52 protein-coding genes (1 of these 52 only partly in view) are annotated in these 57,671 nt (G+C 56.0%); 19 read left to right on the plus strand and 33 right to left on the minus strand.

Going from position 1 to position 57,671, the window contains the following annotated elements; translation table 11 throughout:
- Positions 1-128 precede the first annotated feature (128 nt).
- From BC440_RS15685 to BC440_RS15695, 3 genes are all read left to right on the plus strand, one after another.
- A complete protein-coding gene (locus BC440_RS15685; RefSeq protein ID WP_247643587.1) occupies positions 129-1,436 on the plus strand; it encodes an MFS transporter in 1,308 nt (435 codons plus the stop codon).
- A 119-nt stretch (positions 1,437-1,555) separates the two neighbouring features.
- Complete coding sequence (locus BC440_RS15690) at positions 1,556-2,143, plus strand: ANTAR domain-containing protein (protein ID WP_007091383.1); 588 nt, start codon at positions 1,556-1,558, stop codon at positions 2,141-2,143.
- Between the two features lie 3 nt (positions 2,144-2,146).
- Complete coding sequence (locus BC440_RS15695; RefSeq protein ID WP_007091384.1) at positions 2,147-3,343, plus strand: CmpA/NrtA family ABC transporter substrate-binding protein; 1,197 nt, start codon at positions 2,147-2,149, stop codon at positions 3,341-3,343.
- A 51-nt stretch (positions 3,344-3,394) separates the two neighbouring features.
- On the opposite strand, the gene BC440_RS15700 is transcribed toward BC440_RS15695, so the two are convergent.
- Entirely contained in the window at positions 3,395-4,108 is a 714-nt protein-coding gene (locus BC440_RS15700; RefSeq protein ID WP_071240483.1) for a GNAT family protein, read from the minus strand.
- Between the two features lie 627 nt (positions 4,109-4,735).
- Here BC440_RS15700 and BC440_RS15705 point away from each other — a divergent pair.
- The 5 genes from BC440_RS15705 (at position 4,736) to BC440_RS15725 (ending at position 11,779) form a co-directional block, all read left to right on the plus strand.
- A complete protein-coding gene (locus BC440_RS15705) occupies positions 4,736-6,568 on the plus strand; it encodes a dipeptide ABC transporter ATP-binding protein (RefSeq protein WP_071240484.1) in 1,833 nt (610 codons plus the stop codon).
- Between the two features lie 66 nt (positions 6,569-6,634).
- Positions 6,635-8,167 (plus strand): ABC transporter substrate-binding protein, encoded by a 1,533-nt coding sequence (locus BC440_RS15710; RefSeq protein WP_007091387.1) that lies wholly within the window; start codon positions 6,635-6,637, stop codon positions 8,165-8,167.
- Positions 8,168-8,236: 69 nt separating this feature from the next.
- Positions 8,237-9,160 carry an ABC transporter permease gene (locus BC440_RS15715; RefSeq protein ID WP_007091388.1) on the plus strand — a complete coding sequence of 308 codons (924 nt, stop codon included), beginning with the start codon at positions 8,237-8,239 and terminating at the stop codon, positions 9,158-9,160.
- A gap of 4 nt (positions 9,161-9,164) precedes the next feature.
- Positions 9,165-10,019, plus strand: coding sequence for an ABC transporter permease (locus tag BC440_RS15720; RefSeq protein ID WP_007091389.1), 855 nt, complete (start codon positions 9,165-9,167; stop codon positions 10,017-10,019).
- A complete protein-coding gene (locus tag BC440_RS15725) occupies positions 10,016-11,779 on the plus strand; it encodes a M14 family metallopeptidase (RefSeq protein ID WP_071240485.1) in 1,764 nt (587 codons plus the stop codon). The genes BC440_RS15720 and BC440_RS15725 overlap by 4 nt, the downstream gene beginning before the upstream one ends.
- Before the next feature lie 64 nt (positions 11,780-11,843).
- Here the strand turns inward: BC440_RS15725 and BC440_RS15730 are convergent, their stop codons facing one another.
- From BC440_RS15730 to BC440_RS15760, 7 genes are all read right to left on the minus strand, one after another.
- Complete coding sequence (locus BC440_RS15730; RefSeq protein WP_247643588.1) at positions 11,844-15,185, minus strand: error-prone DNA polymerase; 3,342 nt, start codon at positions 15,183-15,185, stop codon at positions 11,844-11,846.
- A gap of 1 nt (position 15,186) precedes the next feature.
- Positions 15,187-16,779, minus strand: coding sequence for a DNA polymerase Y family protein (locus tag BC440_RS15735; protein WP_247643589.1), 1,593 nt, complete (start codon positions 16,777-16,779; stop codon positions 15,187-15,189).
- On the minus strand, positions 16,709-17,452 hold the full coding sequence (locus tag BC440_RS15740; protein WP_071240488.1) for a protein ImuA: 744 nt from the start codon (positions 17,450-17,452) through the stop codon (positions 16,709-16,711). The genes BC440_RS15735 and BC440_RS15740 overlap by 71 nt, the downstream gene beginning before the upstream one ends.
- 161 nt (positions 17,453-17,613) lie before the next feature.
- Positions 17,614-19,533, minus strand: coding sequence for a sulfate adenylyltransferase subunit CysN (gene cysN / locus BC440_RS15745; protein WP_071240489.1), 1,920 nt, complete (start codon positions 19,531-19,533; stop codon positions 17,614-17,616).
- Positions 19,533-20,438 (minus strand): sulfate adenylyltransferase subunit CysD, encoded by a 906-nt coding sequence (gene cysD / locus BC440_RS15750; RefSeq protein WP_037990815.1) that lies wholly within the window; start codon positions 20,436-20,438, stop codon positions 19,533-19,535. The genes cysN and cysD overlap by 1 nt, the downstream gene beginning before the upstream one ends.
- Positions 20,439-20,655: 217 nt before the next feature.
- Positions 20,656-21,117 (minus strand): Lrp/AsnC family transcriptional regulator, encoded by a 462-nt coding sequence (locus BC440_RS15755; protein WP_071240490.1) that lies wholly within the window; start codon positions 21,115-21,117, stop codon positions 20,656-20,658.
- A gap of 101 nt (positions 21,118-21,218) precedes the next feature.
- Positions 21,219-22,631, minus strand: a complete 1,413-nt coding sequence (locus tag BC440_RS15760; protein ID WP_071240491.1) for an aminotransferase — start codon at positions 22,629-22,631, stop codon at positions 21,219-21,221.
- 189 nt (positions 22,632-22,820) lie between these two features.
- On the opposite strand from BC440_RS15760, the gene BC440_RS22980 reads away from it, so the two are divergent.
- Positions 22,821-23,117 (plus strand): hypothetical protein, encoded by a 297-nt coding sequence (locus BC440_RS22980; RefSeq protein ID WP_139190028.1) that lies wholly within the window; start codon positions 22,821-22,823, stop codon positions 23,115-23,117.
- 19 nt (positions 23,118-23,136) lie between these two features.
- Here the strand turns inward: BC440_RS22980 and astB are convergent, their stop codons facing one another.
- From astB to BC440_RS15785, 4 genes are read right to left on the minus strand one after another with little or no spacing between them, the layout of a single operon-like run.
- Positions 23,137-24,495 (minus strand): N-succinylarginine dihydrolase, encoded by a 1,359-nt coding sequence (gene astB / locus BC440_RS15770; protein WP_071240492.1) that lies wholly within the window; start codon positions 24,493-24,495, stop codon positions 23,137-23,139.
- Complete coding sequence (gene astD, locus BC440_RS15775; protein WP_071240493.1) at positions 24,492-25,973, minus strand: succinylglutamate-semialdehyde dehydrogenase; 1,482 nt, start codon at positions 25,971-25,973, stop codon at positions 24,492-24,494. The genes astB and astD overlap by 4 nt, the downstream gene beginning before the upstream one ends.
- A gap of 18 nt (positions 25,974-25,991) precedes the next feature.
- Entirely contained in the window at positions 25,992-27,011 is a 1,020-nt protein-coding gene (locus tag BC440_RS15780; protein WP_071240494.1) for an arginine N-succinyltransferase, read from the minus strand.
- A gap of 4 nt (positions 27,012-27,015) precedes the next feature.
- Positions 27,016-28,257 (minus strand): hydrolase, encoded by a 1,242-nt coding sequence (locus BC440_RS15785; RefSeq protein ID WP_071240495.1) that lies wholly within the window; start codon positions 28,255-28,257, stop codon positions 27,016-27,018.
- Positions 28,258-28,488: 231 nt separating this feature from the next.
- On the opposite strand from BC440_RS15785, the gene BC440_RS15790 reads away from it, so the two are divergent.
- The gene (locus tag BC440_RS15790; protein ID WP_071240496.1) at positions 28,489-29,706 is read left to right on the plus strand and encodes a PLP-dependent aminotransferase family protein; all 1,218 of its coding nucleotides are present in this window, start codon (positions 28,489-28,491) and stop codon (positions 29,704-29,706) included.
- A 32-nt stretch (positions 29,707-29,738) separates the two neighbouring features.
- On the plus strand, positions 29,739-30,137 hold the full coding sequence (locus BC440_RS15795) for a cupin domain-containing protein (protein ID WP_071240497.1): 399 nt from the start codon (positions 29,739-29,741) through the stop codon (positions 30,135-30,137).
- Between the two features lie 113 nt (positions 30,138-30,250).
- Here BC440_RS15795 and BC440_RS22455 read toward each other — a convergent pair whose 3' ends face one another.
- The 4 genes from BC440_RS22455 to BC440_RS15810 form a co-directional block, all read right to left on the minus strand.
- A complete protein-coding gene (locus BC440_RS22455) occupies positions 30,251-30,379 on the minus strand; it encodes a DUF2474 family protein (protein ID WP_040059893.1) in 129 nt (42 codons plus the stop codon).
- Positions 30,379-31,377, minus strand: a complete 999-nt coding sequence (cydB, locus tag BC440_RS15800) for a cytochrome d ubiquinol oxidase subunit II (RefSeq protein WP_037990801.1) — start codon at positions 31,375-31,377, stop codon at positions 30,379-30,381. The genes BC440_RS22455 and cydB overlap by 1 nt, the downstream gene beginning before the upstream one ends.
- Positions 31,374-32,759: a cytochrome ubiquinol oxidase subunit I gene (locus tag BC440_RS15805; protein WP_071240498.1), complete on the minus strand. Its 1,386-nt coding sequence runs from the start codon at positions 32,757-32,759 to the stop codon at positions 31,374-31,376. The genes cydB and BC440_RS15805 overlap by 4 nt, the downstream gene beginning before the upstream one ends.
- Positions 32,760-32,950: 191 nt before the next feature.
- Positions 32,951-33,844, minus strand: coding sequence for a LysR substrate-binding domain-containing protein (locus tag BC440_RS15810; protein ID WP_341455982.1), 894 nt, complete (start codon positions 33,842-33,844; stop codon positions 32,951-32,953).
- Positions 33,845-33,955: 111 nt separating this feature from the next.
- Here BC440_RS15810 and BC440_RS15815 point away from each other — a divergent pair, with 111 nt between their 5' ends.
- Entirely contained in the window at positions 33,956-34,960 is a 1,005-nt protein-coding gene (locus BC440_RS15815) for a putative sulfate exporter family transporter (protein WP_071240499.1), read from the plus strand.
- A 151-nt stretch (positions 34,961-35,111) separates the two neighbouring features.
- Here BC440_RS15815 and BC440_RS15820 read toward each other — a convergent pair whose 3' ends face one another.
- Together BC440_RS15820 and adh are read right to left on the minus strand one after the other, a co-directional pair.
- Positions 35,112-35,525, minus strand: coding sequence for a DUF779 domain-containing protein (locus BC440_RS15820; protein WP_007091411.1), 414 nt, complete (start codon positions 35,523-35,525; stop codon positions 35,112-35,114).
- A 60-nt stretch (positions 35,526-35,585) separates the two neighbouring features.
- Positions 35,586-37,106 carry an aldehyde dehydrogenase gene (adh, locus tag BC440_RS15825; RefSeq protein WP_007091412.1) on the minus strand — a complete coding sequence of 507 codons (1,521 nt, stop codon included), beginning with the start codon at positions 37,104-37,106 and terminating at the stop codon, positions 35,586-35,588.
- A 385-nt stretch (positions 37,107-37,491) separates the two neighbouring features.
- Here adh and BC440_RS15830 point away from each other — a divergent pair, with 385 nt between their 5' ends.
- Positions 37,492-39,414 carry a sigma-54-dependent Fis family transcriptional regulator gene (locus BC440_RS15830; protein ID WP_071240500.1) on the plus strand — a complete coding sequence of 641 codons (1,923 nt, stop codon included), beginning with the start codon at positions 37,492-37,494 and terminating at the stop codon, positions 39,412-39,414.
- On the opposite strand, the gene BC440_RS15835 is transcribed toward BC440_RS15830, so the two are convergent.
- Complete coding sequence (locus BC440_RS15835) at positions 39,411-39,917, minus strand: Lrp/AsnC family transcriptional regulator (protein WP_083379388.1); 507 nt, start codon at positions 39,915-39,917, stop codon at positions 39,411-39,413. The genes BC440_RS15830 and BC440_RS15835 overlap by 4 nt on opposite strands.
- Before the next feature lie 169 nt (positions 39,918-40,086).
- On the opposite strand from BC440_RS15835, the gene asnB reads away from it, so the two are divergent.
- Both asnB and glpD read left to right on the plus strand, forming a co-directional pair.
- The gene (asnB, locus tag BC440_RS15840) at positions 40,087-42,027 is read left to right on the plus strand and encodes an asparagine synthase (glutamine-hydrolyzing) (protein WP_071240502.1); all 1,941 of its coding nucleotides are present in this window, start codon (positions 40,087-40,089) and stop codon (positions 42,025-42,027) included.
- A gap of 257 nt (positions 42,028-42,284) precedes the next feature.
- Positions 42,285-43,823: a glycerol-3-phosphate dehydrogenase gene (gene glpD, locus BC440_RS15845; RefSeq protein WP_071240503.1), complete on the plus strand. Its 1,539-nt coding sequence runs from the start codon at positions 42,285-42,287 to the stop codon at positions 43,821-43,823.
- Between the two features lie 10 nt (positions 43,824-43,833).
- On the opposite strand, the gene BC440_RS15850 is transcribed toward glpD, so the two are convergent.
- Complete coding sequence (locus tag BC440_RS15850) at positions 43,834-44,124, minus strand: TfoX/Sxy family DNA transformation protein (RefSeq protein WP_071240504.1); 291 nt, start codon at positions 44,122-44,124, stop codon at positions 43,834-43,836.
- A gap of 85 nt (positions 44,125-44,209) precedes the next feature.
- Between BC440_RS15850 and BC440_RS15855 the strand changes: the two genes are divergently transcribed.
- Positions 44,210-46,012, plus strand: a complete 1,803-nt coding sequence (locus BC440_RS15855) for a Na/Pi cotransporter family protein (protein WP_247643590.1) — start codon at positions 44,210-44,212, stop codon at positions 46,010-46,012.
- A gap of 34 nt (positions 46,013-46,046) precedes the next feature.
- Here BC440_RS15855 and BC440_RS15860 read toward each other — a convergent pair whose 3' ends face one another.
- Positions 46,047-46,505, minus strand: a complete 459-nt coding sequence (locus tag BC440_RS15860; RefSeq protein WP_071240506.1) for a GNAT family acetyltransferase — start codon at positions 46,503-46,505, stop codon at positions 46,047-46,049.
- Between the two features lie 197 nt (positions 46,506-46,702).
- Positions 46,703-47,353, minus strand: a complete 651-nt coding sequence (locus tag BC440_RS15865; RefSeq protein WP_071240507.1) for a hypothetical protein — start codon at positions 47,351-47,353, stop codon at positions 46,703-46,705.
- 211 nt (positions 47,354-47,564) lie between these two features.
- Here BC440_RS15865 and BC440_RS15870 point away from each other — a divergent pair, with 211 nt between their 5' ends.
- The 3 genes from BC440_RS15870 to BC440_RS15880 all read left to right on the plus strand — a co-directional run bounded on the left by BC440_RS15870 (position 47,565) and on the right by BC440_RS15880 (position 51,301).
- Complete coding sequence (locus BC440_RS15870) at positions 47,565-48,290, plus strand: response regulator (protein WP_063095568.1); 726 nt, start codon at positions 47,565-47,567, stop codon at positions 48,288-48,290.
- Complete coding sequence (locus BC440_RS15875) at positions 48,287-49,831, plus strand: ATP-binding protein (protein ID WP_071240508.1); 1,545 nt, start codon at positions 48,287-48,289, stop codon at positions 49,829-49,831. Before BC440_RS15870 ends, BC440_RS15875 begins: the two co-directional genes overlap by 4 nt.
- 165 nt (positions 49,832-49,996) lie before the next feature.
- The gene (locus BC440_RS15880) at positions 49,997-51,301 is read left to right on the plus strand and encodes an adenylate/guanylate cyclase domain-containing protein (protein ID WP_007090420.1); all 1,305 of its coding nucleotides are present in this window, start codon (positions 49,997-49,999) and stop codon (positions 51,299-51,301) included.
- Between the two features lie 16 nt (positions 51,302-51,317).
- Here the strand turns inward: BC440_RS15880 and BC440_RS15885 are convergent, their stop codons facing one another.
- The 11 genes from BC440_RS15885 to BC440_RS15935 all read right to left on the minus strand — a co-directional run.
- On the minus strand, positions 51,318-51,884 hold the full coding sequence (locus BC440_RS15885; protein ID WP_071240509.1) for a hypothetical protein: 567 nt from the start codon (positions 51,882-51,884) through the stop codon (positions 51,318-51,320).
- A gap of 89 nt (positions 51,885-51,973) precedes the next feature.
- The gene (locus BC440_RS15890) at positions 51,974-52,231 is read right to left on the minus strand and encodes a RebB family R body protein (RefSeq protein WP_071240510.1); all 258 of its coding nucleotides are present in this window, start codon (positions 52,229-52,231) and stop codon (positions 51,974-51,976) included.
- Between the two features lie 59 nt (positions 52,232-52,290).
- The gene (locus BC440_RS15895) at positions 52,291-52,614 is read right to left on the minus strand and encodes a RebB family R body protein (protein ID WP_037990938.1); all 324 of its coding nucleotides are present in this window, start codon (positions 52,612-52,614) and stop codon (positions 52,291-52,293) included.
- Positions 52,615-52,707: 93 nt separating this feature from the next.
- Complete coding sequence (locus tag BC440_RS15900; protein WP_007090416.1) at positions 52,708-52,932, minus strand: RebB family R body protein; 225 nt, start codon at positions 52,930-52,932, stop codon at positions 52,708-52,710.
- Positions 52,933-53,167: 235 nt separating this feature from the next.
- On the minus strand, positions 53,168-53,413 hold the full coding sequence (locus BC440_RS15905) for a RebB family R body protein (RefSeq protein ID WP_007090415.1): 246 nt from the start codon (positions 53,411-53,413) through the stop codon (positions 53,168-53,170).
- Between the two features lie 11 nt (positions 53,414-53,424).
- Positions 53,425-53,724: a RebB family R body protein gene (locus tag BC440_RS15910; protein ID WP_037990913.1), complete on the minus strand. Its 300-nt coding sequence runs from the start codon at positions 53,722-53,724 to the stop codon at positions 53,425-53,427.
- Positions 53,725-53,850: 126 nt separating this feature from the next.
- Positions 53,851-54,186, minus strand: a complete 336-nt coding sequence (locus tag BC440_RS15915) for a RebB family R body protein (protein ID WP_007090413.1) — start codon at positions 54,184-54,186, stop codon at positions 53,851-53,853.
- 202 nt (positions 54,187-54,388) lie between these two features.
- Positions 54,389-54,712, minus strand: coding sequence for a RebB family R body protein (locus BC440_RS15920; RefSeq protein ID WP_007090412.1), 324 nt, complete (start codon positions 54,710-54,712; stop codon positions 54,389-54,391).
- A gap of 230 nt (positions 54,713-54,942) precedes the next feature.
- Positions 54,943-56,157: an RNA polymerase sigma factor gene (locus tag BC440_RS15925; protein ID WP_071240511.1), complete on the minus strand. Its 1,215-nt coding sequence runs from the start codon at positions 56,155-56,157 to the stop codon at positions 54,943-54,945.
- A gap of 259 nt (positions 56,158-56,416) precedes the next feature.
- A complete protein-coding gene (locus BC440_RS15930) occupies positions 56,417-57,058 on the minus strand; it encodes a hypothetical protein (RefSeq protein WP_071240512.1) in 642 nt (213 codons plus the stop codon).
- Positions 57,058-57,671, minus strand: partial view of a hypothetical protein gene (locus BC440_RS15935; RefSeq protein ID WP_071240513.1) — the 3' portion only. It continues 1,141 nt past the right edge of the window; the window shows 614 of its 1,755 coding nt (coding positions 1,142-1,755); the start codon falls outside the window, past its right edge — the gene reads right to left on this strand; it ends in the stop codon at positions 57,058-57,060. Before BC440_RS15935 ends, BC440_RS15930 begins: the two co-directional genes overlap by 1 nt.

The following is a 57,671-nucleotide window of genomic DNA, read 5'->3' on the forward strand; positions in this document are numbered from 1 at the left end:
GGGGAAATAACCGTCGGTCGCGACAACCGGGAAACCGGTTCGGAGTGACCCAAACGAAGGGCTTCATTGTTATGGAAATCAAAAACAAGGCTCCGCGGATCAATCTCTTCAGTCTCAGGACTGTCCAGATGCGGACTTTCCACCTGACCTGGCTTGCCTTCTTCCTGTGTTTCTTTGGCTGGTTCGGTATTGCGCCGCTGATGCCGCTTGTGCGTGACGATCTTGGCCTGACCAAGGGTGAAATCGGCAATACCATCATCGCGTCTGTCGCGATCACGGTTCTTGTCCGTCTTCTGATCGGGCCGCTTTGCGATAAAATCGGCCCGCGCAAGACCTATACGGCGTTGCTGGTTATCGGTTCTTTGCCGGTCATGCTGATCGGGCTTGCAGATAGTTACGAAACATTCCTGCTGGCGCGTCTTGCCATTGGTTCGATCGGGGCATCGTTCGTGATCACGCAGTATCATACCTCGACCATGTTTGCGCCGAATGTTGTCGGTACCGCAAATGCGACCACGGCGGGCTGGGGCAACCTTGGCGGGGGTGTGACACAGATGGTCATGCCGCTGATCCTTGCCATGGTGCTTGGCTTTGGCGTTTCGGAAACCATGGGCTGGCGTCTGGCGATGGTCTTCCCGGGTGTGATCATGCTGGTGGTTGCTGCACTTTACTGGTTCTTCACCACCGATGCGCCGGATGGCAATTATGCCGACATGCGCAAAAGCGGTGCCCTGTCACCGGAAGATGATCATGCCGGTGCGACCAAGGGCATGCTGGCCGCGGCCAAGGATTACCGGGTCTGGGCGCTGTTTCTGGTTTACGGGGCGTGTTTCGGTGTCGAGCTTACGATCAACAACATTGCCGCGATCTATTTCTTTGACCGGTTTGAACTTAGTCTTCAGACCGCCGGTCTGATTGCCGGTCTGTTTGGTTTGATGAACATCTTTGCCCGCACGCTGGGCGGGGTGTTTTCCGACAAGTTTGCCGCCAAGGGCGGGCTTTCGGGGCGGGTCAAGTTCCTGTTCCTGGCGCTGTTCATCGAAGGTGTTGCACTTGTTGCGTTTTCGATGATGGATGCGCTGGTCATCGCGGTGTCGATGATGGTGGTCTTCTCGCTTTTCGTGCAGATGTCCGAAGGTGCGACATTCGGGATTGTCCCGTTTGTTAACCGCAAGGCGCTTGGCTCGGTTGCCGGTATTGTCGGTGCGGGCGGGAATGCCGGGGCGGTTGCCGCGGGCTTCCTGTTCAAATCCGAAGCACTGACCTATCAGCAGGGCCTGATGTATCTTGGTATTGCCGTGATTGTCTGTTCCTTTGCAGCCCTTGCGGTTCGTTTCTCGGAAAAGACCGTGGCCGAGGAAAAGGAACGTTTCGAAAAAGCCATGCAGGAACGCGATGCGCTGCCATCCGGTGCGCAGGCGGTTCCGGCAGAATAACATACGATCTTTCCGGGATGCGGCATGTGCCGCATCCCGGTTTCCACCGGGCCATCAAGGTCCGGGGCGAAAAAGAACAGACAGGAGAGAGGCCTTGATCGTCAGGGAAAAGGTTCTAAATGAAGCTTGAAGACTTCAGCATTCTGGTGATCGACGAAAACCCGGACCGTGCCGCGATTGTCGAGCGCGGCCTTGTCGAAAGTGGCTATACCCGTGTCAGCCGCATCGGCACGTCATACAATCTGGTCGAACGCATTCAGGCGTTGGCCCCCGACATCATCATCATTGATCTTGAAAACCCGGACCGTGATACGCTTGAACAGATGTTTCAGGTATCGCGTGTTATTGCGCGCCCGATTGCGATGTTTGTCGATCAAAGCGACAGCAACACGATCCGAGAGGCGGTTGAGGCCGGGGTCAGTGCCTATGTTGTTGATGGCTTGCGCCAGGATCGTATTCGGCCCATCGTCGAAATGGCCATTTCGCGTTTTAACGCGTTCGATCAATTGCGCCGCGAACGCGACGAGGCCAAGGCCAAGCTGAATGATCGCAAGCTGATCGACCGGGCCAAAGGATTGTTGATGCAGGAAAAGGGGCTGAGTGAGGACGAGGCCTATAACCTGCTGCGCAAAAACGCCATGAAACAGAACCGCAAAATTTCTGAAATCGCGCAAAGCGTGATCACGGCCTTTCAGTTGGAGTTCTAACGCATGTCCCTTAAACAGGTTCGACTTGGCTTTGTGCCGCTTGTGGATTGTGCCCTGCCTGTCGTGGCGCGCGCCAAGGGCTTTGCCGAGGAAGAGAATATCGACCTGACCCTGATCCGGGAAATGTCCTGGGCGGCCATTCGCGACAAGCTGTCTTATGGGGTTTATGATGCGGCGCATCTGCTTGCGGGTATTCCGCTGGCAGCGCGGCTAGGGCTTGGCGGGATGCCCTCGCAACGCATTGCGGTTCCTATGGCGCTGGGGCGGGGCGGGAATGCGATTACGGTTTCAACCCGGCTTTATCAGCGGATGCTTGAAGCAGATCCGGCGGCGATGCACGGGCCGCGCGGGCTTTCGGCGCGGGCGCTTAAAAAGGTGATCGACGAGGACCGGGCGGATGGTCGCCCGATCATGTCCTTTGCGACCGTATTCCCGTATTCGAGCCATAATTACGAACTGCGTTACTGGATGGCGGCGGGGGGTATTGACCCCGATAAGGACGTCAATATTGGCGTGATTGCGCCACCACGGATGTTTGACAGTCTGCGCAATGGCTGGGTCGATGGGTATTGCGTGGGGGAGCCGTGGAACCAGCGGGCGGTATTCCACGGGGACGGGGTGATTGTCGCCCTTAAGGAAGACATATGGGCGCGCAGCCCGGAAAAGGTTCTTGGCGTGCGCGAAGACTGGGTGCAATCCAATCCCGATACGGTGGATGCGCTGGTGCGTGCGCTTGTCCGTTCGGCGGAATGGGCCGATCAGCCGGAAAACCGCACCGAACTGGCGCAATTGCTGTCTGGTGAAAATCACGTCGGGGCATCGTTTGATATTCTGCGGGCCTCGTTACTTGGCCGGCCGGTGCTTAAACCCGGTGACAATCCGATTGAGGCGCCTGATCGTCATGTGTTTTATCGCTATACCGCCACGTTCCCGTGGCTGTCGCAGGGGGCGTGGGTTGGCACACAGATGCAGCGTTGGGGGCAGGTTGATGCCTCCGTCGATTTCGGTACGCTTATTTCCGACATTTATCGTCCTGATCTTTATCGTCGTGCGGTCAAGGGGCTTGATGTTGCGCTTCCGCATGATGACTGGCGGGTCGAGGGCGCGAATGATGCCGCCGACCGGGCGTTTGTCGGCCCGGATGCGTTTCTGGATAACAGCATATTCGACATGCGCAGCTTTGCCGGTGTCGGGGAATAAAACCGGCACCGGACCAGAGGCGTGATTTATGGGGTGCGATTATTGGCGCGATTATGCCCTGGGGAAGCTTTGCAGGCTGTTGCGTTGTTTGCCGGTTTCATCAAAGTTGCCGGGGGCAAGCCATGCTTCGAACGCGGCCCTGACCATCGGCCATTCAAGATCGGTAATCGAAAACCATGCGGTATCGCGGTTGCGGCCCTTATAGACCATGTGGTTGCGGAAGGTGCCTTCGTAGGTGAAGCCATATCGCAGGGCGGCGGCACGTGATGGGGCGTTCTGATCGTCGCATTTCCATTCGTACCGGCGGTAACCCAGTTCGTCAAAGGCGCGCTTCATCATCAGATACATCGCCTCTGTCCCGCCGATGGTTTGCGAAAGCGCCGGGGAATAGTTGATGTTACCGATTTCAATGCCGCCAAATTTGGTATCGATCCGCATGAAGGCGGCAATGCCGACGGCCTTGTTCGATGCCTTGTCGATGATGGTATGAAGCATCGGGTCGCGGGTGGCGGCCATGGTTTCGAGCCATGCCTGATAAGCATCAAAATCCTCGAACGCATCGGTGAAAAGATAGGTAAAGCGCGATCCGTCCATGGCTGTGCGGTTGGCGTCAAATAGCTGTCTGGCGTCGCGTTTCACATCGGTCGGACTGACAATGACATGGCGGCCAGCCATGTCGCTGCGTGGTGGCATCGGGCATTCTTTCCAGTTTTCAACCGGGCGACCGACCGGCTGGCCAAATTCGTTTTTATGTTCGGATGGCATCTGAGGACCTTTGTTGCGAGGCAAGGGAGCATGCAGTCTGGGATATTATTGGTGCGCCATAAAGAGCCGTTTTGGTAAAATTAATGGTGCCAATTTTCTGACCGGAAAGGGGCATCCCAAAACCGGCCATGGTTTGGCAAAGGGAAGGATGGTTGGTGCCGGTGCATGAGGAGTCTTCGGGGTGGGTTCCGAAAGCGGTGTGATGGGTTCGTCTTTTGGTTGTGACGTGCGTTGGCATACACCAGAAACATGGCGAAATGTTGCGGTGCAAAATTATGGTTTTGAAACAAACCTTTAATACGTTCGGGCTGTGCAGTGGATTATGCGGCAGCAGGGCATTTAAACCGAATTGAATTTAGTGAAACTCAATTCGTTGACAATTTGTCGAATAAATGATGAGGTTTGTATACAAAATAAAAAACCATGAATTCGGTATCAGGGTTGTTGGCAATCGTCGTTAAGAGGGACCGCGTTACAACTTTCCGTTACGCATGATCAGAAGGTCACGGCCCCCACCGTGCCTGAAGAAAATTCCTTCTTTGCGGCCATCGTGTCTTGCAGCACTGACACCGGTTTGACCGGTGCGCGCCACCTGCGCATCCGCCTTACATTGCCGAGGATGTTTGCGTGACTGATTCTGTTTCTGTTCCGATCCTGTCCGTCGAAGATTTGTCCGTTGAGTTCGGCGACAGCCGGGTCATCGAAAATCTGAGTTTTGCCGTGAAACCCGGAAGAACATTGGCAATTGTCGGAGAGTCCGGATCGGGCAAGTCGGTGACATCGATGTCGATCATGCGTCTGGCTGATATGATGGGCGCATCCTATGCATCGGGGCGCATCCGGTTTAGGTCAAAAGATCGCGATGAAGATTTGCTGGCACTTTCGCAAAAACAGATGCGCCGCATTCGCGGCAAAGACATCGCGATGATTTTTCAGGAACCGATGACGTCGCTGAATCCGGTTTTCACCATCGGCGATCAGATTGCGGAATCCCTGATGCTGCATGAAGGCATGTCCAAGCCCGATGCACTTGTTGAAAGCAAACGGTTGCTTGATATGGTGCGGCTGCCCGATGCGCAGGAACTTTTGGGGCGGTATCCCCATCAGCTTTCGGGCGGGATGCGCCAGCGCGTCATGGTTGCCATGGCGCTTGCCTGTCGGCCCAAGGTCCTGATTGCGGATGAACCGACCACGGCCCTTGATGTGACCATTCAGGCGCAAATTTTGACCATCATCCGTGATCTGCAACAGGAACTTGGCATGGCGGTGATTTTCATCACCCATGACATGGGGGTTGTTGCCGAGGTTGCCGATGATGTTGTCGTCATGTGGAAGGGCAAGAAGGTCGAAGAAGGCACGGTTGCCGATATTTTTGCCAATCCGGCCCATCCCTATACCCAGACATTGCTATCCGCAGTTCCGAAACTGGGCAGCATGACGGGCGAAGCATTCCCCAAACGGTTCCCGGTGACGATGATGGATGGCGATACGCCGCGTCTGGTCGGGACGGAGCATATCCAGAATACCGCACGTTACGACGAGGCCCCGTTATTGTCGGTGCGTGATCTGGTAACGCGCTTTGATATCAAAAAGGGCCTGTTTGGCGGGGTTTCCCACCGGGTTCACGCGGTCGAGAATGTCAGTTTTGATATTTATCGCGGTGAAACGCTGGCGCTTGTCGGGGAGTCCGGATCGGGCAAATCGACGATTGGCCGCACGATCCAGCAATTGCAAAAGGGAACGGCGGGCAATATCAGTTTCGAAGGTCGCGCATTCAGTGACATGGGCAAAGGCGAACAGCAGCGCCTGCGTCAGGAGATCCAGTATATCTTTCAGGATCCGTTTGCGTCCCTTGATCCGCGCAAGAAAATCGGATTTTCGATTGCCGAGCCGATCCGCACGCACCGACTGATTGACGGTGAAAAACAGATTGCCGCACGCGTTGACCAGTTGCTGGAACGGGTCGGCCTGACATCGGCCCATGCCAATCGTTATCCGCATGAATTTTCCGGTGGTCAGCGCCAGCGTATCTGCATCGCGCGCGCGTTGGCATCCAATCCCAAGCTGATCATCGCCGACGAAGCCCTTTCGGCCCTTGATGTGTCGATCCAGGCGCAGATCATTAATCTGTTCATGGAACTTCAGGAAGAACACGGGCTTGCCTATCTGTTCATCAGCCATGACATGGCGGTGGTTGAAAAAATGAGCCACCGGGTCGCCGTCCTTTACCTTGGTCAGGTTGCCGAACTTGGATCGCGTCAGCAGGTTCTTGAAACGCCAACCCATCCCTATACCCAGCGGCTTCTGAGTGCCGTGCCGGTCGCCGACCCCACAATCGTGCGCGACCGCATCCTGATGGATGGTGAAATTCCAAGCCCGATCCGTCGGGTCGGTGATGAGCCGGCCATTCTTGCCCATCGCGAAATTGCGCCCGGTCACTTTGTGGCCGACGCACGTTAAGCGGCCCTTGGGTCGCAAGCCTTGTCTCCCCTCGCGCCAAGCCACCAACAACGGAGAAAAAATAACATGACGAAAAAACAGGGAATGCGCAGTGCGCTGATGGCTCTTGCCTTTGCGGGCGGTCTGATGGCAACTGCGCCGGCATATGCCGAAGGCACCTTGACCATTTCATCACCACAGGACCCCGGTAGCTGGGACCCGGTCGATACGTTTCTGGTCAACTGGTCGTCGGTTGCGACCAATATTTATGACGGTCTGACCTATCGCGGACCGGATGCCAAACTGGTTCCGGGGCTTGCGTCATCATGGGAAGAATTTGATGGCGGCACGCGCATCCGTTTCCATCTGCGTGAAGGCGTGACCTTCCAGAATGGCGAACCGTTCAATGCCGAAGCGGTCAAATTCACCTTTGATCGCCTGATGGGTGATGAAGGCAAAAAAGGGCCACAGCGGTCAAACTATGCTGCGATCAAATCGGTCGAAGTTATTGACGAAAACACCGTCGACATGCATCTGACCCAGCCGGATCCGGTGCTTCTGACCAAGCTTGCCGGTTATGGTGCGATGATTGTTCCGCCGAAATATATCGCGGAAAAAGGCGAAGATTATTTCAACGCCCATCCGATCGGCACCGGTCCGTTCAAAATGGTTTCCTATGAGCCGAAAGTTGGTCTGACACTTGAAGCCTATGCTGATCATTGGGGCGGTGCGCCGAAACTTTCGACCATCAAGTATCGCTTCATCAGTGAACCGTCGACCGCGGTTGCGGAACTTCAGGCCGGGAACGTTGACCTTGTCATTCCGCCGACCATTCCGATTGGCATGATCCCGACCATTCAGGAAGACGAAAATATCGATATCGTCACCACCGTAAGCCCTACGGTTTATGCCCTGCGCTTTAATACCGGCAATGGCATCACGGCGGATGAAAAAGTCCGTAAGGCGATGATTTACGGTGTGGATCGTCAGGCGATCATTGACTCGATCCTTGGTGGTCAGGCAGCGCCGATTGCAAGTTTCCAGGGTGAATTGTCGTTTGGTAACGATCCGTCGATGAAACCGTTGCCGTATGATCCGGCCAAGGCACAGGCGCTTCTGAAAGAAGCCGGTGTTGCACCGGGTACGAAAATCCAGATCGACATTCGCGGCAATGACGCAACCTTTAACGAAGTTGCCCAGGCCGTTGCCAGCTACCTTCAGGTGATTGGCCTGAACGCTACGATCAAGCCTTATGAAACCAACGTTCTGCTTAATGACATCATTCCGGCGGGTAAAACCGGTGCGATGTTCCAGCAGTCGTGGGGCGGCTGGACGCTTGATTATGATAACACCGCTTACTTCATGTATCACACGGGCGAAAAGTGGAACCCGTATGACAGCGATCCGGAACTCGACAAGCTGCTGGAATCCCAGCGTGCGATTACCGACCGTGCCAAACGTGAAGAAATCCTGCAGTCGATTGCGCATTACACCGCTGATCGCGCGCTGGAAATGCCGCTTTATAACCTCAATGCGATCTTTGGGGTTTCCAAGCGCGTCAAGAATTTCACCCCGGTTCCCGACAGCCGTCTGCGCCTGACGGAAGTGACTGTCGACTGATGTGAAACGAAAGCCGCCCGGACAGATGCCGGGCGGCTTTCATGCCTATTTCTTTAAAGGACAAGTGTTTTGGCTGGTTTTCTGATCAAACGCCTTTTGCAGGCGATTTTCGTGGTCGTCGCGGTGACATTGATTGTCTCGTTTGCCATCCGTTTGACGGGTGACCCGGCGCTGATGCTAAGCCAGGGGGCCGGCAGCATCACCGAGGAAGACCTTGCACGTATTCGTGAATCCCTTGGTTTGAACCAGCCATTTTTTGTTCAGTATGCCGATTTCATGCTGGGGCTTTTCAGCCTTGATTTCGGTAGATCCTTCCTTGGTGGAACGCAGGTTTCCACCCTGATTGGCAATGCATTGCCCGCTACCCTGATGCTGGCGTTTGCATCGATGTTCGTATCCATCGTGATTTCGATCCCTCTGGGGATCAAGGCGGCCATTTCGCGTGGCAAATGGCCCGATCAGGTCATTCGCATCCTGTCGCTGGTCGGGTTGTCATTCCCGAATTTCTGGCTGGCGATCATGCTGGTGCTGTTGCTGTCGATTACTTTCCGGCTTCTGCCGCCAAGTGGCATGACGGGTATTGAGAACTTCATCATGCCAGCCATCACCATGGGGGTGATCCTGACCGCGACCAACGTGCGGCTTGTGCGGACCTCGATGCTGGAAACCCTTCAGTCGCAATACATCATGGTCGCGCGCGCCAAGGGGCTTAGCGAGAATGTCGTGCTGTATAAACACGCGCTTCGCAACTGTGCGATCCCGCTTGTTACCTATTTCGGTTTGCAGTTTGGCAACCTTCTGGGCGGGATTGTTGTCGTTGAGCTGGTGTTTAACTGGCCGGGAATGGGCACGCTGGCCTTTGAGGCCGTTGGTGCACGTGATTATCCGGTTTTACAGGCTGTGATTACGGTTCTGTCGATCATGATTGTCGGGGTGAACCTGCTTGTCGACATTGCCTATGGCCTGATTGATCCACGTATCCGGACGGAGTAACCCCATGGCGACCACTGCAACCAAGGCGCGGTTTGCGCGTTTTAAAAATCTTGAATTCGTTCTGGGGGCTGTTCTGACCGGTGGCATCTGTTTTCTGGTCGTGTTTTCCGATCTGCTGTTTCCTGGCGGCGCGGACAAGATTGATCTTTCGGCCCGCCTGATCGCGCCGTTTACCAATGCCGATCATATTTTTGGCACCGATCCGCTGGGGCGTGACGTTCTGGCGCGTGTGGTTTCAGGGGGCAAAATATCACTTCAGGTTGGTTTGCTTTCCGTTGCCGGGGCGGTTGTCATTGGTGTGATCATGGGCCTGATATCGGGATATTATCGCGGTTTCTGGGACATGATCGTGATGCGCTTTGCTGATGTGCAGCTTGCATTGCCGTTCATTTTGCTGGCGATCACCTTTATCGCGATCATCGGCGGTGGACTGACCAACATGATCATTCTGCTGATCATTGCGCAATGGGTGCAATATGCCCGTCTGGTGCGGGGATCGGTTCTGTCGCTAAGGGATCGGGAATTCATCCAGTCGGCCAAGGCGATTGGCGTGCGCGATATTCATATCCTGTTCCGTCACCTTCTGCCCAACCTGATCGGGCCGGTTATCGTTCTGATGACGCTTAATGTTGCTACCAATATCCTGCTTGAGAGCAGCCTGACCTTCCTTGGGCTGGGGGTTGACCCCCTGATCCCAAGCTGGGGCGGGATGCTGGCGGATGGGCGGACTTATTTGCAGAATGCCTGGTGGGTATCGGTTTTCCCCGGGCTTGCCATTCTTCTGACCGTGCTTGGCCTGAACCTTCTGGGCGACTGGCTGCGCGATAGCCTTGACCCCACAGGCAGGACGTCCAAATGACACAGATTTTCGCCACCACCTTTGCGCCGACCCTCCCAAATCTGAGCGACGAAATCGTCAAGGCCGCCAGCCCCGGGCAGCTTATCGAGGCATGGCTGTTTAACGATGCCCAAACCCGTGTCGCTACCGAGGCAAAGTTGGCCCAGCAGGGGGTCAAGGCGCGCATTCGCAGTGCCTATAAGCCGCTTTTGCATTTCTTCCTTGAAGATATTGATCTGGCAAAGTCGGGCATTGCCGATATCACGGTGCGTTATCCGCGCCATCAAAATGCGGCGGATAATCGCTTCCTGCTTGAAACCTATCCCTTGGCGGCCCTGGTTGCGCCAGCCTTGATCACGTTCGAGGCATCGGATCGTTGCGATTGCACCTATGATGTGATCCTGCGTGGGGCGGATGGGGTTGAAACCCGTCATGAAGTTTTTGCGCCAAACCGGGTGCATCAGGATGTGGTTGATGAAACCCACCTGTCGCCGACCGGGTGGGTGCGGATTATCGATGCCGATGGTCAGATTGTCCGCGATGAACGGATTGAAACCGAATATGAGGCGCTTTTTGCCCAAACCATGGCGGCCATTGCCGATTATGACTGGGGCGATCAGGAACCCTATTTCGAAGAGCTGAATATCGCGGTCGATCTGCCGGGGCATGATCAGAAGATCGCCCATGGTCACGAGGTTCTGAGCCTTCATGAAGCCCTGCACGAGGATTTCTATTTCTCGCTGCTGGAATATTTTCAGGTCAGATCGGGCCGTCCGCTTGGTGATCGCGGATTGCAGCCGGGGCAGATCGTCCCGGAAATCCGTCAGGTATCCGATGCCGGTGATGGGGATGGCGAGGCCCATGTCACGGTTGAATTGCGCCCCCTGTCAAAGGACGAGACAACGGGTGAGATGCAACAGATTGATCGCGCCACCCGTCCCCTGACGGTTGCGCAAATCCTCGCCGAGCTTGACGGGATCGACGGCGAAGAATTCCATGCGACATCGCGATCCGGGCGGATTTTGAATGCGCGCTATCACAAGGGGACGGATTTGCCGGTGATGATCAGTGGCGGGCAGCATCCCAACGAGATTTCCGGTGTTGCGGGCGCGCTTCGTGGGGCGTTGGAGCTGGCGAAGCGTGATGGGGCACATTTCACGATTTCACCGCTGGAAAACCCGGATGGTTATGCCCTTCATCAGCGTCTGATTGTTGATAACCCGAACCATATGCATCACGCGGCGCGCTATACAGCGCTTGGCGATGATATGGAATACCGCAGCGGTGATGGCCTTTATGAAAAGGAAATCCGGGTTCGGGCGCGTGCCATCAGCGAGGCAAGCCTGCATGTCAATCTGCATGGCTATCCCTGCCATGAATGGACCCGACCGCTTTCGGGATATGTTCCGCGCGGGTTTGGCATGTGGACCCTGCCAAAGGGGTTTTTCCTGATCATGCGCCATCATGATGAATGGTCGGAACGGGCGGAAAACTTTATCGATCAGGTCACCCGCAAACTTGCCGCCATTCCGGGGCTTCTGGCGTTCAACGCGGCACAGATTGATCTGTATCGCATTCATGCCGGTGATACCGGTTTTCGGATCATCAATGGTTTTCCGTGCATGATTTCGGTTGATGATCGTCATGACGTGCCGCTGACCCTGATTACCGAGTATCCCGATGAAACGATCTATGGCGATGTCTTCATCGCGGCCCATACTGCGCAGATGGCAACGGTTGTTGCCGCCTATGATGCGTGGCAGAACCTTGATAAAGATTGATCGATCATGTCGGTCTTTTGCAAAACACCCCGGTGCAAATGCCGGGGTGTTTTCGTTTGAGGGATTAGTGGAAATCGTGGCTGTCGACCTTAAGGCGTGATGTGTTTTGCTGTTTGCCGTGACGTTGTTCAAGCTGTTCAAGGTTCTGGGCCGCAGGGCCGGTTTGATCGGATGGTCCTGCGGCGGGCGTGGCCCAGCGCAGATTGCGGGGATGGGTGTTATTGGCGCGGGCAATACGGGTGTTATCCGTCAGGCTTTGCAGCATCCCTGACAGGTCAACCAGTTTATCGGCGATGATGTGGGTGACACCGTCTTCACGTTGAAGCTTGCCCGATACGCCAAGGACGGTTGCGGTCATGACCTCGCGGCGGAACTGTTCCATCACCTTGCTCCAGACGACCAGATTGGTGATGCCCGTTTCATCCTCAAGCGTTATGAAAACCACGCCGGACGAGGTGCCGGGGCGCTGGCGAACAATGGCAAGACCGGCATGGTTGATCCGTTCGTTATTCTTGAAATTGACCAGATCGGTCGCCTTGCACACCCCGGCTGCGGACAGGGCATCGCGTAGCATCGATATTGGATGCCCCTTAAGCGACAGCCGCAGGCTTGCGTAATCCTCGATGATTTCTTCGCCCGGTCCCATAATTGGCAGATTGACCGGGGCTTCGGGCCCGAATTCGGCGGAAACGCCCATATTGTGGTTGAAATTCTGGGCAGCTTCAAACAGGGGCAGGGCCGCCGGGGCCTTGCGCCCCTTGCCAAACCGGCGGACGGCCCACAACGCTTCGCGCCGGGACAGGCCAAGGGAACCAAACGCATCGGCTTCGGCCAGTTTTTCAAGCGCGGCGGGTGATAGCCCGGTCTGGCGCGCCATCAGAAAGATATCCTGAAATCCGCCGGTCGGGCGGTTTGCGATCAGGGACAAGGCATCGAACTGCCCGAACCCCTTGATCTGGCGGAAGCCCAGCCGGACGGAAAGATGACCGCTGGCGCGGCCCAGTTCCCGTTCCAGATGATTGTCCCAGAAACTGTGATTGATATCGATTTCAAGCACTCGGACACCATGATTTTTGGCATCCGCAACCAGTTGCGCCGGGGCATAAAACCCCATCGGTTGCGCGTTCAGAAGCGCGCATAAAAACACATCGGGATGATGGCATTTAAGCCATGATGACGCATAGGCAAGGATGGCAAAACTGGCTGCATGGCTTTCGGGAAAGCCGTAATCGGCGAAGCCTTCGATCTGTTTGAAGCAGCGTTCTGCAAACTCGGCGGCATATCCGTTTTTCAGCATGCCATTGATGAATTTGTCGCGATGCGCGCCAATCGTGCCCGTGCGGCGAAAGGTTGCCATGGCACGGCGCAATTCATCGGCCTCACCGCCCGTATAGCCGGCAGCCACGATGGCAATCTGCATGGCCTGTTCCTGAAACAGCGGCACGCCACAGGTGCGCTTTAAAACGGCTTCGAGTTCCTTTGACGGGTAATCGACCTTTTCGCGGCCCATGCGTCGTTGCAGGAAGGGGTGAACCATGCCGCCCTGGATCGGGCCGGGGCGGACAATGGCAACCTGAATGGTCAGGTCATAGATGCTGCGCGGCTTTAATCGTGGAAGCATGCTCATTTGCGCGCGAGATTCGACCTGAAATGTGCCGATGCTGTCGGCTTTTTCCAGCATGTCGTAAACCCGCCCGTCTTCCTTGGGAAGGGTTGCAAGATCATGATCGATATTCTTGTGGTTTCTCAATTCATCGAATGCCTTGCGAATACAGCTTAGCATTCCAAGGGCAAGCACATCGACCTTGAGGATGCCCAGCGCATCGATATCGTCCTTGTCCCATTCGATGGTGGTGCGGTCCTCCATCGCGGCATTGGCAATCGGGGACAGTTCGCATAACGGGCCACGAGTGATGACAAAGCCACCGACATGCTGGGACAGATGGCGGGGGAACCCGGTCAGTTCGCCTGCCAGATCAAGAACGGCTTTCAGACGCGGTTCATCTGGATGAATGCCCGACTGGCGCATCATTTCATCATGCGCGCCCTTGCTGCCCGATCCCCAGATGGTTTTGGTCAGTTTGATAATGGTGTCTTCGGGCAGGCCGAACACCTTGCCGACATCGCGGATGGCGCTTCGCGACCGGTATGAAATCACGGTTGCCGTCAATCCGGCCCGTTCCCGGCCATAACGTTGATAGATATGCTGGATCACCTCTTCGCGGCGTTCATGTTCGAAATCGACATCAATGTCAGGCGGCTCGTTCCGTGCGTTGCTGATGAAGCGCGAAAACAGAAGTTCCACCTTGGCCGGGTCGACCGATGTGACATGCAGACAGAAACAGACCGATGAATTGGCGGCCGATCCGCGTCCCTGACACAGAATGTTTTGCGATCTGGCAAAGGCGACAATGTCATGCACCGTCAGGAAATAGGGGGCATAGCCCAGTTCGTCGATCAGTTTAAGTTCGGCTTCGATCAATCCCCGGACCTTGTCGGGAATGCCGTCGGGATAGCGTTTATGCGCGCCTTCCCATGTCAGGCGGGTCAGGCGTTCCTGCGTGCCTTCGCCCGATCCGTCATTTTCATCGGGATATTCATAGCGTAATTCGGATAAGGAAAACCGACATTGATCGGCGATTTCAATCGTGCGAGCCAGCCATTCGGGATGGGTCGGGAAAAGTTTCGCCATGTCCTGCGGGCTTTTGATATGGCGTTCGCCATTGGGAAACAGCCGATATCCGGCATCCTCGATCCGGCAATGATGGCGAATACAGGTCAGGACATCCTGCAACGGTTTGCGCGAGCGGACATGCATGTGCACGTCATTGGTGACAACTGCAGGGATGGCAAGTTCTGCCTCGACCGCCTCGGTAAAGGCCAGCCGTTCGCTATCAAACCCGTCCATGAACCGACCGATGGCAAGCCAAAGCTGGCCCGATAAATGGCGTTTAAGGTCGATCAGCTGCGTGCGAAAGGTGTCATCGGGGACTTGTGGCGGGACCGCGATGAAGAGCAATCCGTCGGCATGACTTCTGATATCGGCCAGATAAATTTCGCATTCGCCCTTTGGCGCGCGGCGTTTGCCAAGGGTCAGTAACCGGCATAACCGGGCATAGGCCATGCGGTCCGTCGGATAACATAACAGCGACGGACCATCGACGGGATCAAGCCGACAGCCGACAATATAATTCAGCCGGTCCCTGTGGGGCTGATGTGCGGTGTGGCCACGCACGACCCCGGCCAAGGTGTTGCAGTCGGTTATCGCAATAGCATGCAGTCCCTTGGTTGCGGCCATAAGAACCAGTTCCTCGGCGTGGGAGGCCCCGCGCAGGAAGGAAAAATTGCTGCTGACCTGTAATTCGGCATAGGCAGGTGCCGATTGCTGAAGGGGGAAATCGGTCATGTCAGTCCCCGAATAATCCATGGATGGACCAGATATCCTGCCCGGTTGGGCCGGTGCGAAAGGCCCATAACAATCGGCCTGCCTGATCGCGGATGCGGAAATAATCCCGCGTCTTGGGGGATAGGGCATATTCATCCTGATCAAGGCATTGCCACCATTCCGGGCAAATCCGTTCGGGTCCTTCGGCATGGATGATGTCGACCGCCATTTTGCGCCAGCGCAGGCGGCTTGGCGTGCCATTGGTGTCGCGCGCAAGGATTTCGACCGGTTCGGGTGGGTCGATCAGGCGTGCCGGGCGTTTGGGCAATGTCATGTCGGTGCGTCTGGCCGGATATGTCCGGGCGTTAACGGCCTGTCGCACAGAAGCCTGTTCAGGCAAGTGGCTGGCGTGGTGGCCGGGGTGAAACAGCATGTCGCGCGGGCCGAGGTGGTGGGAAATCCGGTCGATCAACTGGGCAAGGGCAATCTGGTCGGTGGTTTCTTCCTGTTGCTGGTCAAGGCGCGACTGGCGAAAGGCCACATGTTCGACCCACGGGGCGTAGACAATCACCTGTTCGATGCCAAAACCAGTATCGACACCGGGCATTTTTTCAGACAGCAATCGCAACACATGCGGGGCGGACTGGCACGGGCTTCCGGTACCAAGTGTGATGGTATGGGTATGCCCGTCAACCCGTACACAGCGCAGGATAATGCGGCGCAGACCCAGATTTTCCTGCGCCAGATTGTTGCAGAGTTCCGTTACCATGCTTTCAACCGTAATCGCCAGATTGGCCGCATCGCCCAGCGGTTCGCCAAAGCTGCGCCGGATCAGCCATGGCCGATCTGGCAAATTGAAATTCAGATGTTCGGGCAGACGTCCATAAAACTGATCAAGCCGTTGCAAAACTTCGGGCCCCAAGCGCGTGGTGATATTGGCACGCGGCATCGGGGTGATGTCGCCCAGATGTTTAAGCCCCAGCCGAAACAGGGTGACACGTGTCTGTTCGGCCAGACGCAGGGCGGATATCGGAAAACCGGCGGCAATATCATGATCGCGCGGCAGGCTTAAAATCCGTTGATCAGCCAAGGCAGCAGGGTGGCATCGTGCCGCCCCCCATGCCGCACCTGCCGTATCGGCAATGGCGGCACGGCCAGCATAACCACGTGATTTGACATCGCGCAGAACCAGCGCCAGAAGCGCACTTTCGCCACCAAAAAGGTGACTGCCGCCGGTAATTTCAAGCCACAATCCGGCATCACCTGTATGGTTATGATCGGCTTCCTGCAAGAACCGGTCGCGGGCAACCCACGGGCTGTATCGGTCCATCGCGCGGATCAAACGCGCCAGATGGCGTTCATAAAGATCGGGCTGTTCGGGAAGGTCGCGCAAAGCCGGGTATATGCTGCGTGCTTCGGCAAGGCGCATGCCCGGTGCCAGCCCGCGTAACTGGGCCACCTTGTTGCTGCCGCAGACCAGAACGCCCTTGTGATCGGCGCGCGTGATCACGACCGGTTCCGGTTTGGGGCTGTCATCCCCGGTTTCAGGCATATCGATCCGGTGGCAATCTGTTTTCCAGTGCGTCAGCCACAGATAAAGAAAACGTTGTTGCATCAATTCGCATTCTCCAACTGCCCGGTCGAACCCCGCGTCCCCCGATCAGGCTGAGTATGTGTCGGTTGCCTGTTGTTGAATGTTTCGCTGCTTCCGGCGTTATCCGCCACCGCGTATGCGCGCTTGATGCGGTGGTTTTGCCATCGGACCGCATATGCCGGATCGCAATCAGGCGCGTATGTCCGGCTTCGCAGGCTAGTTGCAGGCGGCGTGCCGCAGTCAGGTCATAATCCGTGGTTTCGACAATTATGCTGACGATCTGTCCGGATTTTGCCGCTTCCTCGCAGGTCCAAAGGGCGGTGGCCTGCCGATCAACCACCATCATGACCGGCATATCCGTCGCTGGCAGCGCAAGCGGATAAAGCCCGCCTTGGTCAATCGCGCGCCGTTGTCGAATCCAAAACAGGCTTTTGCCTGTTTGATCCCCGATGGAAAGTCGTGCCAGATACCATGCCAGAATGGAGGCGGCGGTATCATCATGACCGCAGATGATTTCATGCAGACCCACCGGGGCAATGCCCCCGATGCTGATATGATGTGCAAGATCGACCCCGCCAAAGGCACGGCGCATGATCCGATCCGTCCCGCCGGGCAGGCAGGCAACCTGTCCTTTCCATTGTTTTTCGGCCCGTTGCAACGCAGCACGGGCAAGATGAAGACGTCTGTCTGACATAACATGAGTTCCTGATTTGTTCTTTTTATGTGGTCAGGAGGGAACGGGAGTCAAGCAGCAAAGATCGGGAAAATGTCAGGAACGGTTCAAGTCATTGCGCCAAAACAAAACCCGATGCCAGGAGCATCGGGTTTTGCAGGTGAATTATGGACGTCTGATGATCAGATTTCAGGATACCACGCACCCAGAACGCCGAATTCCTCAAGCTTGGCAACGATGATCTCGGCGGCCTGTTCGGCGGTTTGATCGGAGGTGTTGACCGTGATTTCCGGGTGTTCCGGTGCTTCATAGGGGCTGTCGATCCCGGTGAAGTTGGCGATTTTGCCTTCGCGGGCCTTTTTATAAAGGCCTTTCACGTCGCGCTGTTCGCAGACTTCAATCGGGGTGTCGATAAAGACCTCGATGAACTCGCCATCTTCGACAAGGCTACGCGCAAACTGGCGTTCGCTTTTGAACGGCGAGATGAAGGATACCAGCGTGATGATCCCGGCATCGACAAACAGCTTGGCGGTTTCACCGACACGGCGGATGTTTTCCACCCGGTCGGCATCGGTAAAGCCAAGGTCCTTGTTCAATCCGTGACGGACATTGTCACCATCAAGGGTGTAGGTGTGCTTGCCCATGGCATGCAGCTTTTTCTCGACCAGATTGGCGATGGTCGATTTACCGGCACCCGAAAGACCCGTGAACCACAGAACGGCCGATTGCTGACCTTTCTGATAGGCACGCGCCTGTTTGTTGATGTCCATTTCCTGCCATTTGACGTTGGTCGCACGGCGAAGCGAATGGTTGACCATGCCTGCGCCAACGGTGGCGTTGGAATAACGGTCGATGATGATGAACCGGCCCGAATGGCGGTTGTCATCATAGGGATCAAAGGCCAGTGCCTTGTCGGTTGCGATATTGGCAATGCCGACTTCGTTCAGTTCCAGCGTCTTGCCGGCAATATGTTCCAGCGTATTGACATTGACCTTGTATTTCAGGTCGCTGATCTGTGTGTTGGTGACCTGTGCGCCCATCTTGATGATATAGGGGCGGCCGGGCAGAAGATGATCTTCGTGCATCCAGATGATGCGGGCTTCGAACTGATCGGCAAATTCCGGGCGTTCATCCGGTCGGGCCAGAACATCGCCGCGCGAAATGTCGATTTCATCTTCAAGTGTGATGGTCACGGCCTGACCGGCAAAAGCCTGATCGAGGTTGCCGTCAAAGGTGACGATTTCCCTGATCTTGCTGGTCTGACCCGAGGCGGTGACGGCAATCGCATCGCCCGGCTTGATGATGCCCGATGCGATGGTGCCGGAAAAACCCCGGAAATCAAGGTTCGGGCGGTTGACCCACTGCACCGGAAGACGGAACGGCTTTTCAATCGCATCCTGTTCGACCTGAACGGTTTCAAGATGTGCGAGCAGCGTCGGACCTTCGTACCAAGGGGTGTTCGGGCTGGCTTCGATCATGTTATCGCCGCGAAGGGCCGATAACGGGATTGGCATGATCGAGCTATAGCCAAGGTCTTTGGCGAATTCCTTGTAGTCGGCAACAATGGTGTCGAACTTGGCCTGATCATAGTCGATCAGGTCCATCTTATTCACGGCGAGCACCACATGCTTGATCCCCAGCAACGACGTGATGAAGCTGTGGCGACGTGTCTGTGTCAGGATGCCTTTGCGGGCATCGATCAGGATCACGGCGACATCGGCGGTCGAGGCACCGGTTGCCATGTTGCGCGTATATTGTTCATGGCCGGGGGTATCGGCGACGATGAATTTGCGTTTGTCGGTCGAAAAGAAGCGATAGGCGACATCAATCGTGATGCCCTGTTCGCGTTCTGCCTGAAGCCCGTCCAGCAGCAGGGCGAAATCAATTTCGCCGCCTTGGGTGCCGACCTTGCGGCTATCGGATTCAAGGGCGGCAAGCTGATCCTCAAAGATCAGTTTGGAATCCCAAAGCAGACGGCCAATCAGGGTCGATTTGCCATCATCAACGCTGCCACACGTGATGAAGCGCAGCAGGCTTTTTTCTTCCTGGGATTTCAGGTAGCCGAGAATGTCATCGGCAATCAGGTCGGATTGATGCGCCATTAGAAGTAGCCTTCCTGCTTTTTCTTTTCCATTGAACCGGCCTGATCATGGTCGATCATGCGCCCCTGTCGTTCGCTTGAGCGGGTCAGCAGCATTTCCTGGATAATCTCGGGCAGGGTGGCGGCTTCGGACTCAACCGCACCGGTCAGCGGATAGCAGCCAAGCGTTCTGAAACGCACCGATTTCATTTCCGGCTTTTCACCCGGATTAAGCGGCATACGGTCATCATCAACCATGATCAGCATGCCGTCACGTTCAACAACCGGGCGTTTGGCCGAATAATACAGCGGCACAATCGGGATCTGTTCGAGATAGATATATTGCCAGATATCAAGCTCGGTCCAGTTCGAGATCGGGAAGGCGCGAATGCTTTCGCCCTTGTTGATCCTTGCGTTGTAAATGTCCCACAATTCCGGGCGCTGATTTTTCGGATCCCAGCGATGGGTTTCGGTGCGGAACGAAAATACGCGTTCCTTGGCGCGTGCCTTTTCCTCGTCACGCCGCGCTCCGCCAAAGGCTGCATCGAACTTGTATTTGTTCAGCGCCTGTTTCAGCGATTGGGTTTTCATGACGTCAGTATGCAGGCTTGATCCGTGGGTGAAGGGGCCGATGCCCTGATCAACGCCGTCCTGATTGATATGAACAATCAGCTCAAACCCGTATTCCGCCGCCACCTTGTCGCGAAATTCGATCATTTCGCGGAATTTCCACGTGGTATCGACATGCATCAACGGGAAGGGCGGCGGGGCCGGGTAAAATGCCTTGCGCGCCAGATGCAGCAAAACCGACGAATCCTTGCCGATGGAATAAAGCATCACCGGCCGTTCGAACGAGGCCGCAACTTCGCGGATAATGTGAATACTCTCGGCCTCAAGCTGGCGGAGATGGGTCAGATTAGGCTGCATTCTCGTTCCTGCCGATCGATCAAAACTGTGGCAAATAACACAAAATTTGTGTTTATAAATGTATTTCACGTTGCTTTGATGGGTAATATGGAAACGGCTTTGATGCAAGCGCGTTCTATCCAAATCACACAAAAAAGATAACCACATATTTTCTAGTACAAAGGAAATATGTTCTTTGGGTGTTTTCTTTGTGGTCGATAAAGCCAAGACCTCAAACCTAAACCGGATAGCCCTTGAATGCCTTGGTCTGGGCCAGGGCGACATGGCCGATGAATTTGGTGATGCCAAGATTGCCGTGGATCATTTCCTCGGACAGGGAATGATAATGCTGCACATCGCGACAAACGAGGCAGAGCATATAATCATACGGCCCGGAAATCCGGTAGGCGGCAACGACTTCGGGGATGGTTTTGGCCGCGTCGGCAAAGCGTTTGTAATCGGCGGCGGTCTTGCCGGTCAAGGTGACTTCGGCAAAGACCCGGACATGCGGGCAGATTTTTTCGATATCAAGTACCGCGCGATAGCGTTTCACGACCGCTTCTTTTTCAAGCTTTTTGACCCGGTCAAGGCACGGGCTCGGGCTTAGTCCCACCAGCTTTGACAGGGCAAGATTGGTCAGCTTTGCATTGGCCTGAAGGGCGCGCAGGATTTTAAGGTTGATCTCGTCGATCTTGATCATCGGGTCGCCGTTATCTTGTTTGCGCCACCTTACACATAAAAAAACGGCCCGACCAGTATTCCGGTCGGGCAAGTGGGGCAGGATTTGGGGCGTTTTGAAAATCAGGCAGCCATGCCCTTGCGTTCCTCGGCACTCAGTTCACCCATTACCTGATCAATGCCCTTTTTGATCGCATCGACCATCTGGTCGGCTTCGCGCCGGTCAAGCGTCAGGGGCGGGGAAAATGCTAGGCTGTCGGCGGTTGGAAGCGGGCGGACAATCACGCCCTGGTTTCCGATGGCTGCGGCACAGCGTGCTGCGATCTTGTGTTTCAGATCGAACCCGGTTTTTGTGTCCCGGTCCGCCATCAGTTGCAAGGCGCCCAGAAGGCCAACACCGCGTACTTCGCCGATATGGGCATGATGGCCAAAGGTATCGTTAAGCTGCGCATGGAGATAGGCACCGGTTTCTGCGGAATTCGCGACCAGATTTTCGCCTTCGATGATCGCAAGGTTCGCCAGTGCCACGGCCGATCCCACCGGATGGCCGGAATAGGTGAAGCCATGGGCAAATGCACCAAGGGTTGCCGATCCGTCGCGCAGGACTTCCCAGATATCATCGCTGATGAAGGCCGCTGACATCGGGAAATAGCCACTGGTCAGGCCCTTGGCGGTGGCGATCATATCGGGGCGAATGTCATAAAGCTGATGACCAAACCAGTTCCCGGTGCGGCCGTAACCGCATACAACCTCATCACAGATGAACAGAATATCGTGCTTTTTCAGAACCGCCTGAACGGCTTTGAAATAGCCCTTTGGCGGGGTGATGACACCACCGGCCCCCATGATCGGTTCGGCAATGAAGGCTCCGACCGTTTCAGGACCTTCTGCGATGATCAGGTCTTCAAGCTCGTTTGCCAGCCGGGAGGAAAACTGTTCTTCGCTCTCGCCCGGTTTGGCTTCGCGGTAATAATGCGGAAGCGAGGTGTGTTTGACTTCGGGGATCGGCAGGCCGAAATTGCGATGAAAGGATGCAAGCCCGGTCAGGCTGGCGGCGGCAATGGTGGTGCCGTGATAGGCCTGCTTGCGGGCGATGATCTTGCGCTTTTCCGGTTTGCCGCGAAGCCCGTTATAATACCAGACGATCTTCATCAATGTATCGTTGGCGTCCGACCCGGAACTGCCAAAGAAGACCTTGGTGATGTGAGCCGGCATCTTTGCCACCAGCTTTTCGGCCAGTTCGATCTGGGCCGGGTTGGATGCCCCGGCAAAGGTATGGAAATAGCCCATCTGATCGGATGCGGCCTTCATCGCATCACCGATCTCGGCCCGGCCATAGCCGATATTCATGCACCAAAGCCCGCCAACCCCGTCCAGCATCCTGTTGCCGTCGGTATCGGTAATGAACGCGCCCTTGCCCTCGACAAAAATGCGGGCCGGACCGTTGTTTGACACATCGGCAACCACGGATGCCGGATGCAGGATATTGGCCGCATCCGATCTTTTAAGGAGTTCGGTATCATAAATGGTCGACATGGCAGGTCTCCCGGGCTTTGTGTGGGGCGTAAAGCTTGTTGTTCCCGGTATTCTGCCACGATTGGTCCGGTATTAAATTTTGAAGCTGGTAGACTTTACAGCAGTGGCTGCGGTTGAAACTCGTTGCCTTTGCAACCGAAGATAGTTTAATTTTCGAATCACTTTTTAATTTCTAAGTTTGGGGTGAAAATGTCTGAAATTGCCTGCCCACATTGCCATTATGTTTCTCAGAATGGAGTAAAGGTCTGTATCGGTTGCCAAGCCGAGGTGGTCTACGGAAGTACTTCAAGTGAAATAAAAACTGCCATGCTTTTCGGAGGTATTGGCGCATCGATATTGTCTAGTATTATTATGGCAAATTTCTTTGGGTACAGTTTTGCTGCAATGCTGGTTTTCGCAGCTATCGGAGCCGTGGTTGCGGTTGTTTTGACGGACAAAGCGCATCATGGAAACGTTAGATTCGTCCGACGTTACTTTAACCATTAGCACCGTAGATGCATGCTAATTAGGTGTGCTGGAAATCATAAATCGGACCAAGCTGAAGAAGCTGTGTGAGCTCATCAAGGGCTGTTCGGACTTCGGTCAGAAGCGTTGGATCGCGGAAATCATCAGCGCTTAGCCGGTCGCGATAATGTTTTTCGACCCAGCCTGTAAGTTCGGCAAAGCGTTGATCGTCGATCAGGCTTTGCGGGTTGGTGGCGGCAAGTTCGGCATCGGTCAATGCGACGCGCAGCCGCAAACAGGCCGGCCCACCGCCATTGCGCATGCTTTGGCGCAGGTCGAAAAACTTGATCTGTCTTATTGGCGTATTGTCCTTGCCGATCAGGTCATAAAGGTAATCGCGGACCGATATGGTTTCTTCGGCCTCGGTCGGCAGGATCAGCATCATCTGACCATTTTCCGGCAGGCGCAAAAGCTGTGAATTGAACAGGTAGCTTTTGATCACGTCGGGAAGCGGCACCGCGCTTTGGGGCACCTCGATGCTGGTGAAATCGGCAATGCCGTCCATCTTGCGCCGGATGTCGTCAATGACGGCGGGCGTGTTAACAAAGACGTCCTCGTAATGGAACAGCACATTGGCATTGCCGACCGAAATCACGTCATTATGAAACACCCCGGCATCAATAAGGTCCGGGTTTTGCTGCGCATAGACGACACCATTTTCGGATAAGCCATGATGGCGGGCAATCGCGCTGCTGGCTTCGAACGTCTGGCGTGCCGGATAGCGGTTTGGCCGGGTTTTACCAGGATCAAAAGCATGACGGCCATAGACGAAAAATTCGACCCCGCGCGCGCCGTAATCGCCACAAAAACGGGTGTGGTTGGCAGCCCCCTCGTCCCCCATATGGTCGGTGCCGGGCGGGGCGGCATGATGGATGAAATGATCAGGATTGGCGAATGTCGCGGCAAGTGCGCGCCCGGTCACCGGATGTTCGATCGACCGGTGGAACATGGCGCACAGATTGGCCGGGGTGAAATGCACCTTGCCATCGGCAGTATCACCGCTAGGCGAAACGGTTGCGGCATTGGCCGTCCACATCGGGGATGCCGATGATACCGCCAGAACAAGGTTCGGGTTGGTCTTCCAGGCGGAGGCCAGAACATCACCATCCGACCCACAAAAGCCGAAAACATCGCGCAGGGTTTTGACATGCGGGCGTTCATGGGGTGGCAACACACCCTGCACAAAGCCCATGTCATGCAGCGCCTTCATCTTGGTCAGGCCCTGAAGGGCGGCGGATTTTGGGTTGGAATGTGTGCTGGCGTTGCTGGTCGAGGCGACATTGCCAAAGCTTAACCCGGCATAATTGTGCGTTGGCCCGACCAAACCGTCAAAATTGGCTTCGATGGCGTATCGGGTCATGGACGTACTCCTTTGGGGACGGCATCGGGGGCGATCAGTTTGTCGATCTGAAGGGTTGCGACCGGCCATGCGCAATAATCGGCGGCGTAATAGGCCGACGGGCGGTGGTTGCCGCTTTCGCCGATGCCGCCAAACGGGGCGCTACTGGATGCGCCGGTCAGTTGCTTGTTCCAGTTGACGATCCCGGCGCGGCTTTCATGGATGAAGCGTTGCCAAAGTTCGTCATCATCGCACAGCAACCCGGCGGCAAGGCCAAAACGGGTATTGTTGGCTTCACGGATCGCGTCGTCAAAGTGATCGACCCGGATGATTTGCAGGATCGGGCCAAACAGTTCCTCGTCCGCGCGGTCCTTTAAATCGGTCACGTCAATCAGGCCCGGTGTCAGGAACGGGCGGACAGGATCGGGACGCGTCATTTCGCGGATGATTTTGGCACCATCGGTAACAAGTTTTGCCTGTGACGCGATCAATGCATCCGCCGCCCGGTTGGAAATCACCGGGCCCATGAAGGGTTCGGGATCATCATCTGGCGCACCGATAATCAGCCTGTCGCAATAATCATTGATGGCGGCGACCATCGCATCGCCCCTTGCGCCGGATGGCACGATCAGGCGGCGCGCGCAGGTGCAACGTTGCCCTGCGGTGATAAAGGCCGACATGACGGTATGGTGGGCGACGGCATCGAGATCGGCGGCGTCCCAGACGACAAGCGGATTATTCCCGCCAAGTTCCAGCGCCAGAATTTTGTCCATCTGCCCGGCAAAGGCATGGTGCAAATGGCGTCCGGTCGGGACACTGCCGGTAAAGAACAGCCCGTCGATACCGGGATGCTGCGCCACGGCAATGCCGGTATCGCGTTCGCCCTGCACAAGGTTCAGAACCCCGCCCGGCAATCCGGCCTGTTGCCAAAGCTTTACGGTTTCTTCGGCGACAAGCGGGGTCAGTTCGGATGGCTTGAACACCACGCAATTGCCCGCCAGAAGGGCCGGGACGATATGGCCGTTGGGCAGATGGCCGGGGAAGTTATAGGGACCAAAGACCGCAACAACCCCGTGGGGTTTGTGGCGCAAAATTGCCTGTCCGCCGCCCGGTGCGTCACCTTGGCGCGTGCCGGTGCGCTCATGATAGGCCTTGATCGAAATCGCGATCTTGCCGGCCATTGCACCGACTTCGGTCAAGGCCTCCCAATGCGGTTTGCCGGTATCACGGCTGATGGCGCGTGCCAGTGCGTCCTTATGATCAGTGAGCAACCCGGCAAACCGTTCAAGGATTTCGATCCTTTCATTCAGGTCGCGTTTTGCCCATGCCGGAAAGGCATTTCGTGCCGCCATGATCGCGGTGTTAACATCGTCACCGCTGGCGGAATTCCCCTGCCAGATGATATCGCCATTGGCCGGGTTTTCGGCGTGAAATGCTTTGCCATTGCCGGTTTGCCATGTGCCATTGATGAACAGGGCGGGATTTGATTTCTGGGTCATGATGCCTGCTCCTGCGTGTTAATCGGTGACAAAACGGATCTGATCGCCAGCACGCAGACCAAGGATTTCGGCCTGATCGCGATCCAGATCGACATGCGTGCCATTCACAACATTCATGTAAAGCCAGCTTGCCTGATACCCGGAAAGTTCCAGTGTGCAGGCAAGGTGGCGTTCCATGGCGGGGCTTCGATCAACGATTTTGCGGATGGTGGCGATTTTGGAATGGCGGATGGTGCGGATGTCATCAAGCCGAACATCAACGCATGGTCCGCCATCAAAAATATCGACCGCATTTGAAAACCGGAAACCTTCCTTTTTCAAAAGGTTCAATGCCGGGCGCGTTTCATCATGGGTTTTGCCGATCACATCCTGGGCGGCCTTGGGCAGCATTTCGATATAGATCGGGTATTTCGGCATCAGGTCGGCAATGAACTGGTTATTACCCACCCCGGAAATGTAATCGGCATCGGGGAACGGGATGTTAAAGAAATGCGATCCCAGAGCTTCCCAAAGCGGTGATTTACCGTTTTCATCCTGCCAGCCGCGCATTTCGGCCATGACCATTTCCGAAAACCGTTCCTTGAAGCACCCCATCAGCAAATATCGCGACCGTGCCAGAAGCTGCCCGTTGCCGTCCTTGCGATAATCGGGGTCAAGGTAAAGTGTGCCCACCTCGGTCGCGCCCTGATAATCATTCACGAGGGTCAGCAGGCGTGACGTTACGGTGACATTCAATTCGTGCGAATACTGCGTCAGTTTCAGGATTTTATAGTTATAGAACGCCTTTGATAACCCGACCCCGGCATAGATCGCGCAGGTGCCCGCGACCTTGCCATTGGCGGTATCTTCCAGAACCATGAAATAGCTTTCACCACCGGGGCCGTCGATATCGACCCCGAAGGCCTCAATGCTTTCTGTAATGCGGGCTTCAAGCAAGTCACGATTGGCCGGAAGGGTGGTCAAACCCTTGCTGGCCGAGGATGCCAGATCAACCAGCCGGTCAAGGTCGCTCATACGGGCGGGGCGGACACGCATCATGATTTTATATCTCCGTCTTTTTCAATGCGTCGGGTAAATCACCGGAACCGGCTTTCATCAGGATCAGGGCCGAAAGTTTTGCCCGTTCGATCAGACTGTCGAGCTTCACGAACTCCTGATCGGAATGGATCAGGCCGCCGCGCACCCCAAGGGTATCGATATTGGGTAATCCGGCCTCGGCCAGATTATTGCCATCGCAACAGCCCCCGGTGGGTTTCCATGCGATATCAAGATCAAGGTCGTGACCCAGTTCGCGCACCCATTCAAAAAGCGCCTTGGTCCGGCCCGCCATCGGCTTTGGCGCGCGGCCAAACTGGCCATGCAGTTCGGCGGTGATGCCGTCACGCTGATTGATCGCAGCAATGACATCGGCAATTTCATTTTCGGCCTGATGGCGTTCGTCATGGTTTGAAACCCGAACGTTAAAGCGCACGACGGCACTTTCGGGCACGACATTGACCGGCCCGCCGCCATCGATCTTGCCGATGTTGAATGTGGCCTCGCCAACCTTGCCGTTCAGCCGATCAAGGCGCATGACGCAGTCACTGGCCGCGACCATCGCACTGCGCCCGGCATGAAATTCACGGCCCGCATGGGCAGCACGCCCCTTGATCCGGACGAAAAAATTGCCTGATCCCTTGCGTGCCCCGGCAAGGGTGCCGTCTTCCAGTGCCGGTTCATACAGCATGCCGAAATCGGCGGCACGGGCGTGTTCGGCTAAAAACGGAGCCGATCCGATGGAGCCGGTTTCTTCATCCGGGTTCAGGATCACGTCCCAGCCGATGCCACTGGCAAACGGGCTTCGTTCCAGTGCGCTTAGCGCATTGAGGATCGTAAGAATACCACCCTTGGCATCGGCAACGCCCGGCCCGTTCAATGTATTCTCATCAATCAGGCGCGGGGTCTGAAACGGGCTGTCGATGGCAAAGACCGTGTCATAATGAATGCAGAGCAGAACCCGAACCGGGGCCTGTGGCCGTCTGGAAAAATGCAAAAGCTTGCCATAGCGCACGGGGGCGATGCTGCCGTCGGCGGCGACCGCCTCGCAATCGGACAGGTCGATGATCGCGGTTGTGGCGTCAAGTTCGGCAAAGGCATCCAGAATGGCCTCACGCATCCGGTCAAGGCCGTCGATATTGCCCGTGCCACTATTGATCGCCGACCACGATTTCAGGCGATCAAGCGTTTTGTCGTAACGCTGATCAAGCCAGTCGAGCCAAGGCTGAAACTTTGCATATTCGGTCATGATAACCTTTGGAACGGTTTGGCATTGTTGATTGATTATTGGATATATCGTGCCAAAAACCGCCCGGCAGGTGGTGCGGGATAGGGGGATGGAAACGGAATTACATGCGGTCCGATGAAATGCGGGTTGGTAATTTTATTTCAAAATTGATGACCCTAGAAAAATAAACTTGATTTAGGTCAGTCTTCCTTGCCAAATAATGGCAACAACACTGACCTAAAGAGAAGCCCCATGACTGTCCAATGGAATGACCTGATCGTTCGTGATGCCCGTGCGCTTACCGCCTCCGAAATCCGTGATCTGCTTAAAGTGGCCGACCGGCCGGAAATCATTTCCTTTGCCGGGGGCGTGCCTGATCCGTCGCTTTTCCCGTTGGCCGATTTCAATGCCATCTATGGTGATCTGACGACCGACGAGGTTGCCGGCCGCAAAAGCCTGCAATATTCCATCAGCGAAGGCCTGCCCGCGCTTCGTCAATGGATTGCCGATGATCTGGCTGCCAGCGGGGCGGTGCGCGGAATTGATAACATCCTGATCACCTGTGGCGCGCAGCAGGGGCTTGATATGCTTGCCCGTTTGTTGTTGGAACCGGGCCGTGAAATCATCGTTGAAAAGCCAAGCTACCTTGGCGCGATGCAGGCCTTTTCCATGCGCCGTCCGACCTATGTCGGGGTGAATATGGATGATGATGGCCCGGTGATTGCCGAACTCGAAGCCGCGTTTGAACGTGGTGCGCGCATTGCCTATCTCGCACCGGATTTCCAGAATCCGACCGGGCGGTCCTATAGTCTTGAACGGCGTCTGGCCGCGCTCGAAATCGCGCGCAAATATGGTGCGGTCATTCTTGAAGACGCGGCCTATTGCAAGCTGTCCTACGAAGGTGATGTGTTGCCATCGTTGCTGTCACTTGATGAAACCAATGGCGATCCAGAGGCCGGAACCGTTATTCAGCTTGGCACATTTTCCAAAACGCTGGTGCCCGCCCTTCGGATTGGCTGGGTTTCTGCGCCCCGTCCGGTGATCGAACGGCTGGTGCTGATGAAGCAGGCCGGTGATCTGCATGTGTCGACCATCAATCAGGAAGTCGCCCTTCGTGCGGCGCGCAGACTGTTTCCGGGGCATCTTGATACCATCCGCGATGCCTATCGCGCCAAACGCGATACGATGCTGGCCGCTTTGGATGAATTCATGCCCGAAACCGTGTCTTATACAAGACCCGAAGGCGGCATGTTCATCTGGTTGACCCTGCCGGAAAATATCGACAGCCGCCAATTGCTGGATCAGGCCCTGCACGATGCCAGGGTCGCCTTTGTCCCCGGTCAGGCCTTTTTCTGTGATCACACGGGCCGCAATACCGCGCGCCTCAGCTTCGCCACCGAAAAGCCCGATCGCATCCGTGACGGGATCGAGCGCTTGGCATTGCTGATCCGGCGTGTGCACAATCAGTAAGGGGTATTGTGCAACAAAGCCGAAGGATCATCATGAACATCCAGCGTAACGCATCAAAGGCATCGACAAAGGGATCGCCGGATTACTTCACGGGTACGGTTCGGATCGACAGCCCGTTTCAGACCACCGATCCCGCCCGTGTCGGTGGGGCCATTGTGACGTTTGAACCGGGCGCGCGCACCGCATGGCATACCCATCCGCTGGGCCAGACCGTGATCATCACAAGCGGCCTTGGCTGGGCGCAGCGTGAAGGCGGACCCCGCGAAGAAATCCGCCCCGGCGATATCGTCTGGTTCGAGCCGGGGGAAAAGCATTGGCACGCGGCGACCGACAAAACCGCGATGACGCATATCGCGATTGCAGAATCTGTGAACGGATCGCCGGTCGATTGGCTGGAAAAGGTGGCGGATGGCGATTATCTGGGCCAATGACTGACCCCGAATGAAAAGGCCCGGCAGGGGTGGGGGACCTTGCTGCCGGGCCGGAGTTGCTGACAAGTGTCAGCAGGTAGACGGAGTAATCCGATATTTGTGATCGGATGTTTTCATGAAATTCCGGTGATCAGGCTGCGGAGCAAAAGCGACACAGCCCCGATCACAAGGATGCCCCCGGCATAAAGCCCGATAAACCAAAGCACACGCCGGGTTTTGGGTTTGGGTGAAAATGCCGTCATCAGTGATATCCTTCATCCCCGACCTTGCCCCGGAATACCCAATAGGCATAGGCGGTATAGGCCAGAATGATCGGGATCAGAATGGCAGCACCGACCAGCATGAAGGACAGGCTGTTGTCGGGGGCGGCGGCCGTTCTGAAATCAATCATCGGTGGGACGATATTGGGATAAAGCGTGATGCCAAACCCGGCATAGCACAGGAAGAAAATGCCAAGTGTAATGCCAAACACCGTCTTTTCCCGGTGCTTGACCGCATGCCAAAGCCAGAAAAGCAGGCCGGTCGTGACAATCGGGATCGGGGCAAGGAAAAACAGGTTTGGCATATCAAACCAGCGCGCGGCATAAGCCGGGTGGATATAGCTTGTCATCAATGACACCACGCCAAGATTGGCAGCCATCCAGATCACCGCAGGTTTGGCAAGGGCGCGCAAACGCCCCTGAAAATTGCCTTCCATCTTCATGATCAGCCAGCCGGTGCCAAGCAGGGCATAGCCAACCACGACGGCGGACGCGCAGAACACCGAAAACGGGCTTAGCCAGTCAAACGGGCCGCCAACGAATTTGGCATTTTCAACGGCAATGCCTTCGATAAACGCACCCAGCATTGCACCCTGCATCGCGGCCGCAATGATGGATCCGGCGGAAAAGGCAAAGTCCCAGTGTTTTTGATGATCGCGGCTTTTGAACCGGAATTCGAACGCCACCCCGCGAAACACCAATGCCAGCAACATGGTGAAAACCGGGATGTAAAACGCGGTCATCAGCAATGAATAGGCCAGCGGGAAGGCGGCATAAAGCCCGCCACCGCCCAGCACCAGCCAGGTTTCATTGCCATCCCACACAGGGGCAACCGTATTCATCATCTTGCCGCGTTTGGCCGGGTCCTTGATGAACGGAAACAGAATGCCAATGCCAAGATCAAAACCATCAAGCGTGACATAGGCGAAAACGGCAACCGCAATCAGCAGTACCCAGATCAGTTGATAATCCATGATCATTCTCCTGCCGTCGGGATGGTGGGATCAGAAACCGGGCGGCTTCCGGCGCGCAGGACTTCGCCCTTCGGCGAATGGGCAAAACGCGGGTCCCTGTTCATCGCGCGGATGATATAGGCGGTGCCAACCCCAAACACGATGGCATAGACAATGACGAATGCGGCAAGAGATCCGGCAATTGCGGTCGGGGCGACGGGCGATCCGGCCTCGGATGTGCGCATCAACCCGTAAACCACCCAGGGCTGACGCCCGATTTCGGTGGTGAACCATCCGGCCAGAATGGCGATAAAGCCGCTTGGCCCCATGATCAGGGCAAAGCGATGCAGCCACGTGCAGCTATAAAGCGATTTGCGCCATCGGGCGAACAGGCTGACGATACCAAGTAACGCCATCAAAATGCCAAGTCCGACCATGATGCGGAATGTCCAGAATACGATGGTCGCATTCGGGCGGTCTTCGGGGGCGAAATCCTTTAATCCGGTGATCCTGCCATCCCAGTCATGGGTCAGGATCATTGATCCCAGTTTCGGGATTTCAACGGCGTATTTTGTTTCCTCTGCCGCCATGTCGGGCCAGCCAAACAGGATTAGCGGCGCACCATTTTGCGTTTCAAAATGGCCCTCCATAGCCGCGACCTTGGCCGGTTGATGTTCAAGGGTATTAAGCCCGTGCATATCACCGGCCACGATCTGGATCGGGGCGACGATGGCGGCCATCCACATTGCCATGGAAAACATGATCCGTGCGGCGCGGTTTTCCCGATCACGCAGCAAATGCCACGCCCCCACCGCACCAACCACAAGGGCGGTGGTCAGGAAGGCGGCCAGAACCATGTGAACAAGCCGATAGGGGAAGCTTGGATTAAAGATCACATCCCACCAGCTTTGGACAACAGCCCGACCATTTTCGATAATATGGCCGGTGGGTGTCTGCATCCAGCTATTGGCCGACAAAATCCAGAAGGCGGAAAACAATGTGCCAATCGCAACCATGGTGGTCGCAGTGAAATGCAGCTTCGGTCCGACACGGTTAAGGCCAAACAGCATGATGCCGAGGAACCCGGCCTCGAGGAAAAAGGCGCTGAGTACCTCGTAGGCCAGAAGCGGGCCTAGCACGCTGCCGGTAAATTCGGAAAAAGGTCCCCAGTTCGTGCCGAACTGATAGGACATGACAATGCCCGAAACGACACCCATGCCAAAGGCCAGCGCAAAGATTTTCAGCCAGAATTTATATAGCGCCAGATAGGTGTCATCACGCGTGCGCAGCCAAAGCGCTTCGAGCACGAAAAGATAACTGGCCAGTCCAATGGTAAAGGACGGAAAAATGATGTGAAACGAGATGGTGAACGCGAATTGCACGCGGGCCAATATGTCGGGATCAAACATTGGCGTTGGTCCTTTTATCAGGCAAAGCCTTCCTGTCGGGCCGCGTTTTTCGTTGCAACGCGAAATCGCTCATTGCATGACCTGATCCACTGAAAACAGCGGATCAGGGGCCGTGTTCATAAGGACAAAGTGATAAAGGGCCCGTCCAAATTGTGCATTGCGTATTCGCAATTTTGATCTGGAAAATTCGATTATGCGTTTGTGGAAAGGCAAAGCTTTTCCAAAGCCAGCGAACTTTGCGTCTGGCGGCGTTCCTTGTGGCGTAGCATCATGAATTTGCGTGGGCGAATATGGAATGCCGCACGGAAAAGCCGCCCCTGCGCGATCAGGGAACTGACGGCGAAGCTTGAAACGGCGGTGGCGCTGATGCCGGTTTCAACCGCGGTAATCACCGCCTCGTTTGCCGGTAATGTCAGGGCGATTTTAAGCCGTTGCGGATCAATGCCCGACTGGTGTACCGCATTCTCAAACTCCGAACGTGTGCCAGATCCGGCTTCGCGAAGGACCCAGCTGCTTTGGGTTGTCAGGTCCTGCGCGCTTAAGGGCCTGCCATCGGCCCAGGGATGTTTGGGGCCGACCACCACCACCAATGCATCTTCGGCGACTTCGCGCATGGCAAGTGCCGGTTCATCAACTTCGCCCTCGATAAAGCCGATATCGGCGGCACCACCGCGGACGGCATCGGCCACGGTTTTTGTATTGCCAATCGTCAGATTGATGGCAATGCCGGGATACTGATCATGAAACTGCATCAAAAACGGTGGCAGCCAGTAACTGGCGATTGTCTGGCTGGCATAAACGTTAAGCTCGCCGCGCTGCAATCCGCCAAGTTCCGCCAGTGTCAGTTCGGCGGCGCGTGCGCGTGCCAAGGTTGCCTTGGCCTCGTTTAAAAACAGCCGCCCGGTTTCGCTAAGCTCGATCCGCCGTCCGACCCGGTGGAACAGCGCAACGCCATAAAACCCTTCGAGGTTCTTGATCGCCGAACTGACTGCCGAGGGGGTGAGGCCAATTGCATCGGCGGCTTTTGTGAGATGTTCGCGTTCGGCCACGGCAACAAAGATGGCAAGCTGTTCAAGGGTCATCATGGCACATGCCCGTTATTGTTCGAAATTATCGAATAATATATCCATTTTTATTCGATGGAAGTAAATGATTGATCGTGTGATTTTTCGCCTGTCACATTTTACAGGCAGATCATGTTTTTTAAAGCCTACCTCAAATCCCTTTTGCCCGGTCTGTTCCTGACCACGGCGATTGCCCTGATCGCCAAACTGGTTGAGCAGGCGGAGCGTAGCCTTTTGGGGCATGGCTGGATCGAAGGTCTGGTTTTTGCCATCCTGCTTGGTGTGGTGGTGCGATCCGTGTTTGGCCTTGCCAAGCCGTTTCATGATGGTGTGCGGTTTTGTGGGAAGACCGTGCTTGAAATCGCGATTGTTTTGCTGGGCGCGTCAATCAGTGCGCAGGCCTTGGGGCAGGCGGGCTTTGGCCTGATTGCGGCCATTGTTCTGGTGGTTTGCACCAGTCTGTTTTTAAGCTTCCATATCGGGCGGTTACTTGGACTGTCGAAGCATTTAGCGATGCTGGTGGCCTGCGGCAATTCGATCTGTGGCAATTCGGCGATTGCCGCCACCGCCCCGGTGATTTCAGCAAAATCCGATGATGTTGCGGCCTCCATCGCCTTTACCGCTGTTCTGGGGGTTCTGTTTGTTTTTGCCCTGCCGCTGGTGCATGTCGGGCTGGGCCTGAGTGCCGCGCAATATGGTATTTTTTCCGGCTTGACGGTTTATGCAGTCCCGCAGGTTCTGGCCGCGACCGCCCCGGCGGGGGCTTTGGCCGTGCAGGTCGGAACGCTGGTAAAACTGATCCGGGTTCTGATGCTTGGCCCGGTGATCTTTGCGCTTGCCCTGATCGGTGGGCGCAAACGCGAGGTTCGCCTGCCTGTGACCCAGATGGTGCCGTGGTTCATTGTCGGGTTTGTGGCGATGATGGCAGCCCGTTCATTTGGCCTGATCCCCGAAATCGCGCTGGAGCCGATGCGCACGACATCATCCTTCCTGACCATCCTTGCCATGGCGGCATTGGGGTTAAGTGTCGATATCCGAAGCGTCATGCATGTTGGCGGGCGGGTGATGGCAGCGGCCCTTCTGTCGCTTCTGGTGCTGTGTGCACTTGGTCTTCTGGTGCTGGTGATTTTGGCCTGATCGCAGACAAGAAAAAGCCCGCCGCCTGTTCGGGGGGAATGGCGACGGGCAAGGGGAAGATGCGTCCGGCATCTTCAGACATTGGCGAGCAGGCACTGTGGGAGGCAGGGATCGCGCAATGTCACGGGTAGATCTGCGTTGGTAACCTTCTTTACGTTCTTGCTTCTGTTTTAGATTGCTCGTTTCCTTGTTCGGCGTATTTCAGTGCATTCCATTCGTCATCGGTGAAGATGCGTGATCGGGTCAGAAAGCGTTTGCCTTCCGGCCCCTCCAGCGAAAACATGCCCCCGCGTCCATCCACGACGTCAATGATCAGCTGTGTGTGACGCCAATATTCGAATTGGGCGCGTCCGATATAAAACGGGCTGCCTTCAATTTCGCCCAGTAACACATCCTGATCGCCGGTTTTGAATTCCCCATCCGGAAAGCACATTGGCGCACTGCCATCGCAACAGCCGCCGGATTGATGAAACATCAGGGGGCCGTGAATGTCCTTGAGCTTCCGGATCAGGGCGGTGGCCGCGTCGGTGGCCGTGACCCGTGCCGGAATTTGATCTGTTGTCATCTTCGCCTCCTGTATCGGGAAGGGCCGGGTACGAACGGGCACCCGGCCAGAACATTCCGATCAGAAGAAGCCCATCGGTTTCGGATCATAGGAAACCAGCAGGTTCTTGGTCTGCTGATAATGGTTGAGCATCATCTTGTGGTTTTCACGCCCGATACCCGATTGCTTGTACCCGCCAAAGGCCGCATGCGCCGGATAGAGGTGATAGCAATTGGTCCAGACGCGACCGGCCTTGATATTGCGGCCAAACCGATAGGCGCGCGTGCCATCGCGGGTCCAGACACCGGCACCAAGACCGTAAAGCGTATCGTTGGCGATTTTAAGCGCCTCTGCCTCGTCCTTGAAGGTTGTTGCTGAAACCACCGGGCCAAAGATTTCCTCTTGGAAAATCCGCATCCGGTTGTGCCCCTTGAAGATGGTAGGCTGGACATAGAACCCGGTCGAAAGATCGCCGCCCAGTTCCGCCCTGCCGCCGCCGCAAAGGACTTCGGCACCTTCCTGCTTGCCGATATCAAGGTAGGACAGGATTTTTTCCATCTGTTCGGTCGATGCCTGCGCGCCGATCATGGTTTCACTATCCAGCGGGTTCCCCTGCTTGATATTGGCCACGCGTGACAGGACGCTATCCATGAACTTGTCATAGATGTTTTCCTGAATAAGCGCACGCGACGGGCAGGTGCAGACCTCGCCTTGGTTCAGCGCGAACATGGTCATGCCTTCGGCGGCTTTCTGACGGAAATCATCATCCTGTGCCATCACATCATCAAAGAAGATGTTGGGCGATTTGCCGCCCAGTTCGAGGGTGACCGGAATGATGTTTTCGCTGGCATATTGCATGATCAGGCGGCCGGTGGTGGTTTCACCGGTAAAGGCGACCTTGGCGATCCGGTTGCTTTGTGCCAATGGTTTGCCAGCTTCAACCCCGAAGCCCTGCACAACGTTCAGTACGCCAGCCGGAAGAAGATCACCGACCAGTTCCAGAAGTACGCAAATCGATGCCGGGGTCTGTTCGGCCGGTTTCAGGATCACGCAGTTGCCCGCAGCCAGTGCCGGGGCCAGTTTCCAGACCGCCATCAGGATCGGGAAGTTCCACGGGATGATCTGCCCGACAACGCCAAGCGGTTCGTGGAAGTGATAGGCGACGGTATTGTCGTCAATCTCGCCAAGCGATCCTTCCTGGGCGCGGATCGCACCGGCAAAATACCGGAAATGATCAATCGCCAGCGGAATGTCGGCGGCGAGCGTTTCACGCACCGCCTTGCCGTTATCCCATGTTTCGGCAACCGCCAGCATTTCAAGGTTCTGTTCCATGCGGTCGGCGATTTTATTGAGGATATTGGCCCGTTCGGTCACCGATGTTTTGCCCCACGCTTCGGCTGCGCCGTGGGCGGCATCAAGTGCCTTTTCGATATCTTCCGAACTGGATCGTGCGATTTCGCAGAATGGCTTGCCATTCACCGGCGAGATATTTTCGAAATACTGCCCCTTGGTGGGCGCGGTCCATTCGCCGCCGATATAGTTGTCATAACGGGATTTGAATGCAACGACGCTGCCCGCGTCGCCCGGATTCTTGTAAATCATCTTGGATCCTCCATGATCGGAAGGTGGCTTTGCCACCTGTTTTTGGTTTTGGCCCTGACAGTTCCGCAAAGTACGTGCCAGTTCGCAAAATTCTGTGCCAGAGGACCCGGTGACCGATTTTTTTGCCTTTTTACAATCGGTTGGAAGATGGCGGTGATTGGGGGCAATTGTGTCATGCCGTTCCGCGTCGTGGCACAGGTGGTACAAACTGTCCCATATTCGTGACACAACCAATTATGCCGTCTGTTTGCACGGAAACCATTTGGCGTTTCGGGGCTGTGATGTGTTACGATCTTGGCTGTGATCGGACGCGGACAAAGCCGCAAGCCGGGCCATGCCAGAACGCATTCCCGACAAAATACCGACGCAAGGGAGATAACGTCTTATGTCTGGAAACCATTACGGTGGACGGATCGAAGCTGCGTTGCAGTTAAGTGGCGTCGCCCAAAATCGCGCCGTTCTCGAAAGCTGGCAACGCTGCGAACAGCGCTTTGGTCTGGCGCATGACACTTTGCGCCGTCCCGAAGTCATGCCCGAAAGCCAAACCCGCCAGCGCCGTGATCGCAGCGGGCGGCTTTATCATCATGCCCATGATCTGGTGCGCACGCTTTATCGCAAGATCGATGCGTCGGGCTATGCGGTTTTCCTGACCGATAATGACGGTGTGATCCTTGACAGTGTCGCGGCCCACACGTTGCTGCCGTCGTTTCGCACCAACGGCCTTTTGCCCGGTGCCGTCTGGAGCGAGGAACGCGAAGGCACCAACGGTATCGGCACCTGCATCGTTGAAGGCCGACCGATCACCATCCACAAGGACGAACATTTTCTGGCACAACATGCGGTTCTGACCTGCACGGCCGCCCCGGTGTTTGACCCGGAAGGGCAGGTTTGCTCCGTGCTTGATGTGTCTGCCGTACGCGATGACATCAAACGTACGGATTGTTTGCGGGTCCGAAGCCTGATTGCCGATTACGCCGATGCGCTTGAGCGTATTCTTTTCTTTGATGAATGCGCGTCTGATCTGATCCTGCATCTTCATCCCGACGCACAGCATGTCGGATCGACCCGTGACGCCCTGATTTCCATTGGTCCGGATGGCAATATCCGTGGTGCGACCTCGACCGCACGCCGTTTGCTGGCGGCGGCGGACAATGCGCGCGATGTGCAATCGATGTTCGGTTTTGATCTGGATGGCCTGATCGCGACGCTTGGCGTGGGCGAGGGGGCATCAACTTCTGCATCGGTCAAGGCCCTGCCGGTCAATGGCGGGGGGCTTTTGTTCGGGCGGGTGACTTTGCCTGAAAAGCAGCGGCGCAAGTTTATCTCGATGCGGCCCGCACCAGTATCGCGTCCGTCCGCGCGTTCGGCGGCGAATGAAACCGGTGACATCCCCGATCAGGACCCGGTAATCCGTCGTCTTTACAAGGTCGGTAGCAAACTTCTGACCAATCGTATCAATGTTCTGATGTCGGGTGAAACCGGCAGCGGCAAGGAACATATGGCGCGCGCCATTCATGCGGCAGCGGTTGGAGCGCGCAAACCGTTCGTTGCGATCAATTGCGCGGCCCTTCCCGAAAGCCTTATAGAAAGCGAGCTTTTCGGTCATGCCGGTGGTGCCTTTACCGGGGCGGCACGCGATGGCTTTGGCGGGCGGATCAAGCAGGCCGATGGCGGGACTTTGTTCCTGGATGAAATCGGTGATATGCCGCTTTCAGCACAGGGGCGGCTTTTGCGTGTGCTTGAACAACGCACGGTCGAGCCGCTTGGCAGTACCAAATCCGTGCCGGTCAATTTCCGTCTGATCTGTGCCAGCAATGTTGATCTGACCCGTGCGGTGGCGGATGGCAAATTCCGCGAAGATCTGCTTTACCGGATCAAGGGCGCGCGCCTTTCCCTGCCAGCACTTCGCGAACGGTCCGATCTGCCCGATCTCGTCGCCCGGCTTCTTCGCGGAATTTCCGGGGATATGGCGGGGGATGTTCGGTGTTCGGACGACGTTCTGGCGCTGCTGTCATGCCATGACTGGCCGGGCAATATCCGCGAACTGGTCAATGTATTACAATATGCCTGCGTTTTTGCCGAAGGTGGTTTGATCCTGCGGTCGCACCTGCCCGACGATTTCCACGAAGCCATTACGTGCGATCCAAATCACGCCGGCTCGATCCTGAAACGGGCCGAAGCCGATGCATTGCGCCAGGTGCTTGATGATCACCGCTGGCATATCAGCAAAACCGCCAAGGCGCTTGGCATCAGTCGCAATACACTTTATCGCAAGATGGACCGGTTTGATCTTCGCCGCGAAGCCTAGCCCTTGAGCACGCCGTCAAGCGGCGAGGGCGCGGTGAGGCTTTCGAGCGGATAGCCCGAGAAGGTTTTGGTGCGTTCCATCACCACATGGCCACGGAAATTCTCGATCCCGATATTGGCGGACAGAAGCTTTTCTTTGAGCTGGTTGAAATGCGCGATATCGCGGCAGATCATATCCATCGTGTAATCGAACGGCCCGGCGATTTTATAGCAGGAAATGACTTCGGGGACGTCGGTGATCGCGGCTTCGAACCGTTTGAAATCATCGACCAGATGATTGCCCAGCGTGATTTCGGCCATGATGTGCAGATTGGCACCGATTTTATCAAGGTCGATTTCCGCCAGATACTGCGTGATCAGCCCGGCTTCCTCGAGCTTGCGCACCCGTTCCAGACAGGGCGAGGGCGACAGATTGACCTCTTCTGAAAGATCAAGGTTCGAAATCCGGCCATTGGTTTGCAAAACCTGCAGGATTTTGATGAACAGTCGATCCAGTTTCAGCATGGTCATTCCAGCTTGATGGGCAATGCAGCCTGTTTATCACCGCTTGTCATCGCACGCGACCAAAATCCCCGGAACAAACTGCAAATCCTTGTCGGCAACCCCATGATTTTGATTGTCGAACGCGCCCGGATCGTTTTTAAGTAGGGGCAAATAATAAAGGGATATTTTCATGTGCGGCATCACCGGTCTGTGGCTTGGTCGCAATAGCGACGGCGATAAATTGCGCGACACCATCACGCGCATGACCGATGCATTGCTTCATCGCGGGCCGGATGGCGGCGATGTCTGGTGCGATAGCGATGCCGGACTGGCGCTGGGGCAGCGTCGCCTTGCCATCATCGATCTTTCCGATGCCGGTAAACAACCGATGCATTCGGCCGATGGCCGTTATGTCATGGTCTATAATGGCGAGGTCTATAACGCCGAAGACCTGCGTGCCAAACTGGCCGGTGACAACATTGTCTGGCGCGGCCATTCCGATAGCGAGGTGATCCTTGAATGCATGGCCCGCTGGGGCGTGCGCGATACGGTCAAGCGACTGATCGGCATGTTCGCCATCGCCCTTTGGGATAAAAAGACCGGCAAATTGACACTGGTTCGTGACCGGTTGGGGATCAAGCCGCTTTACTGGTCGCGTTATGACGGGAACATCGCCTTTGCGTCCGAGCTTAAAGGCCTGATCGCGGGCAATGTCATCTCGCGCGAGGTTAATCGCACTGCCCTTGATGCCTATCTGCGGTTTGGCTATGTGCCATCGGGGCATTCGATCTATGCCCATGCCAAAATGCTGCAACCCGGTCATATCCTGGAAATCGCCGGGGAGGGGCACGCATCCGAATTTGCCTACTGGTCGGTCGAGGACGCGGTCATCAGCGGTCAGAACCATCATTGGAGTGGTGATGATCAAAGCGCGATTGATGCGCTGGAAGATTTGCTGCGCGATGCTGTTGAACGGCGGATGATTGCCGATGTGCCACTCGGCGCGTTTCTGTCGGGTGGTATTGATTCCTCGACTGTCGTTGCCCTGATGCAATCGGTTTCGGATCGGCCTGTCAAAACCTATTCCATCGGCTTTGATCATGATGCCTATAACGAGGCGGCCTTTGCCGGTGAAGTTGCCAAACATCTTGGCGCCGACCATACCGAGCTTTATGTCACCGCCAAGGACGCGCTTGATCTGGTGCCGCGTCTTTCGGAAATCTATGACGAACCGTTCTTTGACAGCTCATCCATCCCGACCTGCCTGATTTCATCGCTGACCCGCAAGGAAGTCACGGTTGCCCTTTCGGGCGATGGCGGCGATGAAACTTTTGGCGGCTATAATCGGTATCTTTGGGCGCGCCATATCAGCAATATCGCCAAAAACATCCCGTTCGGATCGTCGTTGATGTCCAAGGGGCTGACGGCGCTTTCGCCTGCGCAATGGGATGCCCTGATCGGTCTTGTGCCCGGCAAGCGCGGGACGGCGGCATTGGGTGATAAAATCCACAAGGTAGCACCGCTTCTGTCGATCCGCGATGATCTGGATCGCTATCAGGCGCTGCTTTCGCTTTGGAATCCCGATGTCCTGATGGCGGATGAACCCGGAAAACCGCGAAAGAAATTCCGCATTCCGGGTGAAAAATTCTGTCGTAATAGAAACCTTGATCACGTGTCCGCGATGCAGGTCATGGATACGATGATGTATATGGTCGATGACGTCCTGACCAAGGTTGACCGGGCATCAATGGCAAGCTCGCTTGAGGTGCGCGTGCCTTTGATCGATCATCGGGTGATCGAATTTGGCTGGCGTATGCCAGCGCACCTTAAGCTGGACGGTTCGGTGGGCAAGGTTGCCCTCCGCAACATCCTTTATAAATATGTTCCGCGCGAATTGATCGACCGGCCCAAAACCGGTTTTGGTGTGCCGCTGGCGGAATGGTTGCGTGGGCCACTTAAGGAATGGGTTGGGGATTTGCTGGCACGCGATGCGCTTTATTCCGATCTTGGCCTTAACCGTGCGGAAATCGACAAACGCTTTGCTGAGCATCTCTCTGGTCGGAAAAATTGGGGAGATCAGCTTTGGGCGATTGCCATGCTGTCGGATTGGCAGCGTCGCTGGCTTGGTTAAGCTAAGCTGATTGCAAAAAATTTAACTTTGAAAGCCCCGCCGTTTGGCGGGGTTTTTTCGTTTCGACCCATGGGATTTGATTCCAGAGTCATCAATTTTTCAAAATCGAAATATTTATCGAGTGTTGAGGTTTTGGCTTCGGTAAATAAGGGTGTCGATTGCTATTGACTATAAATTGTCACAATTCATCGCTTGAAAATTTTCGAAAATGAAATATTTTATGGTCAATATCGAAACTAAAGCGCGAAAGACATGCCATGCAGAACCATTCGGAATATGACCTGATCATCGTCGGCGGCGGGATCAACGGGGCGGGGATCGCCCGTGATGCAGCCGGGCGCGGGCTCAGGGTCCTGCTGTGCGAAATGAACGATCTGGCAAGTGCCACATCTTCGGCCAGCACCAAACTGATCCATGGTGGTCTGCGTTATCTTGAACATTATGAATTCCGTCTGGTCCGTGAGGCATTGAACGAACGAGAAGTCCTTCTGGGCAACGCGCCGCATATCATCTGGCCGCTGCGGTTTGTTCTTCCCCATGTTCCAGGCCTGCGTCCGGCATGGACGATCCGCCTTGGCCTGTTCCTTTACGATCATCTTGGCGGACGCAAAAAACTGCCGGGAAGCGAAGGCATTTCACTGCGCAAGCACGTTGCGGGGCAGCCGCTCAAGACTGGGATGGACAAGGCATTCGTCTATTCAGATTGCTGGGTCGATGATGCACGGCTTGTGGTTTTGAATGCCATGGATGCCCGCGAATGCGGTGCCGAAATCCTGACGCGTACCCGCTGTGTCGGTGCAACCCAACAGGATGGCAAATGGCAGGTCACCCTGAGTGATCGCGACAGCAACGCCGAACGCATCGTTAGTGGCAAGATGCTGATCAATGCCGCCGGTCCGTGGTGTGCCTCGCTGATTGATCCTGAGAATGGTGTGGTCAAGGCCGAAACCAAGGCAAATATCCGTCTGGTCAAGGGCAGTCACATTGTGGTTCCGAAACTTTTCGATCATGATCATTGCTATATTTTCCAGAACCCGGATGGCCGCATCGTTTTTGCCATTCCCTATCAGGATGATTTCACCTTGATCGGCACCACCGATGTCGATTTTAACGGCGATCCGGCCAAGGTTGAAATCGGCGCTGACGAAGTCGATTATCTGTGCAAGCTGGCTGGTGATTATTTCGAAACACCGATTTCGGTGATGGATGTCGTCTGGTCCTATTCCGGGGTGCGTCCGCTATATGCGGGCGAGGGCGAAGTTGCCAACGCATCCAAAGTCTCGCGTGATTACACGCTCAAACTCGAAGCCGGGCAGGGCAAAGCCCCGGCGCTGCATGTGTTCGGTGGCAAAATCACCACCTATCGCAAACTGGCCGAGCATGCCTTGCAGCTGATTTCAAAACAGCTTGGGGTGACTGATCGTCCCTGGACGGCGGGCGAAGTACTGCCCGGTGGTGATCTGCCCGATGCATCCTTTGAAAAGGCTCTGCAATCTTATGGTGCCCGTTATGACTGGCTGCCGGACGCTACCCTTAAACGTCTTCTACGCGCCTATGGCAGCCGGATCGAAAAACTGCTTGATGGCTGCAACAGCGTGGCCGACCTTGGCGTCTGTTATGGCCATGATCTGTATGAAGCCGAAGTGCGTTATCTGATTGATCAGGAATGGGTGCGTGGCGTCGAAGACCTTGTCTGGCGTCGCTCCAAACTTGGTTTGCGCCTGTCAGAAGATCAGATTGCGGGACTTCGCAAACGTCTGGCATCCGTGTCATCGGACCAGATTGCGGCCCAGTAATCGGCTGGCCTTAATGCGCCGCGATTTCGCTGCGTAACTGTGCCAGCAAATTGCAGAGTTCCTGTTTGCGCGATGGGGTAATATCGCGCCAGTCATGGTCGTGAATGGCACCTTCAATTGCATAAAGATAATTCACGCTGATCTGTTTTTCCCCGCCAAAGCGGAACAACAGGCGGCGTGCTGTTTCCTCCAACCCTTCCTTGATCAGGTCGGATCGGTTTTCAATGCCGATCTCGGCCAGTTCGCGCGACGATGTCGGGCCGATATTGCGCATTTTTCCGTGCGGGTTCGGGGCAGGCATGATGGCGGCAATCCAGTCTGATCTATACGCGGGATTTCTGTGTGCTATGATGGCATATCAATAGTTTATGGCAGGTTCCGTGCCGATGTCATCCCTTCGCTTATCCGCCTTTTTATCTGCCCTGACGGCTGTTTTGACCGTCCTGCCGATGCGCGGCATCCTTGCGGCAACCAATGATCCTTCGGTGCCGGATTTGCAGCCGGGCTGGATGATGATTGGCCTTTTGGGCGGCCTTGCCCTTTTCCTGTATGGCATGGATCATCTTGCAACGGCGCTTAAAACGCTGGCCGGGGCAAGATTGCGTGTGATCCTTGCCAAAATGACCCGCAACCGTTTTATGGCCGCCCTTTCTGGGGTGGCGATCACCGGGCTGGTGCAATCGTCGAGTGTGACAACGGTACTTGTGGTCGGCTTTGTTTCAGCCGGATTGATGAGCTTTGCCCAATCCATTGCTGTGATCATGGGGGCCAATATCGGAACGACCCTGACGGCGCAGATTATCGCCTTCCGGATTGATGCCGTCGCGCCGTTGATGATTGCGGTCGGCTTTAGTGTCATGACGTTTTGGCGTGATCGAAGCTGGTCACTTGGCGGTCGTGCCCTGCTGGGGCTTGGGCTGTTGTTTTTCGGTATGGGCATGATGAGCGAGGCGATGGAACCGCTTCGCACCTACGACCCCTTCATCAATCTGATGGCGCAGATGACAAACCCGTTTTTGTCGATTGCGATTGCCGCGGCCTTTACCGCCCTTGTGCAATCAAGTTCGGCAACGACCGGCATTGTGATTGCCCTTGCCGGGCAGGGGCTTGTGCCGCTCGAAGGGGGGATTGCCCTGATCTTCGGGGCGAATATCGGCACCTGTATCACGGCCATTCTGGTGACGATTGGCAAGAATCGCGATGCAATGCGCACTGCCCTTGGTCATGTGTTCTTTAACGTTGTCGGGGTGCTGATCTGGCTGCCGTTTATCCCGCAACTGGCCGATTTTGTGCGCCTCATATCGCTTGGCGGAAATGGCGGGCAGGTCGATATCGCGCGTGAAATCGCCAATGCGCACAGCATTTTCAACATAGCCAATGTCGCGATCATGATCGGCTTTGTGCCGTGGATTGCCCGCCTGATTGAAAAATGCGTGCCGGTGCGCGATGTGTTTGAACCCCCACTGGATCCGGCACCAAAATTTCTGGTCACTGAAATCGCCAATACCCCGTCTGCCGCCCTGATGCTGCTGCGCAACGAAGTCATGCATATGGCCGATATCGTCTGCGATGTTGTGCGTCGCGGGCGCGCCGCGATGCAAAACCCGACACCGGCAAAACTTGAAAAAATCGCCGAACTGGATGACGGTATTGACAGCCTTCAGGATGCGATTGCGCGTTTTTCCGGAAAACTTCGCCATTCGGAGCTATTGCCATCCGATCAAAACCGGCTTTTGAACAAGCTCGCGATCAGTAACCACTTGGAGGCCATCGGCGATATCGTCAGCGAGGAATTGACCGATCTACTTGGCAGGCTTCTGGATGAACGCAGCCTGCCGTCAATCGAAAGCCGCGAACAGATGGCCGAATTATTCGCCATTGCCGAGCATTGCCTGAAACAGTCCCTGACCGCCTTTGCCAGCGATGATGCCGAAGCCGCCAAGGGCGTTTTGGCCCGCAAGGCGGAATTCATTGAGAAAATGGAACTTACCCTGCGCCGGATCAGCGACGATATCGGCCCGCGTGACATCGATATCCGCCGTTATCGCACCGAAGTCGCCCTAGTCGAACGCATCAACCGGATTTACGAGCGCGCACGCCGTATCGCCCGTGCCTCGCTGGCGATTACACAAGATGACAGGAATAGCAATCCCACCGAACAGCGGCCCATCCCGGAACCGAAAACTTGAATAGTCTGATGATTTAGCTTGTCGGTTCGGGGCGTTATCGCCCGCGGTCGGCGGGCGGGATATCTATATCTTTTTGCATGACCGTGACATCAAGGGCCCGATAGCCAAGATGGCGATAGAAATCCTGCATCGCGCTGTTTTCCGACCGCACCATTAATTGCATGCGCCAGACGCCGTGTTCACGCAGCCAGTCTTCGCCGATGGCAACCAGCTTTTTGCCAAGCCCGGTTTTCTGATGGCTTGGTGCAACCGACAGATAATAAATCCAGCCGCGATGTCCGTCATGACCGACCATCACGGTGGCAATGATAACACCGTTGATATCCTCCCATATCATCAGGGTCGAATTGCGATCCGAGAGCGCAAATCGCACATCCCATTCCGGCGGATTATAGGGCCGGTAAAGCCCGGTTTCCTGCCAGAGTTTGGTGATTGCGGGAATGTCGGTTTCAAGGGCGGTGCGAGGGGCGGGGGAAAGGTGGGTGGCAGTCATGATGCAGCTTCTTGGTTCCTAAAAACGCAGAATGATCAGGGATCGAAGGCGCGTCAAACCAAAAGTCATGCAAATATAAAAAGTGGCGCCCCCGGGGAGAGGGGGCGCCAGTGTTGTCCGGGCTATCGGTTGGGTGGGGGAAGGACCCGGACAATGGGAGTTGGGTAGAAGGGAAGGCCGTGTTCTGACAAAGCCGGTTAGCTGACCGGGCGACCGGTCACGCGGCTAAGCTCCATTTCGCGAACGATGTCGCCGGCCTTGTTGGTGATGGTCGCGATATAGGTGCCGCGCGGCGTTTCCTTGATTTCGCCCAGCGTCAGTTCACCGCCACCAAACCGGATCACCATGGCATTGGCCAGAAGGGTCATCTGTTCAGTGGTAAAGCGACGGTCAAAGCGGTCCTCCGCGTCCGGTTTGGGCATCATGCGGTGCATGTCACGCATTTCGTCTCGATCCGGGCGGCCCGATTTGGCATCGAAACTCACGGTATCGACAACATCGCCGTTGGCATTGAGCAGGGTGACTTCGATTTCCTCGCCGTCATCGACCGATTTGACATCGCCGGTTTTAAGCTCCGTCGTGCCGCGACGCAGAAGCATTGCATCGACCAGAATTTTGGCTTCCTCGACCGTCAGCGGAGTGCTGCGGCGCATGCCATGTTTGCCATACATGCCTTTGTGGTGGTCGCGGTCATGATCGCGGAATTTCGGGCCATCGCCACGGTCATCATCGCTCATCTGCCAGGGGCGATGATCGCCGCCCGATGCAAGCGCGGTGGCGATGGGGGTTGCGACAATGCTGGTCGCGATCAGGAGGGATGCGATTTTAAGTTTGCTGTTACGGGTCATGTGGGCCTCTTTTCGTTGGGGGACGTTTTGTTTGGCTGAGGCCTTTATGAAGCTGATTTGTCGCGAAATGATCCCGGTAAACCGGGGAAATGGTCGCAATGTCTACCAAAACGGGCTTTTGCGACAATCTGATACAAATTGCTGTTTTTGATGGGGCACCGGGCGCGATAAGCTGGGATCAGATAATCTTTGGAAAGACAGGCACAGCTTGATGAGTGATCCGGCCCATATTCTTGTCGTTGATGACCACCGCGATATTCGCGATCTGCTGGGGCGGTATCTGCGCCAGCATGAATACCGCGTGACGCTGGCGTCTGACGGGCGTGAATTGCGCAAGCTGATGGGGGAGAATGTTCTGCCCGATCTGATCGTGCTCGATCTGATGATGCCTGGCGAAGACGGGTTGAGCCTTTGCCGGTGGCTGCGCGAGAATTATGACGTGCCGGTTGTGATGCTGACCGCCCTTGGCGAGGAAACTGATCGGATCATCGGCCTTGAAATGGGGGCAGATGATTATCTGGCAAAGCCTTTCAATCCGCGTGAGTTGCTGGCCCGTATCAAGGCGGTGCTTCGTCGGGCGCAAAGTTTGCCAAGCGGGCGGCGCGGCCAGAAGACCGGGGGTGAAATTGCCTTTGATCGCTGGATACTGGATCGCACGCGTCATGAATTGCGTGACGAAAACGATGTTGTCGTACCGCTGAGTGCTGGTGAATTTGCCCTGTTATGCGCCTTTGTCGATCACCACAATATGGTGCTTAATCGCGACCAGTTGCTGGACCTGACCAAGGGGCGCGAAGCCATTCCGTTTGATCGCAGTATTGATAATCAGGTCAGCCGCCTGCGCAAAAAGATCGAGCCCGACCCGAAGAACCCGACCCTGATCAAAACTGTTTGGGGCGGGGGATATATGTTTACCTGCGACGTGGTGAAAAAATGAAACTGCGCGGTTTCATTTCCCGTTTATGGCCGGAAACCCTTGTCGGGCAGCTGGTGTTGCTGATCCTTGGTGCCGTGGTTCTGACCCATGTGGTGTTAGGATTGCTTTTGGCTGAAGAACGGCGCGATGCGTTGTTAAGCGAGCGGCGTGGCGGTGCATTGGCGCGCGTTGCTGCGATTTCGCGCATTCTGGCGGCAACCCCATCGGAAAACTGGCGTGATGTCCTGAAGGTCGGCCAGTCGCCGCAAAGCATCATGCGTCTGGCGGACAAGCCCGATAACAGCCTGCCGATGTCTGACATCAGTTACACACTGAGCGAGCGGCTTAATCAGGCGCTTGACGGTCCCGCGGTACCCGCGCGAGTGCATATCCTGTCGGAGGATGATTGTGAGGCGGTTGAGGAGCGCGAGAAAAAGAAACACGAAAAGCATGGTGACGATGACGATGATGATGATCGCGACAAGAAATGGCGCAAGGATGACTTTGTTCGCGACGGACATCACGGGCCGCGTTTCTTTGATCACCTTGACTGTGTTGCCGCACCATTAATGCAGATCAGTGTGCCGATCTTCCCGGTGGGGGCTACGGTAAATGCTGCCGAATCGGGGGGGGCTGAAAATTTACAGCCTGTTGTCTGGCTGGAAGCGCGGATCAATGGTGTTGCACCGCCGCCGCGTGCGGTTTTGCAAAATATCCTGCGTATTGTTATTTCGGCGGTCCTGATCGGGATCATCGCGTTTTTCCTGGCGCGTCGCATGACACGGTCCTGGGCAGTTCTGGCACAGGCCGCCGACCGGGTGGGGCGTGGTGATTATCCCGAACCGGTGCCCGAAGACGGCCCGCTTGAAATCCGCCGAGCAGCAAAGGCGTTCAACCGCATGACCGCAAGGCTGAAACGTTTTGTCGAGGATCGCACCCGGATGCTGGCCGCGATTTCGCACGATTTGCGCACTCCGATCACGTCTCTTCGGCTGCGGGCAGAATTTGTCGAGGATGCGGAAAACCGGTCACGGATCATCGAGACATTGAATGAAATGGAACAGATGGTCGAAGCGGCCATGACCTTTGCACGCGAAGAAACCGCGAACGAGGCGACCCGCAAGATCGATATTGCCGCCCTGATCGAGGCCGCGGTCGAAGACCTCGCCGAAACCGGGCGACCGATCCGGTTCGTGGGTGATGGCGCACCACGGGTTTATCCGTGCCGTCCGCTTTCGATCAAGCGGGCGATGGGCAATCTGATGTCAAATGCCCTTACATTTGGCGATCATGTCGACGTATCGTTGAAGCCCGCCGATGATGGTGGCATGTGGATCGAAGTCAGTGATGACGGGCCGGGAATTCCACCCGATCAGCGCGATCAGGTGTTCGAGCCGTTCTTCCGGCTTGAATCCTCGCGCAATCGTGAAACGGGTGGAATTGGCCTTGGTCTGGCGATTGCCCGCACCGCGATCCGGGCGCATGGCGGCGAGATTTATCTGGAAGATGCGCCGTCTGGCGGGCTTCTGGCGCGGATTTACCTGCCGCCGATTGCGCAGTGATCCGGGGCTTGGGCAAAAGGTTTCGCTGGATTGACCGAAATTTGTCAGGAATAATATCGGTCAGTGCAGTTTTTGTGATTTTGCGATTGCGAAATCACAAGCCTGTCCCATTTATGCGATGTCATATTCATGTCATAGTCGCTTAAGAATCGGACGGAGCCCATCATGCCGGAAAACACGAAGTCCAACAACAATGTCACGTCGCTGCCGGGTACGAACAGTGCCCTGTCTGGCGGTGGCTTTGTGCGGGCGGTCAATGACTGGCTGATGGAGCGCGCACTCGACGATACCGATATTGATGCGATTGTTGAAGGCATGGTGTCGCGGCTTGTTGCCGCGGGCATTCCGATCGAACGCGTCATGGTTGGTTTCAAGACCCTGCATCCGCTTTATGAAGGCGTTTCCTATATCTGGTCCAAGGATGAGGGCCGGGTTGAACGGTCGCTTCATCTTGATGTGCGCGAAAAGAACCCCGACTGGCTTGATAGCCCGATGAAGTGGATGTCCGATAACGATGTCACCTTCATGCGTCGCCATCTGATCGGGCCGGGGGCGATCCTTGATTTCAATGTTTTGCAGACTTTCCGCAAATCCGGCGGCACGGATTATCTGGCGCTGATGACGCCCTTTACCACGGACCGCGACAGCACGTTGGGTACGAACCGTATCTTCATGACCTATATGACGCGTCGGCCCAGCGGCTTTACCGACGAGGATCTGGCAATCCTGTCATCGATCCAGCGCCGTTTTGCCGTGTCGTGCAAAATGCGCATCATGCACGAAGAAACCAAGACGATCCTTGAAACCTATCTGGGTTCGGATGCCGGGCATCGGGTGCGCGACGGGCAGATCAAGCTGGGCGACAGTACCAAGACGCGGGCAGTGATCTGGTTTTCCGATATGCGCAATTCGACATCGGTTGCCGCCAGTGTCGGGGATGATGCTTTTCTAGGTGAAATGAATGATTTCTTTGCCGCGACGGCCGGTGCGGTCCTGAAGCATGGCGGGCAGGTCTTGCGCTATATCGGGGATGCGACATTGGCGATTTTCCCGATCCGCGAGGATGAGCAGGATCTGGAACAGGCCTGTACAGCCGCGGTTTACGCAGCAGCCGAGGCGCAGCTTAATATCGATCAGCTTAACCGCCAGCGCGAAGAAACCGGATTGCCGGCCTTTGATTACGGGCTTGGCATGCATGTTGGTGATGTGATTTACGGCAATGTCGGCGTGCCTGACCGGGTCGATTTTACCGTGATCGGGCAGGCGGCCAACGAAGCCGCCCGGATCGAACAGTTGACCAAGCAGCTTGGCAAACGGGTTCTGGTCAGTCATCAGGTGGCGAAGTTCATTTCCTGTCCGACGGAAGAAATGGGTGCCTTCGAGCTTCATGGCACGGGTTTGAGCCTGAAACTGTTTGCGCCGGACTTTACCGAAGCGTGCGAGCGCATTCAGTTAATGCAGGCGGGGTGATCCCGCCTGGCGATCATCAGGCCATACTGTCGAAATCCTTGACCACACCGCTTGATGCCGTGCCGACATTGGTAAATGTTTGCTGGGCATCGGTGACGGCCTGTGTTGCCGCCTTGATGATATCGGCATAGGGATCGGTTGTTTTCTCCACCAGCATCTTTTGCAGCGCGACACCGGTTGTGGCAGACGCCATCGACATGATGTTTCGCATGTAATCGGTGCTGTCCTGTACGGCGTAGGCGGCGGCCTGCGCGACCTTTTGATAGGCGATCCCGTTGGCACCGGGACCGGCCCCGTTCAGTACGGCGTGATTGGTGGTGCCGACGGCCTGAACGATTTGCGGGTTAAGGGCGGTGCTGAGCGGTGTGTTGTTTGCGCCTCCTCCTCCTCCGCCAGCAGCGCCACCATTCGCGGGCGGGGTGTCGCCGCCGGCAGCTTTGCCGCCACCAGCACCACCTTGGGCATCGGCCGCAGGGGAGGTTTTGTCTCCGGCTTTTTCGGGATCGGCGGCACCCTGTTCATCGGCGGGATTTCCACCAGCGGGCGGGGTGTCCTTTGGGGGATTTTCGTTTTCGTCAGCCATGACGGGCCTCATCGCGTTAACAGGTCGGTTTCAGGAGCTTGGCGCAAAGTTGCCGGACGTTTAAGGCGTGGGAAATCATGTTGGCGGCGTCAGGATTTGCCGCCGCCACCCATGCCGCCACCGGTGCTGTCGAGAATCATTTTGCACGCGCTGGAGGTTACGGCATTGCCGATCTGTTGCAGTCCGCCCTGGGTTTGCATGGCGTTCTGCATCGATAGACTGATGGAATGTGCCATCGTCTGATACACGAGCCCCATTGCCTGTGCCGGAGCCTCGCCCAGAACCTTGACGTTGGTCTGCGTGACCGCGTCCGTAATCTGGGAATTTACCGGGGTGTTGTCTGCCATGTCACGCCCTCACTGAAATTTCCGGATAACACGCACGGCGCGTGACATCCGAATGCTGCCTACCGGCGAGTTGCTGCCAAAATGACCAAAAGGGTCAGAAGTGTGTTGCTGTTGTCGGATCGCGACAGCTTGGTTGTTGCCTGCGCGCCGGCCATTGTATTGACCGAGTAAAGCTGCATCACACCCATATTGGTCGCGGCCTGCGAGCACATCGAGGCCTGTTGCTGGGCCTGGATAGCGTTCTGGAACAGGATGGATGTCGAATGCGCGGCACTTTGATAGATCATGCCCATGGCATTCGCCGGGGCCGAGCCGAGAACGCTGACCGATGTCTGGGTCACCGCATCTGTGATCTGACCGTTCACTGGGGTTGGAATAGCCATTTCTTCCTCCGATTTGGCGGTCACGATGACCGTACCCGTTTTGACGCAGATGATTGATCTTTGTGACAAAAATCCTGAATGATGACCTTTTTATCAACCCGCCTGGGCTGTGATCATGGCCACCAGTTTTGAGGTTGCGGTATTGGCGACCTGTTGCATGTTTCCCTGCGTCAGGGTGGCGTTTTCCATGGCCAGGCCTGTTGAATGGGAATGCGATTGCAGTGCGATTGATACCGCCTGTGCCGGGCTTTCGCCCAGCACCTTGACGTTGGTCTGAGTCACGGCATCGGTGATTTGCGGATTGACGATATCGCTCATGACGTCATGCCTTTGTCTTGAAGGTTTGTCCGCAGGTCGGGTCAGAACCGACGGAGCCGGTTAAAGTGCCGTTATTGTCCGGCCTGTCTCTGTCTTTCGTATTCGTCCTGCTGGCGTTTAAGTTCGTCGTCGGTCAGTTCGATATTGCTGTTCGGGTCTTCCGGTATTTTGGGGGCGGGAGGCGGTGCGCTCTTGAGGTCGGGGGGGCGCTTTGCTGTCCCATTATTATCCCCCCTTAGGACTTTGGGCCTTTGTCCCCGATCGCCAGCGTATTGCGGGCGCATTCCATGGTGGTCGCCAGACTGGCGACGGCAAGCTGTTGCTGTTCATTGACCATGTTTGCAAACAGCACACCCTGTGCCTGGGCCTGCGACAGGTAAGTCTGCATGGTTCCCATGGCGGGTGCGGAGCCGATGACGGTGGTATTGGTCTGTGTCACGCCATCGGTGATCTGTTCGTCGACTTCGCGCGGATTGCTCATCGTTTTGATCCTTATCGGTTAGGACGCGACATCATCTGTTCGATGCTTTTGGTCAGGGTGGCCATGCCGGTCATGGATAGTTGCCGCTGACCGGAAACCATGTTGGCCATCAAAACACCCTGTGCCTGTGACTGGGCCAGCATGGATTGCAGGGTGGCATAGGCCGGGCCGACACCAAGGGTGCCAACATTTACCAGACTGACAGCGTCACTGATCTGATGGGATACCTGATCCTGCAAATTTTCCACCGCGTCTGCGACGGAGGTTGCGTCGGAATTGTTGTCGGACGGGTCGGTATTTGCCGGTGCCATCGCGGTCTCCTTGGCTGGCGCGTGAACTACATCGCAATGACGGTGAGGATCGGAATTTGTGACACAAAAAAAGCCCGGCAAGCTTTTGCATGCCGGGCCGGTTTGGGCGGCGAAACCAATGAAGGTTTACGACACTGCGGTGCCGGTGGTTGCCTTCAGGGCGGACAGCAATGCAAGCATGTTGTCCGGAACGTCGCTGGTTGCGATTTTCTGCGTTGCCACGGCACCTGCCATGGTGTCGACGGAATAGACCTGAATGACGCCCTGGTTGGTTGCAGCCTGCGACGAGATGCCGACCTGCTGCTGGTTGCTGACGGCGTTTTCGTAAAGAATGCCGTGGGAATGTGCCAGCGACTGAAACAGCGAGCCCATGGCCATGGCCGGTGCATCGCCCAGTACTTTGACATTGGCCTGGGTCACTGCATCGGTAATCATGCCATTGACCGGGGTATTATCAGCCATAATCTGTCTCCTGGTTGCCTGGATAAATATGCCGGAAACCGGCCCGTTCCGCGTGGTGCGCGGCGATCAGTCATTTGACGGTGAGGATATGCCTTTGTGACGTCAAACCGTCAAAAACTGCGGGCGGAATTGCCGGGAAACGATATTGGGCGGCCGGTCGGAAAACGGGCCGCCCAATCGGGGAGGTCTTGGAGGACGGGGCTTAGCTTTTGACGGCCTGAAGGGTGGTCAGAAGCGAAAGCATGTTGTCGGGGACGTCGCTCTGGGCAATTTTCGAGGTCGCGACGGCATCGGCCATGGTGTCGATCGAATAGATCTGGATGACACCCTGGTTGGTTGCCGCCTGAGAAGAAATGCCAAGCTGCTGCTGGGCGCTGACGGCATTTTCATAGAGAATGCCCGTGGAATGGGCCAGTGACTGGAAGATCGAGCCCATAGCCATGGCCGGGGCATCACCGAGCACCTTGACGTTTGCCTGGGTGACGGCATCGGTGATTTGACCGTTTACCGGGGTCGGAATCGCCATTTCAAAACTCCTTCGTATGCTGCTTGCGGTGGAAATCCTGACGGGGTTTCTCCGTCCCGAATTCACCCTATCGACGCTGGCAATTCGGGGTTGTGACAGGACGGATGATTTTTTTTGCCAGCAAGGGGATTTCTGTAAGTCTTTTGCGGGCCGGATCTTTTTCAAGCCCGGCGTTGAAACGGGCAGAATGGCATTTGTCATTCTGCCCGTTAAACAGGTTTCACGTGCGGTTACTGGATGCCTGCGCCACGCAGATGATCGCGGGCAAGCTGAACGCGTTTACGCACGGCACAATTGCTTAGTCCGAGATTGACCGCGATATCGTCGTAGCTGCGGTCTTCGACACATCGCATCAGAAGCGGCTTGCGCAGTTTTTCAGGAAGGGCGCGTAAGGCGCGTTCAAGATGGTCGAACATTTCGGTCGCAAGGAAGGATTCCTCGGGGCTGGGTTCGTTGCGACCGGAAATCGGCGGCAGGGCGGCATCCGCGGTGCCGTGGTTTTCTTCCTTGTATTCCGCCTTTCGGCGGTTTTGCCGATGCAGATCAATGCAGGCATTGTGTACGATCCGTGACAGCCAGGCGCGGTGATTACGGATTTCGTCCATTGAATCCTCGAACTTTACCGATGCCTTTAGCATGGCTTCGGACAGTGCATCCTGCGCGTCATCCATATTGCCAGACATCAGTTTCAGGCATTGCTTGAGAAGGCTGTCCTGTTGATCCATCCAGAGCGGCCAGAAATTTGGCGCGGCCGGTTCCATACCGGGAAGGTCGGAATCATCGAGGGGATCGGATTGCCATGCCCGTGGATGGGGGGCGTGTGTTGGCGGGGTACCAAGAGGCTGGCAAGGAGCCGGTTGTTCGAAACCGAGATTGCCCAGCAGCGACATCGCATCCTGCAGGGATCGCTGCATCTGGTCGATCTGATTGCCGGTGTTGCCCGATCCTCGCGAGCCGGGCATTCCCGGCATTCCCTGCAAGCCGGCCAGCCCGGCAAGACTGCCAGGATTGCCAAGACTACCGGCGATGATATCGGTTGGGCTTGGGCCGTTTGACGATGGTTCCAGTCCCGGAAATCCGGCCAATGGATTGAAATTCGCCGGATAACCACGCGGCACGGCAGAGGTTTCTGGGCCGGTTTGCGGGGGGGCTGTGCGGGCTGCTGCTGTTCCTTGCTGTGCTTCTGGCGGTGCCTCTGGCGTGGTGGGTGAGGCTGACGAATTGTTTTCAAAATTACTACTTTTACGAGAATCAGTATTCAATGCGGCAAGGTAGTCCGCAGCCAGTCTGGCGCGCTGCTCATCTTTGAGGTGCGACCAGATTGATGTGACATTGTCGCCTGTCCCCAATGCCTTTTCCAAGGCATCGTCTAGAGATTGGGCAAACGTGATTTCGTTTTCCGATAGTTCTGTCTGTCCCTGTTCGGTATTCTTTTCGTACTGCACTTCGGACCCCTCCTCAGAAAGATTACAACCAAAGGCTGTTTAGGTCTCTCGCGACTATTATGACGGCGCGCAGTCTTAATTGTGAAGAAAAAGAAAAATACTATTTAAGGTTGCGCAATTCTTGGCTGGGAAAGTCGCAGATGACACCCTTTAACCTTCTGTTTTAAAAGATATTTTTCAGATTTCTCGCCTAGGTCGTGACCCACGTCCTGCGGGATCGAGATGCAGGTCGGACTTGCAACCTTTGGCAAAAGCCGAATCATCCATCCGCCGGTGGGGCGGCGTTTGGTGGATTTTCGGAACCGGCATTGGCAGTTTGTGGTGCTGTGAGCCGGGTGTTTTCCGAAGGGGCGGTTTCCGGAGAAGGTGTAGGTTGGGGAGGCGCTGCGGCGCTTGGGTTTTGCGCGTTGCTTTGCGGCGTGGCGGGAATATTTGGTTGAGGCGTTTGTGGGGCAGTGCCGGTTTCGCTTCCGGCAGGCTGGGCGGCCGCGGGTTTTGCATCGGAAGGTGCATTTGATGCCACAGGCGGAATTGACTGTGCGATTGCCTGTTCGACCTGTCCCGCCAGATGGTTCATGCGCATGTCAATTTCCGCGACGATGATGCGGCGCAATTCATTGGCGATTTCGATCATGACCATTGCGCCCGGCTCGATCGGGGTTGACGGCGCGTTGCCGGTGCCCGGCGCATTCGGGGCGGTTGCGGCGGCTTTTGTGCTTTGGCTTGATTGTGCGTGGCTTCCCGCGGCGAGTTTCTGGTTCAAAACTTGCGCACGCGCACGGTCCGCGGCATTCGCCATGGCTTTCATGGTGGCCTGATATTCCTGATTGAAGGCCTTTTTTACTGCATCCTTTTTACTGCTTGCCGTTTCGACGCCGGGAAAGTTCGGGCCGCTTGTCATCAGGAGGCTCCCTTGTCCGGTTTTCCGGGACTGTTGGTGGCGGTAGTACCGGTATCGCCGTTATTGCTGTCAGCATCGGGGGGGCTGTTGGTGTTGTCAGTGATGGCGGCCTTGCCTTTTACCGATGCTGGCTTCGCCGGGGCTGATTGGGCGATATTTGTGCCTTTGTCCGGTTTGTCGGTCGGGGTTGCGTCGGTGGTGCTGTCGTTACCGGACGGTGCGGGCAGCACAAACCCATAGGCGGCAAGCCCGTCATCGTCCGGGGTATCGGTGATGCTGATCAGGCTGGTTTGCAGGCTGGATGTTGCATTGGCGATCATGCTTTCGGCGCGGCATTCGGTATCCTGGCCCGGATCGATGCAGCCGAGCATCGCGGTCGGGGTCGAGATTTTGTGATCGCCGCGCAGTTGTGCGGTGACCGAAAAGCCCGACGCAGCCCCGCGCAGGATCAGCGCGACAAGGGTTGCGCCCGATTTGCCGTCGGTGGGGGCGATGATCTGCATGCGAAGCGATAGGCTGGTTTCGGTCGTGAGGGGGACGTCACCCTGCAAGATCGGGCTGGGCAAAGCACCTGTATATTGCAGTTGAACCGGGATCGAGGTCGGGATGCTGG

This window comes from Thalassospira sp. MIT1004 (assembly GCF_001858545.1).
In the GTDB taxonomy this organism is placed as follows: domain Bacteria; phylum Pseudomonadota; class Alphaproteobacteria; order Rhodospirillales; family Thalassospiraceae; genus Thalassospira; species Thalassospira xiamenensis.

What these genes read in the sequence shown, in the direction of transcription:
- adh (WP_007091412.1), bottom strand. Translation starts at nt 37,106, where the DNA reads ATGATTTACAAGAATCCGGGCGACGCGGGCAGCGTCGTTGCATTCAAA.
- BC440_RS15835 (WP_083379388.1), bottom strand. Translation starts at nt 39,917, where the DNA reads ATGCTGAAACTGGATCGACTGTTCATCAAAATCCTGCAGGTTTTGCAA.
- BC440_RS15700 (WP_071240483.1), bottom strand. Translation starts at nt 4,108, where the DNA reads ATGCCATCCGAACATAAAAACGAATTTGGCCAGCCGGTCGGTCGCCCG.
- BC440_RS15875 (WP_071240508.1), top strand. Translation starts at nt 48,287, where the DNA reads ATGAAACTGCGCGGTTTCATTTCCCGTTTATGGCCGGAAACCCTTGTC.
- BC440_RS15895 (WP_037990938.1), bottom strand. Translation starts at nt 52,614, where the DNA reads ATGGCTATTCCAACCCCAGTGAACGGTCAGATCACAGATGCGGTGACC.
- BC440_RS22980 (WP_139190028.1), top strand. Translation starts at nt 22,821, where the DNA reads ATGTCTGAAATTGCCTGCCCACATTGCCATTATGTTTCTCAGAATGGA.
- BC440_RS15880 (WP_007090420.1), top strand. Translation starts at nt 49,997, where the DNA reads ATGCCGGAAAACACGAAGTCCAACAACAATGTCACGTCGCTGCCGGGT.
- asnB (WP_071240502.1), top strand. Translation starts at nt 40,087, where the DNA reads ATGTGCGGCATCACCGGTCTGTGGCTTGGTCGCAATAGCGACGGCGAT.
- BC440_RS15820 (WP_007091411.1), bottom strand. Translation starts at nt 35,525, where the DNA reads ATGACAACAGATCAAATTCCGGCACGGGTCACGGCCACCGACGCGGCC.
- BC440_RS15870 (WP_063095568.1), top strand. Translation starts at nt 47,565, where the DNA reads ATGAGTGATCCGGCCCATATTCTTGTCGTTGATGACCACCGCGATATT.
- BC440_RS15860 (WP_071240506.1), bottom strand. Translation starts at nt 46,505, where the DNA reads ATGACTGCCACCCACCTTTCCCCCGCCCCTCGCACCGCCCTTGAAACC.
- glpD (WP_071240503.1), top strand. Translation starts at nt 42,285, where the DNA reads ATGCAGAACCATTCGGAATATGACCTGATCATCGTCGGCGGCGGGATC.
- BC440_RS15795 (WP_071240497.1), top strand. Translation starts at nt 29,739, where the DNA reads ATGAACATCCAGCGTAACGCATCAAAGGCATCGACAAAGGGATCGCCG.
- BC440_RS15790 (WP_071240496.1), top strand. Translation starts at nt 28,489, where the DNA reads ATGACTGTCCAATGGAATGACCTGATCGTTCGTGATGCCCGTGCGCTT.
- BC440_RS15760 (WP_071240491.1), bottom strand. Translation starts at nt 22,631, where the DNA reads ATGTCGACCATTTATGATACCGAACTCCTTAAAAGATCGGATGCGGCC.
- BC440_RS15740 (WP_071240488.1), bottom strand. Translation starts at nt 17,452, where the DNA reads ATGTCAGACAGACGTCTTCATCTTGCCCGTGCTGCGTTGCAACGGGCC.
- BC440_RS15915 (WP_007090413.1), bottom strand. Translation starts at nt 54,186, where the DNA reads ATGGCTGATAATACCCCGGTCAATGGCATGATTACCGATGCAGTGACC.
- astB (WP_071240492.1), bottom strand. Translation starts at nt 24,495, where the DNA reads ATGACCCGATACGCCATCGAAGCCAATTTTGACGGTTTGGTCGGGCCA.
- BC440_RS15930 (WP_071240512.1), bottom strand. Translation starts at nt 57,058, where the DNA reads ATGACAAGCGGCCCGAACTTTCCCGGCGTCGAAACGGCAAGCAGTAAA.
- BC440_RS15735 (WP_247643589.1), bottom strand. Translation starts at nt 16,779, where the DNA reads ATGCAACAACGTTTTCTTTATCTGTGGCTGACGCACTGGAAAACAGAT.
- BC440_RS15810 (WP_341455982.1), bottom strand. Translation starts at nt 33,844, where the DNA reads ATGATGACCCTTGAACAGCTTGCCATCTTTGTTGCCGTGGCCGAACGC.
- cydB (WP_037990801.1), bottom strand. Translation starts at nt 31,377, where the DNA reads ATGATCATGGATTATCAACTGATCTGGGTACTGCTGATTGCGGTTGCC.
- BC440_RS15720 (WP_007091389.1), top strand. Translation starts at nt 9,165, where the DNA reads ATGGCGACCACTGCAACCAAGGCGCGGTTTGCGCGTTTTAAAAATCTT.
- cysD (WP_037990815.1), bottom strand. Translation starts at nt 20,438, where the DNA reads ATGCAGCCTAATCTGACCCATCTCCGCCAGCTTGAGGCCGAGAGTATT.
- BC440_RS15710 (WP_007091387.1), top strand. Translation starts at nt 6,635, where the DNA reads ATGACGAAAAAACAGGGAATGCGCAGTGCGCTGATGGCTCTTGCCTTT.
- BC440_RS15900 (WP_007090416.1), bottom strand. Translation starts at nt 52,932, where the DNA reads ATGAGCGATATCGTCAATCCGCAAATCACCGATGCCGTGACTCAGACC.
- BC440_RS15805 (WP_071240498.1), bottom strand. Translation starts at nt 32,759, where the DNA reads ATGTTTGATCCCGACATATTGGCCCGCGTGCAATTCGCGTTCACCATC.
- BC440_RS15905 (WP_007090415.1), bottom strand. Translation starts at nt 53,413, where the DNA reads ATGAGCAATCCGCGCGAAGTCGACGAACAGATCACCGATGGCGTGACA.
- BC440_RS15780 (WP_071240494.1), bottom strand. Translation starts at nt 27,011, where the DNA reads ATGATGCGTGTCCGCCCCGCCCGTATGAGCGACCTTGACCGGCTGGTT.
- BC440_RS15690 (WP_007091383.1), top strand. Translation starts at nt 1,556, where the DNA reads ATGAAGCTTGAAGACTTCAGCATTCTGGTGATCGACGAAAACCCGGAC.
- BC440_RS22455 (WP_040059893.1), bottom strand. Translation starts at nt 30,379, where the DNA reads ATGACGGCATTTTCACCCAAACCCAAAACCCGGCGTGTGCTTTGGTTT.
- BC440_RS15725 (WP_071240485.1), top strand. Translation starts at nt 10,016, where the DNA reads ATGACACAGATTTTCGCCACCACCTTTGCGCCGACCCTCCCAAATCTG.
- BC440_RS15695 (WP_007091384.1), top strand. Translation starts at nt 2,147, where the DNA reads ATGTCCCTTAAACAGGTTCGACTTGGCTTTGTGCCGCTTGTGGATTGT.
- BC440_RS15890 (WP_071240510.1), bottom strand. Translation starts at nt 52,231, where the DNA reads ATGGCAGACAACACCCCGGTAAATTCCCAGATTACGGACGCGGTCACG.
- BC440_RS15755 (WP_071240490.1), bottom strand. Translation starts at nt 21,117, where the DNA reads ATGATCAAGATCGACGAGATCAACCTTAAAATCCTGCGCGCCCTTCAG.
- BC440_RS15885 (WP_071240509.1), bottom strand. Translation starts at nt 51,884, where the DNA reads ATGGCTGACGAAAACGAAAATCCCCCAAAGGACACCCCGCCCGCTGGT.
- BC440_RS15855 (WP_247643590.1), top strand. Translation starts at nt 44,210, where the DNA reads ATGTCATCCCTTCGCTTATCCGCCTTTTTATCTGCCCTGACGGCTGTT.
- BC440_RS15730 (WP_247643588.1), bottom strand. Translation starts at nt 15,185, where the DNA reads ATGACCGATTTCCCCCTTCAGCAATCGGCACCTGCCTATGCCGAATTA.
- cysN (WP_071240489.1), bottom strand. Translation starts at nt 19,533, where the DNA reads ATGGCGCATCAATCCGACCTGATTGCCGATGACATTCTCGGCTACCTG.
- BC440_RS15920 (WP_007090412.1), bottom strand. Translation starts at nt 54,712, where the DNA reads ATGGCGATTCCGACCCCGGTAAACGGTCAAATCACCGATGCCGTCACC.
- BC440_RS15830 (WP_071240500.1), top strand. Translation starts at nt 37,492, where the DNA reads ATGTCTGGAAACCATTACGGTGGACGGATCGAAGCTGCGTTGCAGTTA.
- BC440_RS15685 (WP_247643587.1), top strand. Translation starts at nt 129, where the DNA reads ATGCGGACTTTCCACCTGACCTGGCTTGCCTTCTTCCTGTGTTTCTTT.
- BC440_RS15785 (WP_071240495.1), bottom strand. Translation starts at nt 28,257, where the DNA reads ATGACCGAATATGCAAAGTTTCAGCCTTGGCTCGACTGGCTTGATCAG.
- BC440_RS15910 (WP_037990913.1), bottom strand. Translation starts at nt 53,724, where the DNA reads ATGGCACCGGCAAATACCGACCCGTCCGACAACAATTCCGACGCAACC.
- BC440_RS15865 (WP_071240507.1), bottom strand. Translation starts at nt 47,353, where the DNA reads ATGACCCGTAACAGCAAACTTAAAATCGCATCCCTCCTGATCGCGACC.
- BC440_RS15815 (WP_071240499.1), top strand. Translation starts at nt 33,956, where the DNA reads ATGTTTTTTAAAGCCTACCTCAAATCCCTTTTGCCCGGTCTGTTCCTG.
- BC440_RS15850 (WP_071240504.1), bottom strand. Translation starts at nt 44,124, where the DNA reads ATGCCTGCCCCGAACCCGCACGGAAAAATGCGCAATATCGGCCCGACA.
- astD (WP_071240493.1), bottom strand. Translation starts at nt 25,973, where the DNA reads ATGACCCAGAAATCAAATCCCGCCCTGTTCATCAATGGCACATGGCAA.